At 33.8% G+C, this 57,671-nt stretch carries 54 protein-coding genes and 2 tRNA genes (1 of these 56 running past the window's edge); 24 read left to right on the top strand and 32 right to left on the bottom strand.

Annotated features, from left to right (window positions below; genetic code table 11):
• Positions 1 to 62 carry the 5' portion of an SDR family oxidoreductase gene (locus HM982_RS16940; protein ID WP_179354520.1) on the bottom strand. 664 nt of this gene lie to the left of the window's left edge, so only the first 62 of its 726 coding nucleotides appear in the window; its start codon is at positions 60 to 62; its stop codon lies beyond the left edge, outside the window.
• Positions 63 to 246: 184 nt separating this feature from the next.
• Between HM982_RS16940 and HM982_RS16935 the strand changes: the two genes are divergently transcribed.
• On the top strand, positions 247 to 735 hold the full coding sequence (locus HM982_RS16935) for a hypothetical protein (protein ID WP_179354519.1): 489 nt from the start codon (positions 247 to 249) through the stop codon (positions 733 to 735).
• A gap of 2 nt (positions 736 to 737) precedes the next feature.
• Positions 738 to 2,123, top strand: a complete 1,386-nt coding sequence (locus HM982_RS16930) for a T9SS type A sorting domain-containing protein (RefSeq protein WP_179354518.1) — start codon at positions 738 to 740, stop codon at positions 2,121 to 2,123.
• Between the two features lie 10 nt (positions 2,124 to 2,133).
• On the opposite strand, the gene HM982_RS16925 is transcribed toward HM982_RS16930, so the two are convergent.
• The 4 genes from HM982_RS16925 to HM982_RS16910 form a co-directional block, all read right to left on the bottom strand.
• Positions 2,134 to 2,652 carry a DUF4136 domain-containing protein gene (locus HM982_RS16925; RefSeq protein WP_179354517.1) on the bottom strand — a complete coding sequence of 173 codons (519 nt, stop codon included), beginning with the start codon at positions 2,650 to 2,652 and terminating at the stop codon, positions 2,134 to 2,136.
• Between the two features lie 82 nt (positions 2,653 to 2,734).
• Positions 2,735 to 3,448 carry an ion transporter gene (locus HM982_RS16920; RefSeq protein ID WP_179354516.1) on the bottom strand — a complete coding sequence of 238 codons (714 nt, stop codon included), beginning with the start codon at positions 3,446 to 3,448 and terminating at the stop codon, positions 2,735 to 2,737.
• Between the two features lie 14 nt (positions 3,449 to 3,462).
• Entirely contained in the window at positions 3,463 to 4,461 is a 999-nt protein-coding gene (gene obgE, locus HM982_RS16915; RefSeq protein WP_179354515.1) for a GTPase ObgE, read from the bottom strand.
• A gap of 136 nt (positions 4,462 to 4,597) precedes the next feature.
• Complete coding sequence (locus HM982_RS16910; protein ID WP_179354514.1) at positions 4,598 to 5,707, bottom strand: adenylate kinase; 1,110 nt, start codon at positions 5,705 to 5,707, stop codon at positions 4,598 to 4,600.
• Positions 5,708 to 5,862: 155 nt separating this feature from the next.
• Here HM982_RS16910 and HM982_RS16905 point away from each other — a divergent pair, with 155 nt between their 5' ends.
• The 10 genes from HM982_RS16905 (at position 5,863) to HM982_RS16860 (ending at position 14,014) form a co-directional block, all read left to right on the top strand.
• Positions 5,863 to 7,017: a 5-(carboxyamino)imidazole ribonucleotide synthase gene (locus HM982_RS16905; protein ID WP_179354513.1), complete on the top strand. Its 1,155-nt coding sequence runs from the start codon at positions 5,863 to 5,865 to the stop codon at positions 7,015 to 7,017.
• Positions 7,018 to 7,234: 217 nt separating this feature from the next.
• Positions 7,235 to 7,714 (top strand): 5-(carboxyamino)imidazole ribonucleotide mutase, encoded by a 480-nt coding sequence (gene purE, locus HM982_RS16900; protein ID WP_179354512.1) that lies wholly within the window; start codon positions 7,235 to 7,237, stop codon positions 7,712 to 7,714.
• Between the two features lie 171 nt (positions 7,715 to 7,885).
• Positions 7,886 to 9,916, top strand: coding sequence for a M3 family metallopeptidase (locus HM982_RS16895; protein ID WP_179354511.1), 2,031 nt, complete (start codon positions 7,886 to 7,888; stop codon positions 9,914 to 9,916).
• A gap of 12 nt (positions 9,917 to 9,928) precedes the next feature.
• On the top strand, positions 9,929 to 10,726 hold the full coding sequence (locus HM982_RS16890; protein ID WP_179354510.1) for a hypothetical protein: 798 nt from the start codon (positions 9,929 to 9,931) through the stop codon (positions 10,724 to 10,726).
• 46 nt (positions 10,727 to 10,772) lie between these two features.
• Entirely contained in the window at positions 10,773 to 11,276 is a 504-nt protein-coding gene (locus HM982_RS16885) for a GbsR/MarR family transcriptional regulator (RefSeq protein WP_179354509.1), read from the top strand.
• Between the two features lie 221 nt (positions 11,277 to 11,497).
• A complete protein-coding gene (locus HM982_RS16880) occupies positions 11,498 to 11,797 on the top strand; it encodes a hypothetical protein (protein WP_179354508.1) in 300 nt (99 codons plus the stop codon).
• Positions 11,798 to 11,800: 3 nt separating this feature from the next.
• Entirely contained in the window at positions 11,801 to 12,187 is a 387-nt protein-coding gene (locus HM982_RS16875) for a hypothetical protein (RefSeq protein WP_179354507.1), read from the top strand.
• A gap of 2 nt (positions 12,188 to 12,189) precedes the next feature.
• Positions 12,190 to 13,083, top strand: coding sequence for a TIGR01777 family oxidoreductase (locus tag HM982_RS16870; RefSeq protein WP_179354506.1), 894 nt, complete (start codon positions 12,190 to 12,192; stop codon positions 13,081 to 13,083).
• Positions 13,084 to 13,162: 79 nt separating this feature from the next.
• Complete coding sequence (locus HM982_RS16865) at positions 13,163 to 13,720, top strand: sigma-70 family RNA polymerase sigma factor (RefSeq protein ID WP_179354505.1); 558 nt, start codon at positions 13,163 to 13,165, stop codon at positions 13,718 to 13,720.
• Between the two features lie 30 nt (positions 13,721 to 13,750).
• Positions 13,751 to 14,014 carry a hypothetical protein gene (locus HM982_RS16860; protein ID WP_179354504.1) on the top strand — a complete coding sequence of 88 codons (264 nt, stop codon included), beginning with the start codon at positions 13,751 to 13,753 and terminating at the stop codon, positions 14,012 to 14,014.
• Here HM982_RS16860 and HM982_RS16855 read toward each other — a convergent pair.
• A complete protein-coding gene (locus HM982_RS16855) occupies positions 13,991 to 14,827 on the bottom strand; it encodes a UbiA prenyltransferase family protein (RefSeq protein WP_179354503.1) in 837 nt (278 codons plus the stop codon). The genes HM982_RS16860 and HM982_RS16855 overlap by 24 nt on opposite strands.
• A gap of 122 nt (positions 14,828 to 14,949) precedes the next feature.
• Here HM982_RS16855 and gcvP point away from each other — a divergent pair, with 122 nt between their 5' ends.
• Both gcvP and HM982_RS16845 read left to right on the top strand, forming a co-directional pair.
• Complete coding sequence (gcvP, locus tag HM982_RS16850; protein ID WP_179354502.1) at positions 14,950 to 17,799, top strand: aminomethyl-transferring glycine dehydrogenase; 2,850 nt, start codon at positions 14,950 to 14,952, stop codon at positions 17,797 to 17,799.
• Positions 17,800 to 17,969: 170 nt separating this feature from the next.
• Positions 17,970 to 19,028 carry a 3-oxoacyl-ACP synthase III family protein gene (locus tag HM982_RS16845; protein WP_179354501.1) on the top strand — a complete coding sequence of 353 codons (1,059 nt, stop codon included), beginning with the start codon at positions 17,970 to 17,972 and terminating at the stop codon, positions 19,026 to 19,028.
• On the opposite strand, the gene HM982_RS18705 is transcribed toward HM982_RS16845, so the two are convergent.
• Together HM982_RS18705 and HM982_RS16835 are read right to left on the bottom strand one after the other, a co-directional pair.
• Positions 19,012 to 19,227, bottom strand: coding sequence for a T9SS type B sorting domain-containing protein (locus HM982_RS18705; protein ID WP_179354630.1), 216 nt, complete (start codon positions 19,225 to 19,227; stop codon positions 19,012 to 19,014). The two genes, HM982_RS16845 and HM982_RS18705, sit on opposite strands and share 17 nt — an antisense overlap.
• Positions 19,228 to 19,602: 375 nt before the next feature.
• Positions 19,603 to 19,752 carry a hypothetical protein gene (locus HM982_RS16835; protein ID WP_179354500.1) on the bottom strand — a complete coding sequence of 50 codons (150 nt, stop codon included), beginning with the start codon at positions 19,750 to 19,752 and terminating at the stop codon, positions 19,603 to 19,605.
• Between the two features lie 87 nt (positions 19,753 to 19,839).
• Here HM982_RS16835 and HM982_RS16830 point away from each other — a divergent pair, with 87 nt between their 5' ends.
• Both HM982_RS16830 and HM982_RS16825 read left to right on the top strand, forming a co-directional pair.
• Complete coding sequence (locus HM982_RS16830) at positions 19,840 to 20,739, top strand: FkbM family methyltransferase (protein WP_179354499.1); 900 nt, start codon at positions 19,840 to 19,842, stop codon at positions 20,737 to 20,739.
• Between the two features lie 3 nt (positions 20,740 to 20,742).
• The gene (locus HM982_RS16825) at positions 20,743 to 21,594 is read left to right on the top strand and encodes a glycosyltransferase family 2 protein (protein WP_179354498.1); all 852 of its coding nucleotides are present in this window, start codon (positions 20,743 to 20,745) and stop codon (positions 21,592 to 21,594) included.
• 70 nt (positions 21,595 to 21,664) lie between these two features.
• On the opposite strand, the gene HM982_RS16820 is transcribed toward HM982_RS16825, so the two are convergent.
• Together HM982_RS16820 and pafA are read right to left on the bottom strand one after the other, a co-directional pair.
• Complete coding sequence (locus tag HM982_RS16820) at positions 21,665 to 22,471, bottom strand: DNA/RNA non-specific endonuclease (protein WP_179354497.1); 807 nt, start codon at positions 22,469 to 22,471, stop codon at positions 21,665 to 21,667.
• A 9-nt stretch (positions 22,472 to 22,480) separates the two neighbouring features.
• Complete coding sequence (gene pafA / locus HM982_RS16815) at positions 22,481 to 24,148, bottom strand: alkaline phosphatase PafA (protein WP_179354496.1); 1,668 nt, start codon at positions 24,146 to 24,148, stop codon at positions 22,481 to 22,483.
• A gap of 111 nt (positions 24,149 to 24,259) precedes the next feature.
• Here pafA and HM982_RS16810 point away from each other — a divergent pair, with 111 nt between their 5' ends.
• Positions 24,260 to 24,997, top strand: a complete 738-nt coding sequence (locus HM982_RS16810) for an MlaE family ABC transporter permease (protein WP_179354629.1) — start codon at positions 24,260 to 24,262, stop codon at positions 24,995 to 24,997.
• Between the two features lie 3 nt (positions 24,998 to 25,000).
• Positions 25,001 to 25,771, top strand: a complete 771-nt coding sequence (locus HM982_RS16805; RefSeq protein ID WP_179354495.1) for an ABC transporter ATP-binding protein — start codon at positions 25,001 to 25,003, stop codon at positions 25,769 to 25,771.
• A gap of 43 nt (positions 25,772 to 25,814) precedes the next feature.
• Here the strand turns inward: HM982_RS16805 and HM982_RS16800 are convergent, their stop codons facing one another.
• The 4 genes from HM982_RS16800 to HM982_RS16785 form a co-directional block, all read right to left on the bottom strand.
• Positions 25,815 to 27,308: a DUF389 domain-containing protein gene (locus HM982_RS16800; protein ID WP_179354494.1), complete on the bottom strand. Its 1,494-nt coding sequence runs from the start codon at positions 27,306 to 27,308 to the stop codon at positions 25,815 to 25,817.
• Positions 27,309 to 27,375: 67 nt separating this feature from the next.
• Positions 27,376 to 28,464: a mannose-1-phosphate guanylyltransferase gene (locus tag HM982_RS16795; RefSeq protein WP_394354366.1), complete on the bottom strand. Its 1,089-nt coding sequence runs from the start codon at positions 28,462 to 28,464 to the stop codon at positions 27,376 to 27,378.
• Between the two features lie 8 nt (positions 28,465 to 28,472).
• Positions 28,473 to 29,072, bottom strand: a complete 600-nt coding sequence (locus tag HM982_RS16790; RefSeq protein ID WP_179354493.1) for a SprT-like domain-containing protein — start codon at positions 29,070 to 29,072, stop codon at positions 28,473 to 28,475.
• A gap of 80 nt (positions 29,073 to 29,152) precedes the next feature.
• Positions 29,153 to 29,794 carry an HAD family hydrolase gene (locus tag HM982_RS16785; protein WP_179354492.1) on the bottom strand — a complete coding sequence of 214 codons (642 nt, stop codon included), beginning with the start codon at positions 29,792 to 29,794 and terminating at the stop codon, positions 29,153 to 29,155.
• A 118-nt stretch (positions 29,795 to 29,912) separates the two neighbouring features.
• Between HM982_RS16785 and HM982_RS16780 the strand changes: the two genes are divergently transcribed.
• Positions 29,913 to 30,803, top strand: a complete 891-nt coding sequence (locus HM982_RS16780) for a DnaJ C-terminal domain-containing protein (protein ID WP_179354491.1) — start codon at positions 29,913 to 29,915, stop codon at positions 30,801 to 30,803.
• A gap of 2 nt (positions 30,804 to 30,805) precedes the next feature.
• Positions 30,806 to 31,099, top strand: coding sequence for a chaperone modulator CbpM (locus HM982_RS16775; RefSeq protein WP_179354490.1), 294 nt, complete (start codon positions 30,806 to 30,808; stop codon positions 31,097 to 31,099).
• 8 nt (positions 31,100 to 31,107) lie between these two features.
• Here the strand turns inward: HM982_RS16775 and HM982_RS16770 are convergent, their stop codons facing one another.
• The 7 genes from HM982_RS16770 to porU all read right to left on the bottom strand — a co-directional run bounded on the left by HM982_RS16770 (position 31,108) and on the right by porU (position 41,405).
• On the bottom strand, positions 31,108 to 31,791 hold the full coding sequence (locus HM982_RS16770; protein ID WP_179354489.1) for an SDR family NAD(P)-dependent oxidoreductase: 684 nt from the start codon (positions 31,789 to 31,791) through the stop codon (positions 31,108 to 31,110).
• Entirely contained in the window at positions 31,784 to 32,767 is a 984-nt protein-coding gene (locus HM982_RS16765) for a M20/M25/M40 family metallo-hydrolase (protein WP_179354488.1), read from the bottom strand. Before HM982_RS16765 ends, HM982_RS16770 begins: the two co-directional genes overlap by 8 nt.
• Positions 32,768 to 32,877: 110 nt before the next feature.
• Positions 32,878 to 34,521: a pyruvate dehydrogenase complex dihydrolipoamide acetyltransferase gene (locus HM982_RS16760; RefSeq protein WP_179354487.1), complete on the bottom strand. Its 1,644-nt coding sequence runs from the start codon at positions 34,519 to 34,521 to the stop codon at positions 32,878 to 32,880.
• Positions 34,522 to 34,524: 3 nt separating this feature from the next.
• Positions 34,525 to 35,526, bottom strand: coding sequence for a pyruvate dehydrogenase (acetyl-transferring) E1 component subunit alpha (gene pdhA / locus HM982_RS16755; protein ID WP_179354486.1), 1,002 nt, complete (start codon positions 35,524 to 35,526; stop codon positions 34,525 to 34,527).
• A 120-nt stretch (positions 35,527 to 35,646) separates the two neighbouring features.
• Entirely contained in the window at positions 35,647 to 36,129 is a 483-nt protein-coding gene (locus HM982_RS16750; protein ID WP_179354485.1) for a cytidine deaminase, read from the bottom strand.
• Between the two features lie 82 nt (positions 36,130 to 36,211).
• Positions 36,212 to 37,474, bottom strand: a complete 1,263-nt coding sequence (porV, locus tag HM982_RS16745; protein WP_179354484.1) for a type IX secretion system outer membrane channel protein PorV — start codon at positions 37,472 to 37,474, stop codon at positions 36,212 to 36,214.
• Positions 37,475 to 37,538: 64 nt separating this feature from the next.
• Complete coding sequence (porU, locus tag HM982_RS16740) at positions 37,539 to 41,405, bottom strand: type IX secretion system sortase PorU (RefSeq protein ID WP_179354483.1); 3,867 nt, start codon at positions 41,403 to 41,405, stop codon at positions 37,539 to 37,541.
• 324 nt (positions 41,406 to 41,729) lie between these two features.
• Between porU and gldJ the strand changes: the two genes are divergently transcribed.
• The 3 genes from gldJ (at position 41,730) to HM982_RS16725 (ending at position 45,671) form a co-directional block, all read left to right on the top strand.
• On the top strand, positions 41,730 to 43,409 hold the full coding sequence (gene gldJ, locus HM982_RS16735) for a gliding motility lipoprotein GldJ (RefSeq protein WP_179354482.1): 1,680 nt from the start codon (positions 41,730 to 41,732) through the stop codon (positions 43,407 to 43,409).
• Between the two features lie 146 nt (positions 43,410 to 43,555).
• Positions 43,556 to 44,836 (top strand): UDP-N-acetylmuramoyl-tripeptide--D-alanyl-D-alanine ligase, encoded by a 1,281-nt coding sequence (locus tag HM982_RS16730; RefSeq protein ID WP_179354481.1) that lies wholly within the window; start codon positions 43,556 to 43,558, stop codon positions 44,834 to 44,836.
• Positions 44,837 to 44,942: 106 nt separating this feature from the next.
• A complete protein-coding gene (locus tag HM982_RS16725) occupies positions 44,943 to 45,671 on the top strand; it encodes a phosphatase PAP2 family protein (RefSeq protein ID WP_179354480.1) in 729 nt (242 codons plus the stop codon).
• A gap of 63 nt (positions 45,672 to 45,734) precedes the next feature.
• On the opposite strand, the gene HM982_RS16720 is transcribed toward HM982_RS16725, so the two are convergent.
• From HM982_RS16720 to HM982_RS16675, 10 genes are all read right to left on the bottom strand, one after another.
• Entirely contained in the window at positions 45,735 to 46,133 is a 399-nt protein-coding gene (locus HM982_RS16720; protein ID WP_179354479.1) for a VOC family protein, read from the bottom strand.
• 149 nt (positions 46,134 to 46,282) lie between these two features.
• Positions 46,283 to 46,357 (bottom strand) — tRNA-Val (locus tag HM982_RS16715).
• 88 nt (positions 46,358 to 46,445) lie between these two features.
• Positions 46,446 to 46,520 (bottom strand) — tRNA-Val (locus HM982_RS16710).
• An 86-nt stretch (positions 46,521 to 46,606) separates the two neighbouring features.
• Entirely contained in the window at positions 46,607 to 47,824 is a 1,218-nt protein-coding gene (locus HM982_RS16705; protein ID WP_179354478.1) for a bifunctional folylpolyglutamate synthase/dihydrofolate synthase, read from the bottom strand.
• Positions 47,825 to 47,827: 3 nt separating this feature from the next.
• Positions 47,828 to 48,724 carry an energy transducer TonB gene (locus tag HM982_RS16700; protein WP_179354477.1) on the bottom strand — a complete coding sequence of 299 codons (897 nt, stop codon included), beginning with the start codon at positions 48,722 to 48,724 and terminating at the stop codon, positions 47,828 to 47,830.
• A gap of 116 nt (positions 48,725 to 48,840) precedes the next feature.
• The gene (locus tag HM982_RS16695; RefSeq protein ID WP_179354476.1) at positions 48,841 to 49,233 is read right to left on the bottom strand and encodes an ExbD/TolR family protein; all 393 of its coding nucleotides are present in this window, start codon (positions 49,231 to 49,233) and stop codon (positions 48,841 to 48,843) included.
• Positions 49,234 to 49,236: 3 nt separating this feature from the next.
• The gene (locus HM982_RS16690; RefSeq protein WP_179354475.1) at positions 49,237 to 49,932 is read right to left on the bottom strand and encodes a MotA/TolQ/ExbB proton channel family protein; all 696 of its coding nucleotides are present in this window, start codon (positions 49,930 to 49,932) and stop codon (positions 49,237 to 49,239) included.
• 78 nt (positions 49,933 to 50,010) lie between these two features.
• Positions 50,011 to 51,438, bottom strand: coding sequence for a sodium:proton antiporter NhaD (gene nhaD, locus HM982_RS16685; protein ID WP_179354474.1), 1,428 nt, complete (start codon positions 51,436 to 51,438; stop codon positions 50,011 to 50,013).
• 6 nt (positions 51,439 to 51,444) lie between these two features.
• Positions 51,445 to 52,671, bottom strand: a complete 1,227-nt coding sequence (locus HM982_RS16680) for a Glu/Leu/Phe/Val dehydrogenase dimerization domain-containing protein (RefSeq protein ID WP_179354627.1) — start codon at positions 52,669 to 52,671, stop codon at positions 51,445 to 51,447.
• A gap of 61 nt (positions 52,672 to 52,732) precedes the next feature.
• Positions 52,733 to 53,806, bottom strand: coding sequence for an anhydro-N-acetylmuramic acid kinase (locus tag HM982_RS16675; protein WP_179354473.1), 1,074 nt, complete (start codon positions 53,804 to 53,806; stop codon positions 52,733 to 52,735).
• A gap of 93 nt (positions 53,807 to 53,899) precedes the next feature.
• Between HM982_RS16675 and HM982_RS16670 the strand changes: the two genes are divergently transcribed.
• Positions 53,900 to 55,042, top strand: a complete 1,143-nt coding sequence (locus tag HM982_RS16670) for an acyl-CoA dehydrogenase (protein WP_179354472.1) — start codon at positions 53,900 to 53,902, stop codon at positions 55,040 to 55,042.
• Positions 55,043 to 55,099: 57 nt separating this feature from the next.
• On the opposite strand, the gene HM982_RS16665 is transcribed toward HM982_RS16670, so the two are convergent.
• The gene (locus tag HM982_RS16665) at positions 55,100 to 57,541 is read right to left on the bottom strand and encodes a helix-turn-helix domain-containing protein (RefSeq protein ID WP_179354471.1); all 2,442 of its coding nucleotides are present in this window, start codon (positions 57,539 to 57,541) and stop codon (positions 55,100 to 55,102) included.
• Between the last annotated feature and the right edge of the window lie 130 nt (positions 57,542 to 57,671).

Genomic DNA, 57,671 nt, shown 5'->3' with positions numbered 1-57,671 from the left:
CCAAAACCAATACCTTTTGTACCACCTGTAATTAAGGCTACTTTTCCTTTTAAGTCTTGCATAATTTTTTCTTTTTTTTGGTTTCAATCAAATTTACAAAACAAGAATAGAATCCCGAATTTTAGAATGTTATGTTTTACTTAAATAAACTCTTTAAAAAAACCATATAAGACTTAAATCATGCGTTTTATTAATTTTTATATCAACTTAATATTACTTAAATTTATAGTCTCATAAATAATCAACATGTATTCGATAAAAATTGCAAGAGTTACTTTTGCACTACTCCTTTTTATAGGCTTACTTTCCTGCGCGAGCAAACAGCAAACACAAACAGCGGAATCGGCTATAGAAGCACAACCAAAACTCCTTTTTTTAAATTTTGAAATTGAAAAAATAAACGACAAAAAATCTGTTACACTTATCAATCAGATTACAACTGATGGCCAATTAAAAGGACGTATAAAAAAAGGGCAAAAGCCAAACTTGGAAGACTTAGAATGCTTAGTATTAGACAAAGACTATAACGTAATTGAAAAACACCCTGTAAATAATCCCTTAAAAAAAATTATTGAGTTTGTAAATGATTCCGGAAATCTTGAAAAAAAAATATTAGATGTTGATCGTGCTGAATTTTCTTTAAAATTACAGTTACATCCTCATGCCCAATACATTCAAATAAACGAGATAACCGCAACCGGAACCCTAAAACATTGCCTTACTGAAATTCAATAATCATGAAAAAACTTTTACTCTTTACACTTATTTTTTGCAATTTTCAAATCATTATTTCTCAAACTTTTGACGTACAGGCGATCAAAACTTCTGGTGACGACGATAAACGTATTAACCTGGTTATATTAGGTGATGGCTATCAAGAAAGTGAATTAGACATATTTGAAACAGACGCTACAAATTTTATGAATGCTATGTTTTCACAAGCCCCATTTTCAAACTATGAAAATTACTTTAATGTCTATATCATAAAAGTCCCTTCTAATGAAAGTGGAGCTACACATCCAGGAACAGCTATCGATGAACCAACGCCAACAGTTCCCACTATAACTGTTGACAATTACTTTGGAACAGCTTACGATAGTTTTGACATCCATAGGCTGTTATTTACTTCTAATACTGCTTTAATTAATACCGTATTGGCAAATAACTTTCCCTTATTCGACCAAGCTTTTATTCTAGTAAATTCTCCCTATTATGGAGGAAGTGGAGGCCAGTTTCCAATGGCTTCAACAGGTGAAGATGCTGGAGAAATTGCTATTCACGAATTGGGACACTCCTTTGTAGATTTAAAAGATGAATACTATCCCGGAGATGTTTTGGCCGCTGAAGCGATAAATATGACGCAAGAAACTGACCCTACATTAGTAAGATGGAAAAACTGGGTTGGCACTAACAATATTGGCATTTATCCTTACGCAGATTCTGGAACAGCTTCTACATGGAATCGACCTCATCAAAGTTGTAAAATGCGTTATCTGGGCTATGATTTCTGTTCGGTTTGTAAAGAAGGTATTATTGAAAAAATCCATGATTTAGTATCACCAATTGATGCTTACACACCTAGTGAAACTTCTGTTGACGCGACAAGTTCCCCTTTAAATTTTCAAATAAACACTATTGAAACATTACCATCAAACACCATAGAGAGTTCTTGGACACTCAACGGTGATGATTTTGCTAGCAATATTAATACAGTTGAAATTGAAGCCAACGATTTAATTGACGGCACTAATAACCTAACGGTTGTAGTACATGACGCCACCCCTTTAATTGACATCGATAATCATGAAACGATTCATGTCTCTACGGTAACGTGGACTATAGATAATGCATTAGGAATTGAAGATATTGAAGCCAATAACATTAGTTTAACTATGTTTCCTAATCCTGCACAATCAACCGTCAATATCAGTTTAGATAACAAGTTGAATAAAGCACTGAATGTTAACATTGTCAGTTTAGATGGAAAACTAGTAAAATCGGTTCAATTAACTAATAACCAAGAAACCTCAATAGACATTAGCACCTTAAGTCAAGGTGTGTACATGACAAACTTCTATTCAAACAATGTCTTAATTGCTAGTAAAAAATTAGTAAAAAATTAAACTTAAACGATTACTGTTTTTCTGGAGGGTAGGCTGAAAAGACTTTCTCTACAATGGTTACAAACTGTTCTTCACGTTTTTCTGGAGTTGCATTAGCACTGTATTTATTTTCACTTACGGCTTGCCAAAACATACCTGTTTTTGTCTCATCAACAAATTCTATAATAATTTCTCGTGTTAACTTATTTTGACCAACAGGAATTCCAACTGAAACACCACCAAAACCTCTTCCACCACCACCAACGCCAACACCTACATTACTATTGGTTCTACTTTGAATATCTCGACTTATAATATCGATATAAAAATCAGGATTTTCAGACTTTGTTAAACCCATTGTGCTAAGCTTAGCATCCATAGCTTTCATTAAGCGCTTGGTATCTAATTCGCTTAAGCCTGTTTTCATTCCATCAAAATAATTGTAGCTTTTATAATCGTTAAAGTTGGTTGCCGATTCATAGTCATAGTAAACGGCACTTCCACAAGATGTGAAGAGAAATAGTACAAAAAGGAATTTTAAATTCTTCATCTTTTTTATTTAAAAGTATGAAAAAACAAGCATTATTGTCGAAATGTTACACTAATTAAATGTTAATGTATTCGTCTAATACTTAGGCTTCATCATCAGGCTCCTCAACAGCTTTAGTCAAGGATGACGAAATAATACCTGTTGGAATCGCCACAACACCCAAGCCAATTAATAACATAAAGAAAGTAAATATTCTACCACCTACAGTGATTGGATACACGTCACCATACCCAACGGTTGTTAAGGTAACAATAGACCACCAAAGGCTTGAGAATATGGAAGAGAAGTGTTCTGGTTGTGCTTCATTTTCAAAATAATAAATACCAACAGCAGTAAAGTAAATGAGCATGATTGTAATAATCATAAAGAGTATGATTTGCTCTTTTGCTAGTTTCATAGCATTCCCAAAATGACGCATGGCCTTATTATAGCGTACTAACTTAAACAACCTAAACAAACGGAACATTCGTAATAATCGTAATGAACGTAAATCAATTCCAAAAGAGAGGTAAAACGGAAGAATAGCTAAGAAATCAACAATACCAAAAAAACTAAATATAAACTTTTGTTTACTACTTGCTACATAAATTCTAGCGATGTACTCGAATGTAAAAACTATTACACAAAAGGCTTCAATAGCTTTTAATACCACTCGTGTTTGTGGTTTTAAATCTGGTAAGGTTTCAATAGAGAATGTAATTACTGATAATATGATTAAAGCCTGAATAAAGTAGGCAAAACGTTTACTCTGTTTTGACCCGTTGAGTTCTACTAGATTCTTGAGGTATGCTTTCATATTAAAACAACGTTTTAATCATTCAACATCTTCCAAAGTTTATCCTTTAATTCTGTTAAGCCTTGTTGGGCTACAGAAGATATAAATAAGTAATTCGCGTTTAAATCTTTATCGAGAATTTTAGACATCTCAGATTTTAATTCATCATCTAGCATATCAGATTTAGAGATACAAACAAAACGTTCCTTATCCAACATCTCGGGATTGTAACGTCTTAATTCATCTTCTAAGATTTCGTATTGCTCAACGATATCTTTAGCATCTGCAGGAATTAAAAATAAGAGAATTGAGTTTCGTTCAATATGCCTTAAAAAGTAATAGCCTAAACCTTTGCCTTCTGCAGCACCTTCAATAATACCAGGAATATCTGCCATAACAAACGACTGGTAGTCACGATGCTCAACAATCCCTAAATTAGGTTTTAAAGTGGTAAACTCATAATCTGCAATTTTAGGTTTTGCAGACGTTAAAACAGACAGTAAAGTCGATTTACCCGCATTTGGGAATCCTACCAAACCAACATCAGCTAAGACTTTAAGTTCTAAAGTAATATCTAATTCTTCTAATGGGATACCTGGTTGTGCATAGCGTGGGGTTTGATTTACTGAACTTTTAAAATGCCAGTTTCCACGGCCACCCATACCACCTTCGGCAACAATTTTTTCTTCGCCGTCTTCAGTAATTTCAAATAGAATCTTATTGGTTTCAGAATCCCGAACTACAGTGCCTAAAGGTACTTCTACATACATATCTTCACCATCAGCTCCTGTACTTCTACCAGAACTTCCATGTGCACCATGGCCTGCTCTAATGTGGCGTTTAAACTTTAAATGAATTAAGGTCCAAAGATTAGAGTTCCCTCGTAAAATCACATGGCCACCACGACCTCCATCGCCACCATCTGGTCCGCCTTTAGCGATATATTTTTCGCGATGTAAATGCGTAGAACCTTTTCCTCCATTTCCTGAAGAAACGTGCATTTTTACATAATCAACGAAATTGCCTTCTGTCATATTTATTTCCCACAAAAGTGGAAATCTTATTAATTGAAATTCAAATTATTCCGAATTTCAAAATGTTTAACTTAAATTTTATTAAATTTCTGCTTTAAGACTCCGAAAAGTTATGGCCACATGTGGACGCAGAAATTTAGAGCTTATCAATTACTGCACTCAAACGCACCGTAATGTCTTCAATACTACCAACACCATCAACACCAAAGTATTTATCTTGTGTAGCGTAGTAATCTTTAAGAATCGCTGTTTTGCTATAATATTCTTTAATACGGTTTCTAATAATACTTTCATCAGCATCATCTGCTCTTCCGCTCGTTTTGCCACGTTCTAATAAACGTTTTACTAAAACCTCATCATCAACTTCTAGAGCAACCATGGCATCAATCTGAGAATCTTTACTATCCATTAATTCGTCTAATGCTTTTGCTTGTGCATTAGTTCTTGGAAAACCGTCAAAAATAAACCCTTTAGCATCTGCGTTTTTTTCAACTTCCTTATTCAACATATCAATAGTGACTTGATCAGGAACCAATTCGCCTTTGTCCATATAAGACTTGGCTAACATACCTAAAGCGGTTTCGTTTTTAATATTAAACCTAAAAACGTCACCTGTAGAGATGTGAATTAAATCGTATTTTTCCTTTAAGAAATTAGCTTGTGTTCCTTTTCCTGCACCTGGAGGGCCAAATAGCACTATGTTTGTCATGTGTTGAGTGGTTTTTAATTGATATACTTCTGGTAAATCTCTTCCTAATCCGTTATAATCTAAGCCGTAGCCTACAATAAATTTATTAGGAATTTCTATACCAACGTAATGGAGTTTAAAGTCTTTATTATAAGCTTCGGGCTTGTAAAACAAGGTTGCAATGAGCAACTGTTTTACATTTTCATTTTCAAAAATACGATGTACTTCTTCTAATGTATTCCCAGAATCGATAATATCTTCTAAAATAACAACCGTTCTACCGGTAAGATCTTGGGTTAATCCAATTAAACGTTGAATATCCTCCGTAGATTTCACGCCTTCATAAGAAGCCAATTTGATAAAGGTTACCTCACATGATTTTGGATATTTCTTCACAAAATCACTCACTATCATAAATGACCCATTCAAAATCCCAATAAAAACCGGTACTTCGTCACCTAAATCAGCAACAACACCATCGACCATTTTTTGTATGGCGGCATCTATTTCGCGTTCTGAAATAAAGGGTTTAAAGTATAAATCATGAAGCTTAATCATGTTCTTATTATTTTAGAGTGGCAAAGATACATATTTGTATGCTGTTTAAGGGATTTTTGAATTACGAATTTAGAAGTATGTCTCATTTTTAGCTTATTTTTGCTAGAAATTAAGTTGAATCTTTTAAAAGATTTCCACTTTTGTGGAACGTAAACATGAACTATTTTTCTTCCAGTTTTAAGCTCGGCATTCTTGGTGGAGGCCAACTTGGCAAAATGTTATTATATAACACTCGTAAATTTGATATTTACACTTGTGTTATAGATCCCAGTGCAGAAGCACCATCGCGATTAGCTTGTGATGAATTTACCGTGGGTGACTTGTTAGATTACCAAACCGTTGTTGACTTTGGAAAAAAAGTTGATGTGCTAACTTTTGAAATTGAAAACATTAATGTTGATGCTTTAGAAACTTTAGAAAAGGAAGGCGTAAAAGTATTCCCTTCTTCTAAAACACTACGAATCATTCAAAATAAAGCGACTCAGAAATTATTTTATCGTGACCAAAATATTCCCACTGCTGAATTTTCAAGATTTGCATACACCTCAGAAATTGATGAAGCTGTTGACAATGGAGGATTAAGCTACCCTTTTGTTTGGAAAAGCACACGATTTGGCTACGATGGCACAGGTGTTAAAGTGGTAAGAAAGGTATCTGATTTAGAAGACTTACCAAATGTAGAATGCATCACCGAAAAACTGATTCCGTTTAAAAATGAATTAGCTGTGATTGTCGCCCGAAACGAAAAAGGCGATTTAAAGACATATCCTGTGGTAGAGATGGAGTTTCATCCTGAAGCCAACCAAGTAGAATATGTAATTTGTCCTGCACGAATTCCGGATGAGATTGCTAAAAAAGCAGAAGCCGTTGCCTTAAAAACTGCTGCAGCTTTTGAACATGTTGGCTTATTAGCTGTTGAAATGTTTCAAACTGAAAACGATGAGATATTAGTTAACGAAGTGGCCCCAAGAACTCATAACTCTGGCCATTATAGTATTGAAGCAAGTTACACCTCTCAGTTTGAGCAGCAAATAAGATGTGTTTTAGGTTTACCACTTGGCAACACCGAAAGTAAAGTTGCTGGCGTAATGGTTAACCTTGTTGGTGCTGAAAATCACACAGGTAATGTGGTCTATAAAAACATTGAAAACATCCTAGCTATGGATGGCGTAACACCGCACATTTATGGTAAAAAACAAACCAGACCCTTCAGAAAAATGGGTCATGTAACCATAGTAAATAAAGACATTGCTGTGGCTCGGAAGATTGCAGAGAAAGTAAAAGAAACTATCGAAGTTATTAGTGAATGAGTTAATGCAAGTTCTCGTTCTATAGTAGAAAGGAACTGTAGTGACATTTATTAAAGTCTCTTGGGTTAGAAGCAAGGTTCATAATTTTTTACTTAATATTAGTTAACAGCTTAAAAAGCCAATTAAACGTGTTTTATTCAAGAATAGTAAAAATATTCTAAAGTCTAGGACATTTAAAAATTAAACATATTAAAAAACAAAAAGAATTCATATCAATATGAGTAAAGTAGCCATCATCATGGGAAGCAAAAGCGACATGCCAGTAATGCAAGACGCTATAGATATTTTAAACGGATTTGATATTGAAATTGAAGTCGATATTGTTTCTGCACACAGAACACCTGAGAAACTATTTGAGTTCAGCAAAAACGCCCACAAAAAGGACATTAAAGTTATTATTGCAGGTGCAGGAGGCGCAGCACATTTACCTGGAATGGTAGCATCAATGTCGCCTTTACCAGTTATTGGGGTTCCTGTTAAAAGTAGCAATTCTATAGATGGCTGGGACTCAGTATTGTCTATTTTACAAATGCCTGGCGGAGTTCCGGTAGCAACTGTAGCTTTAAATGGCGCAAAAAACGCAGGAATTTTAGCGGCTCAGATTTTAGGTAGCGCAGACCAATGTGTTTTAGACAAAATAATGGTTTACAAAGAAGGCCTAAAAACTAAGGTTATCGAATCTGCTAAAAATCTTTAAAAAAAAGCCTCAACTTACGTCAAGGCTTTCTAGCTATTAATCAACTTAAATTTACATGTTTTACCATGTAAAATTTTAAGGCTGCAAATATACAGCTAATCTCAGTTTAGACTATCACAAACAAAAGTTAAAATTAAGATAATCAAACGATTAATTTAAAAACTACAATTAATGACCATTTTAAATAAAACGTTCAACACAACTTATAACACAGCACCTTTTTCAAGCTTAAATAATGCCGATTATATGCCTGCTTTTAAAGCAGCAATTGAGAAAGCCAAAGCTGAAATTGACACTATAACAGCAAATAACGAATCTCCTACTTTTAAAAACACGATTGAAGCACTAGACTATTCTGGTGAAGAATTAGACCGTATTTCTAGTATCTTCTTTAATTTAAATTCTGCTGAAACTAATGATGAGATTCAGAAAATCGCTCAAGACGTTTCTCCTATGCTTTCAGAATTAAGTAATGATATTACATTAAACGAGGCATTATTTAAACGTGTAAAGGCCGTTTACGATTCTAAATCTGACTTAGAGTTAACCACTGAACAAGAAACGCTTCTAGAAAAAAAATATAAAGGATTCTCAAGAAATGGTGCCAATTTACCAAATGACAAAAAGGAAAAATTACGCGCTATTGATAAAGAATTAAGTCAATTAAAGTTAAAGTTTGGCGAGCATGTTTTAGCTGAAACTAATGCTTTTGAAATGCACCTCACCAATGAAGACGACCTTTCAGGGTTGCCAGAAGGCGCTAAAGAAGCTGCTAAACAATTAGCAGAAAGTAAAAACAAAGACGGCTGGCTGATTACTTTAGATTACCCAAGCTATATTCCGTTTATGACTTACGCGGATAATAGAGCCTTAAGAGAAGAACTCTCTAAAGCGTTTGGTAGAAAAGGATTTCAGAATAACGACTTAGACAACCAAGCAATTGTTTTAAAAATTGCTAAATTAAGATTTGATCGCGCGCAACTTTTAGGCTATAAAACGCATGCCCATTTTGTGTTAGAAGAACGCATGGCAGAAACGCCAGAAAAAGTGACGTCTTTCTTAAATGAATTATTAGAAAAAGCAAAACCGGCAGCTAAAGAAGAATTTGATAAACTTGAAGATTTTGCTAAAGATTTAGATGGCATTAAACAACTCCAAAAGTGGGATTCGGGGTATTATTCTGAAAAATTGAAGCAGAAATTATTCGATTTAGACGATGAGCAATTAAAACCTTATTTTAAGCTTGAAAACGTTATTAACGGCGCTTTTACAGTTGCCGAGAAATTATTCGGGTTGCAATTTGAAGAAATTGATACTATCGACAAATATCACGAGGAGGTTTTAACTTATAAAGTAACTGATGCCGAAGGTGAATTAGTATCTATATTCTATGCTGACTTTTTCCCTAGAGCAGGAAAACGAAATGGTGCATGGATGACCGTTTACAAACCACAAATGATAAAAGACGGCATCAATGAAAGGCCTCATATTTCTATCGTTTGTAATTTTACAAAACCCACAAAAAGCAAACCATCTTTATTAACGTTTAATGAAGTCACCACCTTATTTCATGAGTTTGGTCACGCTCTTCACGGCATGTTAGCCAACACCACCTACCCTAGTTTATCGGGAACAAGTGTGTATTGGGACTTTGTAGAATTACCAAGTCAGGTGTTAGAAAACTGGTGTTTCGAAAAAGAAGCTTTAGAGCTTTTTGCTACGCATTATGAAACTGGCGAAGTGATCCCTATGGAATTGATTGAAAAAATTAAAGCTTCTGCTACATTTCACGAAGGGATGCAAACACTACGTCAATTAAGTTTTGGCCTATTAGACATGTCCTGGCATGGTGTTGACCCTTCTAATATTAAAGATGTAAAAACTCATGAAGTTGAAGCTTTTGGAGACACAAGTTTATATCCCGATGTTGCTGAGAATTGTATGAGCACCTCTTTTTCTCACATTTTTCAAGGTGGCTATTCTTCAGGATATTATAGCTATAAATGGGCCGAAGTATTAGATGCCGATGCATTTGAATACTTTAAAGAAGAAGGAATTTTTAATAAAACCGTTGCAGACAAATTTAAAACCTTTGTGTTATCGCAAGGGGGTACTGAAAACCCAATGATTTTATATAAAAAGTTTAGAGGACAAGAACCACAACCTGAAGCGTTACTAAGACGCGCAGGTTTATTGAAGTAAAACTAGAAGCTTATGGGTTCAGTACTTTTAAAATTATTAAAACTTATTGGACACCTTTTAATAATTTCAGTTTTAACTGCAATCACTCAAGTTGGCGGATTAATCTGGTTGCTTGCTATTATTATTTCATATAAAATAAAAAAGGGAAAGCGCATTGTTTTCCCTTTACTTTATCTCCTCTTTAATTTAGTTATAATTCCGCCTATTGCAGCTTATTTAGGACGCGAAAGACTACCAACATTTAAAGAAAATTTAAAACCTCATAATTGGTTTTACCCATTAGCGTTTAGAAATTACGTACATCCAGAATTAAAAATCGAATTAGAAAACTCGGCGCATGCTTTAGCTCCATCAGGAATTATCATCACCTATTTAGATGCCAACTTTCCTTTTATAAATGGTTTTCCTTTGCTACCGCACTTAAGTCATAATGATGGAAAAAAGATAGATATATCGTTGATGTATTTAAATAAAGATGGCAATTCTACTCACAAAAAACCATCTGTATCTGGTTATGGCATATATGCTAATTCCAGTCATAATTACACATCCGAAACCTGTTTAAAAAAAGGGTATTGGCAATATGATTTTACTAAATATCTTACGCTTGGTACTATTAATAGTTTAAAACTCGATACTAAAAACACGAGATTATTAATCGAACAACTTTTATCCATCCCAACAACAGAAAAACTATTTATTGAACCTCATCTCATACAATCATTGGGATTACATGAACAATCTAAAATTAGATTTACCGGTTGCCAAGCTGTAAGACACGACGACCATATTCATTATCAAATAAAATAAACTTTCAATAGTTATTGAAAGTTTAAAAATTATTATATATTTGCATATGGAATATCAAGAAGCAAAAGAAAAATTTATTAGTACTTGGGGAAGTTTGGGCTCACTTTGGGGTATCAACAAAGCCATGGCACAAATACAAGCTTTGCTTTTTATTTCTACCAAACCCTTATCTATGGAGGAGATTATGGAGGAGCTTAAAATATCTCGTGGTAATACAAGTATGAATTTAAGACAGTTAATGGATTGGGCAATTGTCACTAAAGTTTTAGTGTCTGGCGAACGCAAAGAATTCTTTACTACGGAAAAAGATGTACAAGAATTAGCTCGTATTATAGCCAAAGAACGAAGCAGAAGAGAAATAAGACCTGTCATAAAAGTTTTAGAAGATGTCTCTTCTATCGAAGATGATGGCACAGAAAAAACAAAAGAGCTTATAAAGCAAACTAAAGCTTTAAATCTACTGACGCAAGATTTAGATACCTTGATGAACAAAATGGTAAATCAGAAACAAAATTGGTTAACAAAATCAGTTATGAAACTGATGAAATAGCCGGAACTAAAAATTTAATTAAAGATTATTAAACCGATGCTTCGTGAGACAATTGAAAATTAATACGCAAGAACACAAAAAATAAATTTATATTTTTTTAAACCAAACTTTCAATTTTTTCTGAAAGTTTAAAACTAACAAAAAGAACTAAATTTCAGAGATAAAAGATGACTTACAACACCATAACATATCTAATATATCTACCTATAATTAGTTTCATTATGCTAAAGGTCGGCTGGCTATTTTATAAAAATGGTGAGGTCTTTTTACTCAATTTATTTCAACAAAATCAACCCTTAGTCACCAGCATCAATAAACTCTTATTAATTGGTTATTACTTATTAAATATCGGCTACGCCATTTTAACAATTGCTTATTGGGAACATTTAGAAAGCGTAACAGATATTATTAACTCTTTAAGCCTAACCTTAGGAAGAATCATTTTAGCCCTAGCAATAATGCACTATAATAACATTTTAATTTTAAAATACATTCACAAACAAAAACTTCTAAATCAATAAATTATGGAAAATTCAAAAATCATTATCGGCTACATCATTTATTTACCAATCGTTATTCTGCTAACAATTTGCATTTCTAAAATGCTATTTAAAAACGGAAGATTATTTATGATTGATATTTTTAAAGGCAAAGAAGAAATAGCATTAGCGACTAATAAATTATTCGAAATTGGATTCTACCTTATAAATATTGGATTCGCATTGTATATCATGAAAATTTACTCTAGCGCATACACAACTATAAGCTACCAAACCCTAATGGAAATACTGAGTAAAAAAATTGGCGGATTCACCATCTATTTAGGAGTAATGTTGTTCTTAAATCTATACTTATTTTTTAGAGGAAGACGGAAATCGAAACAAGTATTTACAACCACTAAAGCATCTTAACCATGACAACGATAATCATAGCAGGTGGCACTGGCTTCTTAGGCCAAGTTTTAGAAAATTATTTCTCAAAAGAAGATTATGACATTAAAATCTTAACCCGTCATCCCACTAAACCAAATCATATTTATTGGAATGCAAAAGATCTAGACCAATGGAGCAAAATAATTGAAGATGCAGATGCACTCATTAATCTTACAGGCAAATCTGTAGATTGCAGATATACCGAAGCTAATAAAAAACGGATTCATGATTCTCGTATAGATTCAACTAACCTACTAGGCAAAGCGATTCAGAAAAGCAAGAGCCCGCCAAAAGTAGGGCTTAATATGTCTACTTCTACGATATATAAAGATTCCTACCATAAGCAAATGACAGAAGAAAGTGGAGAAATTGGCAACGACTTTTCAATGAATATTGCCAAATCATGGGAAGCTGCTTTTAATACTATACAAACACCAAACACTAGAAAAATAATCTTAAGAACTTCTATTGTATTAGGAAAAAATGGCGTTGCCTTAATTCCTTTAAAGCAATTAGCTAATTTAGGATTAGGAGGAAAACAGTGGCATGGTAAACAAAAGGTAAGCTGGATTCATGAAACGGATTTTGCAAGAGCTATTCATTTTTTAATTGAAAAAAAACTTAAAGGTGTTTATAACATTGTTTCACCCAAACCAACCACCAATGTGCAATTAATGGCAACACTTAGAAAAGCACTAAAAGTTCCTTTCGGCATACGACAAACTAAATGGCTCATCAAATTTGGTGCTAAACTTATAGGCAAAGAACCCGAGCTAGTTTTAAAAAGTAGAAACGTAATTCCTAAAAAATTGACTGATTACGGCTTCACATATGAACATCAAACTCTAAAGCACGCTATAAGTAATCTTGTATAACTAGCTATAAGTAATCTTGTATAACTAAATATATTCTCAACTTTTTAACTTATTTTTGACTTAGTAACCAAATCAATAAATGCCTAAGCATCAAATCAACCCTAATAATTGGGTAAAACAGTATTCAGATTACCTCTTCAATTACACCATAACACGTGTGAATGATCGTGTAGTGGCTCAAGATTTAATTTCTGAGACCTTTTTAGCAGGCTTAAAATCTATGGCAAATTTTAAGGGTGAAGCTAGTGAGCGTACGTGGCTTATTTCAATTTTAAAGCGTAAAATCATTGATCACTACCGGAAAATAAACTCCAATAAAGGTAAAGCTGAAGTAAAAATGGGTTACCTCAACAGCGAAGATGAGGAAGGTGATTGGTTAGAAGAGCGTGTCGCTGATACTTTTGATAAAACAGCTGAAGACACTTTAGTAAATACAGAGTTAGGGGATGCCATCTATGATTGTTTAGCAAAATTACCCGAAAAACAAGCCGATGTTTTTAAGATGAAAACCATTTTAGGTTATGATACTGAAACTATTTGTAAAGAATTAGATATTACTCCGTCTAACTTATGGGTTATTATACATAGAGCACGAACAGCATTAGCTGAATGCATGGAAAAAAATTGGTTTAATTAAAATGGAATCCCGTTTTACGGAACATTAGAAATGAAAAAAAGTTTTTTATTTATTAGTTGTGATGAAGCTAAACATATATGTGATAAAGCACAATATGGCGAAGCTTCAACTTGGGAGCGTGCAAAATTAGGTTTACGCCTTTTTTATTGTCGTATATCTAAAAATTATTCAACTAAAAACACAAAATTATCAGAGGTAATTCAAAAATCAGAAGTTAAGTGCTTAAAATCTCAAGAGCGCAACCAACTTCAAAAACAACTCGATGACGCGTTAGCCAAGCAACAACAGAAGTAAGAGCCAGGTTAGAGGTAAACTTTCCACCCAAAATGCACTATAATATTTCGATTGCGCTTTATTTGAAAACACTAATAACAACAACGTAATAAAAGCAATTATTATTGAAGATAATACTATTTCTGATTTTAAATCTCCTTTAAAATAATTCAATACCAGAAACACCAATAAAAGTAAACCACCAAAAATCTTGGTTTTTTTTATGCCTATTTTTTGCGGAATTGTAGCCAGTTTTAAACTGTCATAATTCAAATCTCTTATCTCGAACGGTAGCATTAAAACAAGCACAAAACAAAATCGCTGTAGTCCTAAAATTATAAGATCTAAACCAATAGGCTCCTTTTGATTTACTACGGGCAAAAAAACACTTACAAACATCCAAATCAAAGCAATCACATAAACTTTAATACCGCCTATTTGCCGTAAGTTTTTATAATCATCAAACAAATAACGCTTAGGAATCATCACCGGAATAGCATAAAAAAAAGTCACCACTCCAAGTATTCCAATTAAAATTAAGCTTTCAACTTCAAGATAAAAAACAAAATAACACATGGTTAAAAATGCCAATAACGAGAACACTTGTATCACTTTTAACCATCCCGCTAAACTCCGATGATGAAATTTAGCCACTCCAAAAAACTTTACAAAGTTGTAGCCTGTTACCGTGGCAAAAAACACAAAAAACATCAAAGACATATCCCTTTCTAAACCCCGTTCTATAAGTGTTATCCAAACCAATGAAACAGCAGCCAAAGCAACATGGATGCTACTGTTTAAGTAAAAATTAAAAAAGCGTTGTAATGCTTGCATTAGACAAAAGTAAGCAATGTGTTAATAACCTAAAGTTTCGGTTAAAAACTTTGCGGTAGGTTCCTTAAAAAAGACAAGGGTAAATCATTACTTTTGCAGAATTAATAAATTATCCCTTTTTAATGGACACAACTTCATTTGCACTCAGACATATTGGCCCAAACTCAGACGACCAAAAAACAATGCTAGACACTATTGGTGTTGAGAGTATGGCACAATTAATTACTGAAACTCTTCCTGATAATATACGCTTAGAAAACGACTTAAATCTCGATGCTGCTTTAAGCGAACAGGAATACCTTACGCATATCAATAAATTATCGCAACTCAATAAAGTATATAAAACCTATATTGGTTTAGGTTACTACCCAACAAATTTACCTGCAGTAATTCAGCGTAATGTATTAGAAAATCCAGGTTGGTACACCGCTTACACGCCTTACCAAGCAGAAATTGCACAAGGACGATTAGAAGCTTTATTGAATTTCCAAACCATGATTATTGACTTAACAGGTATGGAAATAGCAAACGCTTCACTTTTAGACGAAAGTACTGCTGCTGCTGAAGCTATGGCCTTATTATTTGCCGTTAGAGAACGCGCTCAGAAGAAAGCCAATGTCAATAAGTTTTTTGTTTCAGATATGGTTTTACCACAAACTATTGATTTATTAGAAACAAGAGCAACACCAATTGGTATTGAGTTGGTCATAGGAAATGAAGCAGAATACAATCTTTCTGATGAGTATTTTGGTGCTTTATTACAATATCCTGGTAAAAACGGACAGATTACAGATATAAAATCATTTATAGAACAAGCAAACGCTAAAAATATTAAAGTTGCTGTTGCAGCGGATATTTTAAGTTTAGTTAAACTTGAAGCTCCTGGTAAATTTGGTGCAGATGTCGTTATTGGTACCACGCAACGTTTCGGAATTCCGATGGGTTACGGTGGTCCTCATGCCGCTTACTTTGCAACAAAAGAAGCCTATAAGCGTGATGTTCCTGGAAGAATCATTGGGATTACAAAAGATGCCAATGGCAACAGAGCCTTACGTATGGCTTTACAAACACGAGAACAACACATTAAGCGTGCTAAAGCAACGTCTAATATCTGTACAGCACAAGTACTTTTAGCGGTTATGGCAGGAATGTATGCTGTTTATCATGGGCCAAAAGGTTTAACTTTTATTGCTGATAAAGTAAAAAACTCAACCTCTACTCTAGCTAATGCTTTAGAGAAATTAGGTTTAGAGCAAGTGAATTCGCATTATTTTGATACGCTTCAAATAAAAGCAGATGCTTATAAAGTAAAACTTGAAGCTGAAAAGAACGAGATTAACTTTCATTATCCAGATACCAATACGGTTACAATTTCTATAAATGAAACGACCACAATTGGTGATTTAAATGAAATTATTTCAATTTTTGAAACTGTTGTTGGACAAACCACTGAAAAAATTGAATCAATAGCACATGTAAAAACAATTCCAGACCATCTAAAACGCCAGTCTGATTTTTTAAGCTACGAGGTCTTTAATTCATACCATTCTGAAACCGAATTAATGCGCTACATTAAGCGTTTAGAACGAAAAGATTTAGCCCTTAACCATTCTATGATTTCGCTTGGTTCTTGTACCATGAAATTAAATGCAGCTTCTGAAATGTTACCATTAAGTTGGCCAAGTTGGGGAAGCATGCACCCATTTGTTCCTACAGATCAAGCGCAAGGTTATAAATCTATGCTGAATGCTTTAGAAAATCAACTATCAGAAATCACCGGATTTGCCGCAACATCGCTTCAACCAAATTCTGGTGCACAAGGTGAGTTTGCGGGTTTAATGGTTATAAAAGCTTATCACGAATCTCGTGGTGATCACCATAGAAATATTTGTTTAATTCCATCTTCTGCACATGGCACCAATCCTGCTAGTGCTGTTATGGCTGGTATGAAAGTTGTAGTCACCAAAGCATCAGACAACGGAAATATCGATGTTGAAGATTTAAAAGCAAAAGCAGAATTACATAAAGACAATCTTTCTGCATTGATGGTAACTTACCCATCTACGCACGGTGTTTACGAATCTGCTATTAAAGAGATCACACAACTTATACACGATAATGGCGGCCAAGTTTATATGGATGGTGCCAATATGAATGCCCAAGTAGGATTAACTAATCCTGGAAATATTGGTGCTGATGTTTGTCACTTAAACCTTCATAAAACATTTGCTATTCCACATGGTGGTGGTGGTCCTGGTGTAGGTCCTATTTGTGTTGCAAAACAACTGGTTCCATTTTTACCAGGAAACCCAATTATAAAAACAGGTGGTCATCAAGCCATTTCTGCAATCTCTGGCGCTCCATTTGGATCCTCATTAGTTTGTCTTATTTCTTATGGTTACATCAAAATGCTAGGTTATAAAGGCTTGAAAAAAGCCACTGAAGTAGCCATTTTGAACGCTAATTACATTAAAGAGCGTTTAAAAGGATCGTATCCAACCTTATACTCCGGTGAAATGGGAAGAGCAGCTCACGAAATGATTATTGATTGTCGTGATTTTAAAGCTAATGGTATTGAAGTTACAGACATCGCTAAACGATTAATGGATTATGGGTTTCATTCGCCAACGGTTTCTTTCCCTGTTGCTGGAACGATGATGATTGAACCAACAGAAAGTGAAAGTAAAGCAGAGATGGATCGTTTTTGTGATGCTATGATTTCTATTAGAAAAGAAATTGATTCGGTATCAAAAGACGACCAAAATAACGTCTTAAAAAATGCGCCTCACACCTTAGATATGCTAACCTCAGATGAATGGTCATTACCATACACCAGAGCAACAGCTGCATTTCCATTAGAATTTGTTAGAGGTAATAAATTCTGGCCAACTGTTAGACGTGTCGACGATGCTTTTGGCGATCGAAATTTAATGTGCAGTTGTGCACCAATCGAAGATTATTTAGAAGCATAAATCTTAAAAAAACTAATAAAAAAAAGCATTCATTATGAATGCTTTTTTTAGTACTTTTATAGTATAAATTCTTACTACTGAAATTTTTTAAAACGTTTATTTTTTATACTTAAAAACGTTCAAAAATTCTTTAATATGAATTAGCTTCGCAACAATGAAAACAAAGAACTATGGCGATTAGAATAACAGGAACAGGAAGTTATATACCAAGTAATATTGAAAAAAATGAAGCCTTTTACAACCATCGATTCTTAAATGCAGATGGGTCTTCAATTAACAGTCCTAATGAAGTTATTGTAGAGAAATTCAAAGCAATTACAGGCATAAAAGAACGACGGTATGTTACCGAAGATTTATTAAACTCTGATATCGCTTCTTTTGCAGCTGAAAAAGCAATTGATAATGCTAAAATAGATAGAGAAACTATAGATTATATTATTGTTGCTCATAATTATGGTGACATCATGCATAATTCTGAACAAAGTGATACCGTACCAAGCATGGCTTCTAGAGTAAAACATTTACTCAAAATTAAAAACCCAAAATGCGTTGGTTACGATTTGCTTTTCGGTTGCCCAGGATGGATAGAAGGCGTTATACAAGCCAAAGCATTTATAACTTCTGGTCTTGCAAAAAGGTGTTTAGTTATTGGTAGTGAAACCCTATCTCGTGTGATAGACCCACATGACAGAGATTCGATGATTTATGGTGATGGTGCTGGTGCTGCTATTATAGAAGCGAGTGATAGTGAAGGTGGTATTTTAGCACATGAATCGGCAACCTTTTCTTATGATGAAGCGCATTATATCTTCTTTGGAAAAACTAATGACAAAGAAAATGAAGCGCCACGTAAATACATAAAGATGTTTGGTCGAAAAATTTACGAATTTGCACTCACTAATGTTCCACAAGCTTTAAAAACTTGTTTAGAAAAAAGTGGGAAATCTATAAATGATGTCAAAAAAATATTGATTCATCAGGCCAATGAAAAAATGGATGAAGCCATTGTAAAACGCTTCTATAAACTTCATAAATTGCCTATGCCAGATGGTATCATGCCTATGACTATTAATATGCTTGGTAATTCTAGTGTAGCAACTGTACCTACGTTATTTGACATTATTTTAAATGGCCAATTAGAGCATCAAAAAATTAATAAAGGTGATGTTATTATGTTTGCAAGTGTCGGAGCTGGTATGAATATTAATGCTATTATTTATCAACATTAGATTTTAATGCTTGAGAGAAAATGAGATTAAATGTTAAATCTCTATCTCTATTATTATAATAGACAACATACCAATAGTCATTACTCGGCATTGTTACTCCATTGTAGCTACCATCCCAATGACTATTGGTATTTGTTAATACTGTTATAAGTTTTCCATACCTATCAAATAAGTAAAGTTTATAGCTACAAAATAGGATTCTGACTTAAAGGCTCTAAAAACCAAAAATCATTAACGCCATCACCATTAAGTGTAAAAAAGGGTTTAACAGTAAAACATTTCTGATTATTACTTTCACAATCTAAAGTGACTAATTGAAATTCTAAAATACAACCACTTGAAACTTCCTCTATGGATATATCAGTATAACTTCCGGTAGTTAGATTTTCAATTCGTATTTTACTTAAATTATTAGACGTTTGTGGTATTGAACTCGCAACCGCATCTCTATTGTAATTAATTATATAATCAACATTAATCTTGAGTCCAGATATAATAATCTCACCACTGAAGCATTACAAATTGTTGGATTTATGGAACTAATCTCAATCTTGATTTCTCCCAAATTGATAATCTAAACAGCACCTTTACGGTTTCCATTTTCACTATCTAGATTTAAAAAACTAACCGAACCACCAAACAAATCGCCATTTTCTAATTCTCCAGAAAAACAATATTCTCCATAGGAATAAAAATAAACAAGAAGAATAACCCAAAAACACATTTCATATTATCATAAAAAATTAAGTAAAATAGAATGCAATAGATAAATCTAAATATATTTACGTTATTAAAACAAAAATAGCGTTTAATGTTAGAATTATTCTACAAGACAATATATCAGAAAAATATAAATTATTACTTAAGAAACATCAATTTTGGTTTAAAACAACTATTTTTCAATAAGATTAAACTTCCACCATCTGGTCTCTTAAAGCTAAAAACGGATTCAGGCACATTAAAAATTAAAACAAACCAAACCAGCTATTTAACCCAATTATTATTCTGGAATGGCTATAAGAATTTTGAATACTCTGAAATTTTTGAAAAACTATCAAAAAGCACAGACACATTTTTAGACATCGGTTCTAACATTGGTTACTATTCATTATTGGGAGTTCAGTCTAATCCAAAAATGCGAGTATATGCGTTTGAACCCGCTTATGGTCCTAAATACTTTTTAAATAAAAATATAGAACTTAATAATTATTCAAAAAATATCAGTGCCATCAATTTAGCCCTTTCTAACACTACAGGTGAAATTGACTTTTACGAAGTGAAAAGTCTAAAATATAAATACATTAATTACAACCTTGCCGGAGAAGGTAATGCTGGTACGAAAAAAACGTCTCGAAATTTTATAAAAAACACAGTTAAAGCAACCACATTAGCTAATTTTATTAATACTAATACTATTAGTCATATTGACTTAATAAAAATTGATACCGAAGGTACAGAAGTAGAAATTTTAAACTCAGGACGAAAATATATAAAACAATTTGAACCTATTATAATATGTGAAACCCTGTATGACACCATTGAAGACGATTTAGAAAATTTCTTTTCTCAATTAGATTATCAGTTTTACAATCATGTAGAAAAAGGGCTTAAAAAAGTGTCCTCTATAAAACGTAACGAAGATGATGGCGTACGCAATTGTTTCTTTGTGCCTAAATCTAAACACCATCTTATTAATGAGTTTGTTATTTAAGATATGAACTTCTACATCATTATACCAGCACATAACGAAGAAGATTATATTGGTAAAACTTTAGAGTCTTTAGTTGAGCAAACATTGTTGCCTAAGAAAGTTGTTGTTATCAATGATCATTCTTCAGATAACACTCAGAATATTGTTGAAGATTACGCTTCAAAACATCCTTGGATTTCTTTAGTAAATTCAAAATCTTCAGATAAACACTTACCTGGCTCTAAAATCATTAATGCTTTTAATAAAGGTTTAGCATCACTTGATAGTCATTATGACATTATCTGTAAATTTGATGCTGATCTTATTTTTCCTGAAAACTATTTAGAAAAGTTAGCTCAGCATTTTCAAGCGAAGCCAAAATTAGGAATGGCTTCTGGCTTCTGCTATATTGAGAACAACAACGAATGGGTTTTAGAAAACCTCACCAACAAGGATCATATAAGAGGCGCACTTAAAGCTTACACAAAAGATTGTTTTAAACAGATAGGCCAACTTAAAGCTTCTATGGGTTGGGATACCGTAGATGAATTATTAGCAAAATATCACGGCTGGGAAATTCTCACCGATGAAACACTTCATGTAAAACATTTAAAACCTACAGGTCAGTCTTATAACAAGGCTTCAAAATACTTGCAAGGTGAAGCCATGTACAAAATGCGCTACGGGTTTTGGATTACTTTAATTTCCGCAATGAAACTAGCCTATAAAAAAGGAAGTTTTCAAATGTTTAAAGATTATATGGCGGGTTATTATAAAGCAAAATCTGATAAAATTGACTTTTTAGTTTCTAAAGAAGAAGGAAGATTTATTCAAAATTTGCGCTGGAAAGGGATTAAAGGTAAATTTCAAAAATAAAATAACAATGACTTACTAAAGCTATTGCTTTTCGATTTTGAAAGGTTAAGAAACTGTATTTACAGAAATTTTAGAAACTCCAGCTTTTATAATTACTAGATGCTTCTAGTTTATTTTCAATACTATCCTCTAATTTTGGAAAGAAATCAATTCCGGTTAAAGCTTCAAGAGAATCAACAGAAACTACAAATTTATATAATGGTAAATCAGAGTTTTGATGGTCCATTAAAAAGGCTAGCAACTTAATTTTTCCGTTTGTGTTGTCTAAAATCACTTTATAAAATTGATTAGGTACTGAAACCTGCTCATCTCCTATAGAGTTTAAATTATCGTTTAAAACTCCACCTGTTACCACAAAGATACCATCATGCTTTTTGGCCCAATACCGCACTTTTTTTTCCAATCGATTCCAAACACCAGCATTAAACTCATGGTCTTGTGGGCTGATATTACTGGTTAAAAAAGTCTCGTCATAAGCGGCCTTTGTAAAACGTCTATCGCCTGCAGGACAAAGGTGTCCTCTATCATAACCCGAGTTTTTATAATTACGCCAATGCGCTGCTCCCGTTTTTACAGCATTATCAATTTCAAAATAAGGTCTTTTTCGATTGGATGCACTTAAATGAGACGCTTTTAACTCATAGGCGACCCATTCCGCTTGTTCGTGAGCTTCGTTATAAGATAATGAATAATTTTCATGATGCACAACTTGGTTGGTTGTACTTGCGGGTAAAAAGAAATCATTAGTGGCTTCCTTTACAACTTTTCCTTGAGTTACAATTTCAGCTTTGTCTTCATAATCGAGATAAAACTCATAACTATAAACACCAATCACTATAATTATTGCGATTATACTGTAAATGGACTTGCGCTTCAAATTCTAGTATTAATCAATCACAAAGCCTAAAGGTTGTCCTGTAGCGCCATTAGGAAAACTAATCCCTAAAAGTGCAGACATTGTAGGTGCAATATCTGGAATTACTGTTTTATCAAAAGTTTCTCCATGCTTAATTCCATTTCCGAAGAATAATAACGGCACATGTGTATCGTAATTTAAACCACTTCCGTGTGTAGATCCCGTTTTACTATAAGAAATAAACGCTGTGTCATTTACCAAAATTACATCACCTGAACGTCTTTGGTTAAATCCATTTTGCAATAAGCTTTCAATTCCAGTGGTAAAACTTGTAGTACTCATTGTTGTTGCTGTATAAACTTTAGAAACATTTAGATATCCCAATTGTTCCATAGCAATAGCATCTTGAACATCACTAAGTTTTAACCCTAATTCTTGTACTTTCTCTCTATCTAAAAATATTTGATCATTACTAATATTCTCTATAATAGCTTCCGTACCATAGGTTTTATTTAAAAAGGCATTAAATTGTTCTTTTCTAGCTTTACCATCCACATAACCAGCTGGTACTTTTACAGAAGCTAAATACGATGGTACATCAACTGCGCCATGATCAGCGGTAAGAAAAACGGTATACGCCCCTTTTCCTACTGTACTATCTAAATGATTAAATAAACGCTCTAAATCTTTATCTAAACGTATGTAGGTATCTTGAACTTCTTTAGAGTTAACACCAAAAACATGCCCTACATAGTCCGTAGAAGAATAACTAACAGCAAGCACATCGGTATATTCATCTTGACCTAAAGCTTCAGCATCGATAGCTGCAATTGCAAAATCTGTGGTGATGCTATTCCCATAAGGTGTAGCTTTTATAATATCATACCCATTATTTTCTTTACTTAATGTTTTTAAATCATACGGAAATGTTGCTTTAGCTTTCCCTTTAAAAACACCTTCAAAAGTGTTTTCATCTGAACCACTTTCAGTATAGGTTGAAATATCATATAATGTATTCCACTCTTTTAAATATGATTCTGCATGCTCTGCAACATTAAAATCTTTAACCCATTGTGGTAAATCGTTCATGTAAAATGAACTGGTAATCCAAGCGCCTTCATCACCACCATGAAACCAATAAGCCGCATTTGCGGTATGCCCAGCAGGAAGAATTGCTCCTCTATCTTTAAGAGCAACACCAATAGTTTTTCCTTGCATCTGGGTAAATAATCTGTTTTCATCGGCAAAACTCGTGGTTTGCATTCTGTGAGGAGACATTTTACCTGCCTTATCTTCAGTACCTACAGAAGTTACGTTTTCATCACCTGCACAATACACCCTTTCTTTAGTTTCTTTGTCATACCAGTTATTACCAATAATACCATGAATTTTTGGTGTAGTACCTGTATATACAGACGTATGTCCTGGTCCTGTATAAGTAGGGACATAATTAAAATGATTGTTTTTACAATTAAAACCTTCGTTTATCATACGATTAAAACCACCATCTCCAAATCTAGCCCCAAAACGCGTTAAATAATCATAACGCATTTGGTCCACTACGATACCAACTACTAATTTTGGCCTCGTACTAGTTTCTGAAACCATAATTTGACTTTTAGAATCTGTATTTGTACTTTGAGCTCCACAAGAGATAAATAAAAGTAGTGCTGCCGTTAAAGCAAAGAAATTTTTCATCTGAATAAGACATTATTTTAAGACTCAAAAATACAATTTTTAAACTATCTTAGATTAAATTAACATTAATAACTAATCATTTTTTATACTTTAGCGTTAATGAAAACACCAATGACTTACCTACATAATATAGGTGCCTATTTTATAATGATTAAGGACATTTTTCGCAGACCAACTAAATGGTCTGTAATGAAACCACTCATTTTTAAAGACATCGACGACCTCATTATTGGTTCTCTCGGTATTGTAGCATTTATTTCCTTTTTTGTTGGCGGCGTTGTCGCTATACAAACATCGCTGAATATGACAAGTCCCATTATGCCAAAAAACTTAGTGGGTTTTGCAACACGTCAATCTATCATTTTAGAATTCGCACCGACGTTTATCTCTATCATTATGGCTGGTAAAGTGGGATCTTTTATTACCTCTAGCATCGGAACGATGCGCGTTACAGAACAAATAGACGCCCTTGAGGTAATGGGAATCAATGCTATTAACTATTTAGTTTTTCCAAAGTTTATTGCCTTAACGCTTTACCCTTTTGTGATTTCTATTGCTATGTTTTTGGGTGTTGTAGGTGGCCTTATGGCTTCTATCTACGGTGGCTATGGAACTATGGAAGATTATTTAGAAGGTGTTAGATTAGATTTTATTCCATTTCACTTGATATATGCTTTTATAAAAACTTTTGTATTTGCTTTCTTATTAGCAACAATTCCCTCCTTTTACGGCTATTTTATGAAAGGCGGCGCTTTAGAAGTTGGAAAAGCCAGTACCACAGCATTTGTTTGGACAAGTGTTGTTATTATATTAGTCAACTTTTTATTAACCAGCATATTACTCGGATAAGCAATGATAGAAGTTAAAGATTTAGAAAAATCATTTGGAGATGCACATATTCTGAAAGGAATAACCACCACTTTTGAAAAAGGACAAAGTAACTTAATTATTGGGCAAAGTGGCTCTGGTAAAACGGTATTCTTAAAATGTCTTTTAGGCTTATTTGACTATGAGAAAGGTTCAATTGCCTATGAAGGAAAAAATTTCAGTAAGTTATCTCGTAACGAAAAGATAGATTTACGTTCTGAAATGGGAATGGTTTTTCAAGGCAGTGCGCTTTTTGATTCAATGACCATTGCTGAGAATGTGATGTTTCCTTTACGTATGTTTACCAAGCAAAGTAAAAGCGAAATGGAAGATCGCGCCAATGAAGTTTTAAAACGTGTTAATTTAGATGGCGCGCACCAAAAGATGCCAAGCGAAGCTTCTGGTGGAATGCAAAAACGTGTGGCTATTGCAAGAGCAATTGTTAACCGACCTAAGTATCTATTTTGTGATGAGCCTAACTCTGGGCTTGATCCAAAAACGGCAATTGTAATTGATAATTTAATTCAAGAAATTACTGAAGAATTCAATATTACCACCGTTGTAAATACCCACGATATGAACTCGGTTATGGAAATTGGTAAAAAAATTATTTTCCTAAAAGATGGTATTTTAGAATGGGAAGGCTCTAACGAAACCATATTTAAAACAGAAAACGAAGCTGTGACCAACTTCGTTTATTCTTCTGAATTATTTAGAAAAGTTCGTAAAATGTATATTGAAGAAGACAATCAATAAACCTGTATTCTTTCCTTGTAATCTATTTAGAGGATGATTGCCCTTAATTACGTCTAATTAATACCGTATCGACCTTTAATTCATTTTTAAGCCATTTTTGCAAATTGCGTTCTCTTACAAAAACTAAGCTGTCTGCTAACTGAACTTTCCACCTTACATTAGCAACGCTTACGGTATCTATATTTATAAAGTCTTTTGACTCTAGCATTTTTGCATAACCAAAGTATTCTAAATCCGTGAACTTTATTTTTGCATCTCGCGATAGCGAACTAAACGAAACGGCATTCTTATTGGTATCTTTAGATTCTATAACTTTATTTAAATTTGAAATATTAGTTTCTAATTCTTCAATTTGTTTTTGAAGTCCGTCTATAATATTATCTTTTCTATCAATATCGGCATAAGCACGATCTAAAGACTGCGCCAAACGATCAACGCTTCGTGTTTTATTTGCATTAATAACTAGTTCAAACTCTTGAAGGTCTAAATATTCATTCTTAGCATTCTGAAGTGCTGTAACCATCTCGTCACTAATATCACCATTAAAATATAAGTTGATGGTCTTTGCGTCGATATCTAAAACCTCATCATATAACCAAAGACTGCGATTATCTTCAATTTCACTAGTAACAAACGCTTTATAATCTCTATCAATTTTGCTTTCTCTCAATACCGTTAAAAATGTCCAAACGGCAGGAATCATAACCACAATAGCTGTAAGCATAGCAATCCTAGAAATACGTTTACGTTTGGCTGAATTCGCATATTTAAGCATTGGAAAACGCAATAACTTTAACACTAAAAATGTTGCCAAAGCAATAAATATAGTATTGATAGTAAATAAATACATGGCACCACCAAAGTAAGACCAGTTACCTTCTGCCAGACCATAACCCGCCGTACATAAAGGCGGCATTAAGGCTGTAGCAATAGCAACACCAAAAATAACAGAAGCAATAGTACCGCGTTTTGTTCGGGCAATAATTAATGCTAAACCACCGAAGAACGCAATTAAAACATCTCGAATATCTGGTCGGGTTCTACCTAGAAGTTCCGATGTTTCTGCACTTAACGGAAATAAATAAAAGAATAAAAATGCCGTTAATAAACTCAGCACAATCATCGTCGCTAAATTAATTAACGACTTTTTTAAAGTATCAATATCATTAATGGCAATAGACATTCCGACCCCTAAAATTGGTCCCATTAATGGCGAAATTAACATGGCTCCAATTACAACAGCTGTAGAGTTGGCGTTTAATCCCACTGATGCCACAAAAATAGAACAAACCAAAATCCAAGCGGTTGCACCTTTAAATGGAATATCGTGCTTTATGGCTGTTATGGTAGCATCTCTATCGGTATCATCCCTAAAATCGAGTAACTCGGTTAAAAACAATTTTACACTAGCAAACAGGCCTTGAGCATCCTTTTTTACAGCATCTTTTTTATCTTCAACAGCACGCTCCTTATTCATCTCATTCGTCATGCGCTGCTTTTCTTCTTCAGAAAAGTTAAATTTATTTTCTTCACTCATAGTTTAAAAGAATTCCAATAAGGATTTTGCAATATCATTTATTTTAAGAATCTCATATTTGGAGTGTTTACCCGTAAGATTCTCCAAATTTAGCCTTCACATTTTGAAGCACTTTTTTGATATCTTGCTCTTTAGCTTTTGGAAAGATAAGTAAAACTTCCTCTTTATCGACAACGATATAATCTTTTAAGCCATCAATAACCACAATTTTATCTTTTTTAGAACGAATCATATTTCCGTTGGCATCCTCTAATAAAGTCTTAGCATTAACAACAGCATTACTGTTCTCATCTTTGTCTAACTTATCATAAAGACTTCCCCAAGTCCCTAGATCATTCCAATCAAAAGTGGCAGGAATTACATAAACATTTTTACTCTTTTCCATCAAGGCATAATCTACAGATATATTTTCAGCTTTAGTATAATGTGTTTTTATAAACTCATCCTCTAGCTCAGTATTATACGCGCTATAACCGCTTCTAAACAACTCAAATAATTGAGGTTGATTATTTTTAAAAGCTGCAACAACCGATTTTACACTCCACATAAAAATCCCTGCATTCCAAAGGAAATTTCCTTGATTAATAAACGATTTTGCCGTTTCGTAATCTGGCTTTTCTCTAAATTGACTCACTGGTTTTATTTCTGAGGTTGATGCTTTATCATACTCAATATAACCATAACCGGTATTTGGGAATGTTGGTGTAATACCTAAAGTCATTAAGGCATCATTGGATTCACAATAATCAAAAGCAGCTTTTACATTGCCAGAGAAGGCTTGCTCGTCTTCAATCCAATGATCACTTGGTGCAACAATCATTACGGCATCTTCATTTTCTTTCTGAATTTTTAAAGACGCATACAAGATACAAGGTGCCGTATTTCGCATCGCTGGTTCTAAAACTACTTGTCTTTTAGTGACATTTGGAAGCTGCTCAAAAACCAAATCATTATAGCGCTCATTGGTTAGTATAAAAATATTTTCTTCAGGAATTAACTGTGCTAAACGGTTAAAAGTTTTCTGAATTAAAGTATCTCCAGTCCCTAACATATCATGAAACTGTTTTGGAAAGTCTTGCGTGCTTACAGGCCAAAATCTTGAACCTACACCACCAGCCATAAGAATGGCATAATAATTTGAGTTTTTGCTATTCATCATATCTATTATTTATCTAAAACTTCTACTTCTGCATTTGGGTTGAACAAATATAATTGACCTGAACTAACCTCAACACATTCGTAGCGTTTTCTTCTTTTATTTCCTTTTTTAAAAATGCGACCGTTATATAATTTAAACTCACGGTTTAAAGGCACTTCAAACACATAAGTCTTATCATTAGCTTCATCGTATTGCTTAAGTGCTAAAGCCAATTTTGTATCGGTATCACTTGATGCTTTAGGGTTTTTAAAATGCTTCGCTAAGAGTGGTAACAATTCGTCTGGAAAAATATCTGGACGTAAAAAGGGCAACATTAAATGCTGAAAAGTGTACTTCCATTCTTTACCGTGTGGTTTTATTAATCGCCCAAATTTTTTATAAGCTTCAAAATGTGCCACTTCGTGAATTAATGTGATTAAAAAACGGTAACAATTCAAATTGGAATTTACCGTAATTTGATGCTTTCCATTTGGAAACTCTCTATAATCACCATGCCGAGTTTTACGTTCACTCTTTACATTTACTACCAAATTATCAACTGCCAAGAGCTCAATGACCATTGGTTTTGCTGAAATAGGAATAAAATCTAAAAGCTGTCTTTGCATTCGGGCAAAAATAAGTCTTATATTTTTATTTTTTTCATCTTAAAAATGAGAATTCATAAATGAATATTAACTTACCGTTATTAATTGCTATCAATTAAACTTAATAACTCAGACATATCATTAAATGTCTGTGTCGCTTTACCTTTAAGGGAATTACTAGAATCATCTGCAGTATAACCAAACACATCAAATCCGCCATTAATAGCTGCAGTAACCCCAATGAGACTATCCTCTATAACCACACATTCTGAAGGATGAAACCCCATAGTCTCCGCCGCCCATAAAAATACTGCGGGATCAGGTTTCCATTTCTCAACGGCATAGCAACTAAACATACGCGATTCAAAATAAGCTAGCAAGCCTGTTAACTCAAGGTTCAATTTTATTTTATTTTCGGGACCACTTGAAGCGACACAAAAAGGAAGCTCTAAGTTTTTAATCACATTTGTAACGCCATCTACAGGCTTAATTTCATTTTTAAACGTTTCAAAAGAGCGTCTTCTGTATTCAGATTCAAAATTAGAAGGCATCGCATCAGGTATTAATTCTGAAATCTGATGCACACAATTATTAAAGGCATTTCCCTTAAAATTTTTATACGCATAATCAATATCTATAGCAGCTCCAAGCTCGTTTGCCATATTAACCATGACTTGGTTTGCAATAGGCTCACTATCTACGAGAACACCATCACAATCAAAAATCACACATTTATATTTCATACCTTAAAAGTTCATTTTATTATACAATTCTTAACAGGCAAATCTTGATTTTAGTCTTAAAAACCACTAACTTAGCTAACGTCTTTCTGAACTCAATTTATCCTTAAATTCTAAAATTATGGCATTTATTGATTATTACAAAATACTTGGTATAAATAAAAATGCTTCCAAAACTGATATAAAAAAAGCCTACCGGAAGTTAGCGAGAAAACACCATCCCGATTTAAATCCTAATGATAAAGATGCTGAGTTAAAATTTAAGCAAGTTAACGAAGCCAATGAAGTATTGAGTAACGATGAAAATCGTAAAAAGTATGATAAGTATGGTGAAAATTGGCAACATGGTGAAGCTTATGAGCAAGCTGAACAACAACAGAAAACACGTCAGCAACATTATCAACGATCTTCAGGCTCACAAGGTTTTGAAGGCGCTGACTATTCTGATTTCTTTGAATCGATGTTTGGTGGCGGATTTAATCAAGGTAGAGCTCAGGCAAGATTTAGAGGCCAAGATTATAATGCCCAACTTCAACTACAATTAAAAGATGTTTACACAACCGAAAAACGAGTTTTAACTGTTAACGGAAAAAATATTAGATTAACCATTCCGGCAGGTGTTACAGACGGACAAGTTATTAAAATTAAGGGCAAAGGTGGTGAAGGCGTAAACGGTGGTCCACATGGTGATTTATTAATTGAATTTAACATTAATAATGATACCGAATTTAAACGTGATGGTGCCAACCTTTATAAAACCGTTAAGCTGAATTTATATAAAGCCGTTCTTGGTGGTGAAGTTACCATCGATACCTTTGATGGAAAAGTAAAACTAACTTTAAAACCGCTGACTCAAAACGGCACCCAAGTTAAATTAAAAGGAAAAGGCTTTCCAAAATATAAAAAAGAGGGCCAATTTGGCGATTTATATATTAGTTACACCGTAGAATTGCCTAAAAATCTCACTGATAAAGAAAAAGAATTATTTGAAGAATTGGCAAAATTACAATAGTTATGAAAGACACACATCTTATACCTGTACCTCGTTTATGTACGCACTACCAAATAGAAATGTCTTTTTTTGATGGATTAAATGACTATGGTCTCATTGAATATATTACGATTGAAAAAACATACTGTATTCATCAAGATAAAATAGCAGATGTTGAAAAAATGATCCGATTGCATCAAGACCTGCATTTAAATTTTGAAGGCATTGATACCGTTTTTAATCTATTAGATAAAATTGAAACGTTACAATCGGAACTACATGCTACACAAAACAGATTAAAACTATTTGAAGAGTAAATGTTTTATTAAGGTGTTGAATTTGACACTTGCAACACTTTACCGTTATAATATTGGTTTCCTGTTAAAGCAAAATTTTGAATATAGCTTGCCATTTCTTTGGCTGTTGTGGGTGCTTTATAGCCAGGAAATGCCTCTTCAAGCATTTCGGTTTGCACCGCACCTAATGCCAAAACATTAAATTGCGGCCCCGTTTCTTTATACTCTTCTGCCAATAATTCTACTAATGTAATAACTGCGCCTTTACTAGAACTGTACGCCGATAAGCCTGGAAATTTCATACTTCCCTGAATACCGCCCATGGAACTAATAGTAACCACATGCCCCTCTGGTTTTATAAATGGCAAAACCGTTCTGGTTAATTCTGAAACACCAAAAACATTAGTTTGATATACTTTAGTGAAATCTTGAAATGTTGTTTCTGCAAAAGGTTTATTAATAATAGCTCCCGCATTATTAATCAAAATATCAACATGTTCCCATTCCATATTAATAAACGCTACAACTTTTTTGTAATCTGCTTCATTACACAAATCGAAAGAAAATGATGAAATATTATCAAAGCCCAGATTACTTACCGGTTTTTCATTTCGAGATAAGGCCAAAACGTTGTGACCTTCTTTAGCAAATAACTGCACGAGTTCTAAACCAATCCCGCGACTTGTTCCTGTAATAATTATATTTTTACTCATCTTCTATTACTGCCTCTTCTTTTAATAATACGTCTTTAGTTGGTGCATTCATCATACCTTCTAATGCTGGAATCATCTTTTTAATAAAATGAGCCATGTGAGCGTAATCCATTTTGTCAGCTTCGTCTTCTACATGATGATAGTAATCAAAATTTGTAAAATCGAAAGTTGAAATCGCATGCGCAGGAATATCAAGCGCTTTATAAAACGGGAAATTATCTGATCTAAAAAACAAATTCATGGCCTTGGCTTTTGGAAAAAAACCAATGATTTCCTCATCGGCATAGGAATTTAAAGTCTCTGCAAAATTAGAACGTTCGTAGCCACTCATATAAGCCATGGCTTCACTTTCAGCTCTTGCAACACCAATCATTTCAAAATTAATCATTGTATAAGCATCAAAATTTTCACCCTTTAAGCGTTCTGCTAAATTTGCAGCACCTTTTAAGCCTAATTCTTCAGCATCATACAAGGTAATTAATAAGCTACGTTTATTAGTTTTTGACTTTGCAAAATAGCGTCCTAATTCCATAGCAGCAACAGTACCAGAAGCATCGTCATTAGCGCCATTAGCAATGGAATCACCTTCTACTGTTTTTTGTATCCCGATATGATCGTAGTGACCGCCAAGAATTACAAACTCATTTTTGAGTTTTGGATCGTTTCCTTCAACCATACCAACAATATTATAACCGTCTAAATCATTTACTTTAAACGAATCGCGATAGGTTTCAAAATATGGTTTAATGTCGTTAGACTTTAAATAATTTTCAATAAAAACAGCTGCTTTTTCAAGACCTTCGCTTCCTGTAGCACGTCCTTCTAATTCATCTGAAGCCAAATATTCCATACTTGTTTTTATGGCTTCTTCAGTGATTTCTGGTTTTTCGATTACCGCCTTAGTTTCTGATGTCTTTCTGTTGGATAAACAAGAGCAAACTAATACCATTAGGAACACTGCAAAAATATTCTTCATATTATTTTTTTTAGATAAGGTTTAAAGATAAAAAAATCCTGATTTGATAATTATCAAATCAGGATTATATTATAAATACTCTAAAATTATTCTAGAGTTAATTTCAAATATTACAAAAACATTGTAATAGGATTTTCAATAAATCCTTTTAATGTTTGAAGGAATTGAGCGCCTGTTGCACCATCAACGGTTCTGTGATCCGCAGCTAAGCAAAGCTTCATTGTATTACCTACTACAATTGCTCCGTCTTTAACCACTGGTTTTTGAACAATAGCTCCTACAGAAAGTATCGCTGAATTAGGTTGGTTGATAATAGACGTAAAGCTTTCTATTCCAAACATTCCTAAATTAGAAATTGTGAATGTACTACCTTCCATCTCTTCTAATGACAATTTCTTCGTTTTTGCTTTAATAGCATATTCTTTAACCGCAGCACCTATTTGAGTTAATTTACGTTGATCTGCAAATTTTACAACTGGTACAAGAAGACCATCTTCTACAGCAACAGCAACACCAATATGTACATGGTTATTCAATTTCATTTTATCATCAAACCACTGAGAGTTAACTTGTGGATGTTGTTTTAATGCCATTGCACATGCTTTAACCACAATATCATTGAATGATACTTTTGTATCTGGAACCGCATTTACTTCCTTGCGGAAAGCAATAGCATTATCCATATTAAACTCTACATTTAAATAATAGTGAGGCGCTGTAAATTTAGATTTAGATAAATTTTTAGCAATAGCCTTACGCATGTTAGAGTTAGGAATTTCATCAAAACTTTCTTCAGAAGCAGCTGCAAAACTAGTTCCTGTGGCAGCTGCAGCAGGTGCTTCAGCTTTTGGTGTAAAGTTTTCAATATCTTTCTTAACAATTCTTCCGTTTTCACCAGAACCATCAACTTGAGATAAATCTATTCCTTTTTCATCTGCCATCTTTTTGGCTAAAGGCGAAGCAAATATTCTTGAAGAATCAGAACTAGAAGTTGAAGCTTTAGGAGCCTCTTTCTTAGATTCTGTTTTCTTAGGTTCTGACTTTTTTGGTTCTGCTTTTGGTGCTTCCTTTTTAGCTTTAGGTGCTTCCTTTTTAGGCGCATCGCCATTAGCTGAAAAGTTTTTAGCCACCCCAGAAACATCGGTTCCTTTAGGGCCAATAATCGCTAATAAAGCATCTACTTTTGCTGTTTCACCTTCTTCTAAACCAATTTCTAATAAAGTCCCTGATTGAAAAGATTCAAACTCCATTGTTGCTTTATCCGTTTCGATTTCAGCTAAAATATCACCTTCTTCTACTTCTTCCCCAACTTTCTTTAACCAAGTCGCTACAGTACCTTCTTCCATGGTATCACTTAAACGTGGCATCGTTACGACAATCACGCCTTCTGGTAATTCTTGATCACTAGAACCAGAATCGTCAGTTGATTCGGTTTCTTCAGATGCTGAATCTTCTTCTTTATCATCAGCTACATCTTCTGAAGCTGACCCGTCTAAATAACTAGAAATATCTTCACCCTCGTCTCCAATAATAGCTAAAAGTGTATCTACCTTAGCAGTTTCACCTTCTTGTATTCCAATGTGAAGTAAAGTCCCTTCATTAAAGGACTCGAATTCCATGGTCGCTTTATCAGTTTCAATTTCGGCTAAAATATCGCCTTCTTCAACTTTGTCACCAACTTTTTTTAACCAAGTGGCAACTGTTCCTTCTTCCATTGTGTCGCTTAAACGCGGCATATTAATTACTTCTGCCATAGCTTATTTTATTTTATGGTCTATAAATGGGTAATCTTCCTGTTCATACACAACATCATACATCACATTCTTTTCTGGATATGGCGATTCATCTGCAAATTTCTCACATTCTGAAACACGTTTCTTCACATCCTTGTCAATAGCTTTCAAATCATCTGCTGAAGCATATTTCTTTTCAAGAATAATATCTTTGATTTGTGTAATTGGATCAATTTTCTTGTACTCTGCAACTTCATCCTTCGTTCTGTAATGCTGCGCATCAGACATTGAGTGTCCTCTATAACGGTAGGTTTTCACTTCTAAGAATGAAGGTCCTCCCCCGTTTCTAGCACGTTGAATAGCTTCATCAAAAGCTTCAGCTACTTTAATTGGATTCATTCCGTCAACAGGTCCTGAAGGCATATCATAACCTAAACCTAGTTTCCAGATATCAGTATGATTTGCTGTACGTGCAACTGAAGTTCCCATAGCATAGCCATTATTCTCACAAACAAAAACTACAGGTAAATTCCAAAGCATTGCTAAATTAAAAGTCTCATGTAAAGATCCTTGTCTTGCAGCACCATCACCAAAACAACATAAGGTTACAGCATCCTTGTCGTGGTATTTATCTCCAAAAGCAATCCCTGCTCCTAACGGAATTTGACCACCAACAATACCGTGACCACCATAAAAACGGAATTCTTTAGAGAAAATATGCATCGACCCACCAAGACCATGAGATGTCCCTGTGGCTTTACCGTATAACTCAGCCATTACGCGTTTTGGATCCACTCCCATACCGATAGGTTGAACGTGATTACGGTAAGCCGTTATCATTTTGTCCTTGGTTAAATCCATAGCATGTAAAGCACCTGCTAAAACGGCTTCCTGACCATTGTATAAATGTAGGAATCCTCTAACTTTCTGTTGAATGTAAACAGCGGCAAGCTTGTCTTCAAACTTTCGCCAAAACATCATGTCCTCGTACCACTTTAGGTAAACTTCTTTGGTTATTTTCTGCATTTTCTAATGAGATCTTTTAAATAAAAAATATAATAACAAAAATAACAATTTAGAAGACAATGAAGAAGCAGTATCTCATAAAAAAAACCAACAATTTATAAAATTAACGCAACGAAAACCCTATAATACTGAACTATCAAAAACAAGCGGTAATAAATTAGCTAAAGAGCTTGATTTTACAACCTTGCCACTTACGCCCATAAAATAGATTTCTATAGGCTGATCTTGCTTAATTTCGTATTCTGCGATAGCTTGTCTACAGGCACCACAAGGTGGAATTGGCTTATCTGTGACCTGATTTTGAGAAGATGCCGTTATGGCCATTTTTAGAATTTTAGCTTTTGGATATTTGGCCCCTGCATAATAGATTGCAGTACGTTCTGCACATAAACCCGAAGGGAAACTTGCATTCTCTTGGTTACTGCCAATAACCTCTATACTATTATCGAGTAAAAGCGCTGCACCTACATTAAATTTTGAATAAGGTGCATAAGCATTCTCTCTAGCTTCTATAGCTGTTTGCATTAAATTCTGAATCCCTTTAGGAAGATCTTTAATGTCCTCATAAACTTGGAGTGTGGTTTCAATCTTGACTTCCTTCATGGCTACTTACTGTTTATTTTAGACAAAAAAACTATTGCTTTATGAAACAATAGTTTTTTTAATCTAAAGGAGTTAATAAATTTTAATATTCATTGTATTCACCGTCACCAAAATTAAAGGTCAGTGAAAAACGTAAGGTATTTTCTAATGGACTCGGAATTTTAGAGGCTGAAAACAAGTATGATAAATCAATATTTATAGTGGTGTATTTGAATCCTGCACCTAATGCAAAAAACTTACGCGCTCCTTTATCGTCCGATTCATTAAAATATCCGGCTCTAAACGCAAAACTTTCTTGATAAGTATACTCTGCACCTAATGCCCAAGTTAACTCTCTTAACTCCTCACTAAAACCTCCCGGCGCATCACCGAAAGATTGAAAAACACCGCTTAAAAAACTAACATCTGTGCTTTGTCCTTCTAGAATGACATTTTGTTCTGAAGCGGCTATCTGATCATCCGTTTGGAAATCACCGTTATCTGGTTCAAATTGACCATCACCATCCACATCTGTGAACACAGTTCTATCTCCCATAATTGGTGGTGTTGGCACTAAGTATTTAGATATCTCAGCGGTTACGCCTAATTTACTGTATTGATCAAATATAAAATCGAAACCAGCGCCTAATCTTAAATTTGTAGGTTGAAACACATCATCGCCACCATCATCGTATTTAAATCTTGGCCCCAGATTCTGAATAGCAAAACCAAGTCTCCAACGCCCATTAAAATCGTTATACGCTTCTTCTTCACTTTGGTAATACCCTGTTATATCTGCACCAAAAGTACTACCTGGTTGCGCCGAATCGTCTACAACACCAATACGTAGTGACGATCGCATATAACGTAAAGCCACAGCCATTGCAAACTGATCACTTAAACGTAACGAATAGGCGGCATCTATAGCATATTCATTTGGTTTTACAGCAGTACCAACATCATTAGCATTTTGAGTTAATAAAATCTCACCTAAAGAAAAGTATTTAAGACTGGCAGAAAATGCACTATACTGGTTAATTCTATTGAAATAAGTCAAATAACTCAACGAAATATCATTAACTAATTTTGATAAATAAGGCGTGTAAGTTAAACCTGCCCCTTGTTTAGCTTCGGAAAAGGCATATTTTGCAGGATTATACTGTTGCGAAAACCCATCAACTGAAGTGGCAACTCCCATATCTCCCATAGCAGCAGATCTTGCATCTGGCGCAATAAGCATAAATGGTAAACCTGTTGTAATGACACGACTATCGAAAGGATCTGGATCAATTTGCACTGCTTCTACCTGACCAAAAGCAAAATTAAGTGAGGCTAAAGTGCAAAAGGTAATTATGTGTTTTTTCATGTTTAATTATTGAATAATAACACTAGTTATATAGTATTAAATCGTTAGCAAATATAAATTATTATTATAGTATTACAAGTTTTTGAATCTTTTCAACCTGTTTATTTAAACGGTTAGATTTTACTTTTAGTTTATAGACATACACGCCTTTTCCAATTTTATCACCGAAATCATCTCTTCCATCCCAAACAATATTTCTAGACAATGATGATGAACCATTATAACAACATTCATCAGCACCGGTTTGTCCATTTAAAGTTCTGACCAATTTTCCCGAAACTGTAAATATCTGTACCGAAATATCTAAAGGCTCTGAGCTATTATGGTTAAACCAAAACTCCGTATAACTCACAAATGGATTTGGATAATTTAAAACGTTATCAATCACTAACTCTTGATCTTCATCGAAGACCATAAATTGAATTTCGGCTGTTGAGGAATTGTTATAAACATCCCAAGCCTTCAAAGTTAGTGTATGTAAACCTGGCTCTAAATCTCTAAAGGGATAACTTACGGTTCCATTGGTATAATCATCTACATTAGCCTGGTAATAACTGTTTAATACAATAGGGTTGGTTTCATCACCATCTAGTATTGCTGTGATATCATGACCGATACCACTTGCAGTATTGATTCCGTTATCATCTTGTAAGTTGACTAAAAAAGTAGGGGATTCATTCGTAATTCCACCAGACACAAAATTTTCGTCATTCATATATAGATTAATAACTGGGCCAATATCATCTTCAGGAGCATTTTCATTAATGCCTCCTATTTTAATATCAAAACTAAATCCAGCTTCATCAGAGATTGGTGAATCTGTTTGCGCATAAAAACTCACTTTACCATTACCTACAGGAATTCCTATATCTCTAGGCACAATAAAATCGAATTCAAACAAACCATTGGTGACACTTGCTTGCCCTTTAAAAACCACCTCACCTAAGGTTGTAAAGTCCATTATTATTATCCCATCACCATCTGTTGTGCCGTCATTACCCAAGGTTTGACGTTCAATTGATTTATCAAAAACAGTTGCGGTAAGTGTGCCGTTATAATTAGACAATAAGTTTCCGTTAGTATCCACCACTTCGCCTGCCAACTTAGCATAACTCAAAGCCTTTAAAGTATCTATAGGTTGCGTAATAGCGACATCATTTACTTTAGTTAATCTAATATCTGGTTGAGGGATTGACAATTTTAAAGCAGGATCTCCAATAAAAAACACGAGGCGCTTCTGTGATTGCCCTGCGATACTATTATCCGTTTTTGTTAACCGTAATGCTTCCCCAACAGAAGGGTAATCGTTAGACCCAAAAGCGAACAAGTAATCATCTAGTACATCGTTGAAGTCTTCACCTACATTAACAATTATTTGTCGTGTGGTTGTTATTAAACCAATTGACCCTCCGTTAGTATTCCAAAACATAAACTCTCCGGCCGTATCTCTATGCGGATCATCAAATTTGGTATATTCACATGTAACCGTAATAAATAAATTATACTTACAAATATTGTTAATTTCTTGTGATTCAAACTTATCAAAAATTCGTTCATGAGCAAGTCCATCTTCTCCACCATGACCAAAATAATTAACCACTAATGCACCAACTTCTATCGCATCTTTAATCGCTTTATTAACTTTAGGGTAGCGATCACCTGCTGCTGAAGATTCTTGCTCATAAGCATCTGAGTGAATCTTAACAACATTAAAAAATGGTTTTTCCGCAACCAAAGTTTCTCCCAAACTATCTGTTGCGACTTGTAATCTTGACTCCCAAGACTTATCTACATCATCTGAAATAAGTACAATATTATTTCTCCAGCTACCATAAGATTCTGGTTGATAATAAGCCTGAACTTTATCTACCATTTCTTTAGCACGTTGCGCGTCTTCTACTAAAATTCTTCCTACAGCTATATCCATGCGGTCACCTCCTGTCATACCATCACCTTCATGGTCATCTAACATGGCATAAAAATCATCTGAAACATAAGAATTAGTCAACCTAAAACTAGTACTTGAATACCAAGACGGAACAATATTAGTATTATTACTTATTCTATTTTTGTAATCGTAAGAGCCGTCTCCAAATAAACACAAGTATTTTAACCTTTCCGTTGGTGAACTTGCATTATCATATACATATTTAATAAAGTTTCTTAAAGCTGCAATATCTTGACTTCCGGTGCTAAACTCATTATAAACGGTTTGCAAATCGACCACTTTTACATTTAAACCATGTTGGTCTCTATTAATTTGCGCTAAACGTTCTGCTTGAGATAGTAATTGAGAAGGCGCTAAAATAATATAATCAACATCTTCAAACTGTCCTTGACTATTTGTGAATATAGTACCTTTTAAATCTTGATTAGTTACCGTTGATATCGCATCTTTTGAAGGTTGCAAAAGGCTAGAATTTGAAAATGCTAAATATGTCCTTTGTTCTCCAGATTGAGCTTTAAATGCTATCGTATTCTCATTAGTTACATTCGCATAATTACTTATATTAAAGCGATCCGTAATATCCCAAACTTCACTTAAACCAGAAGTACTTGACAAATTATATTGCGCTACACCTGGTGTAGTAATAACAGCTCTATTTTGAAACTGCATTTGACTACCATCATAAATTAAGTTCCGCGTCGCCTCTATATTAATATAATCTAAATAGGCATTTGCAGAAGGGTTACCATTGTTATTATAATCAAATCTCACCGTAATGTCATCAGAAACAATATCAAGACTATTACTATAAGACGCTGCCGAAGCTAAAACCGAACCTGGTGTAATAGTTCCTAAAATTAGGTTGGTAATTTGACTACCATTAATCGTTACTTGCATTGTTGTAGGAACTTCAGAAACAGAACCTACAGCGATATCAAAATTCACAGGAACATCCGTTACTAAATTAGGGAACTGAAATTCATAAGACCGTTGGTTTTCAATGTCAAAATCATCGCCAAACCAACGCCTCCCCAATTTCGCTAAGTTATAATCATCTACTTCGTAAAATTGATAGTCTTGAAATGTATTAATTTCTATATCGGCAGTAGCAGCAATAGTTGGCATCGGTGAAATTCGTTTACCGTAACCTGAACTAACATTAATGTAGTAATAGGTTTTATCCGTAAATAAATTCAAGTTAGTTTCACTCTCACCGTATATATTACTAGGCCCTTCACCATAAAAAAGGATATAATCGTTGTTATCGAAACTTCCATCAGCTTCACCTACAAATTTCACAGCATTCTCTACAACATCAAAGGGGTAATTTTCGGCATTACTTAATGGAAGCATTCTTCCGCCATTACCATAAATTTTAATCGTTCTTGGATCTACTGAATTTGTGTTAATACCTAAACTCCCTAAAAAACTCTTTGACAATCTAAACACACCAGATTCTTCAATATAAAAACGATACCATTGACCAGATGCTAAAGCTGAGTTTGTAATTTCGTTAACCCCCATCGATGATTTACCTAACGGAGTTGAACTTGTCTTATACCCTATTGTAAAATTGGTTATCTTTTTATAAACACTCCCTTCCTTAATAATAGGACTTAATTCAAAATACTGGGCTTGCTGATCTCTAGCACTAGTATTATACAGTTTATATTTAGGTGAATTTGGAATTAGTGCGACATCTAAATCTTTTAATTCTGATGCAGAAATGGTTTCATAAGCCACATTGGTTAATACTACAGAATTTTCATCAATAAACCCCGTATTACTTTTCCATTGTGCAAAAAAGATCAAGCCATTGGTGTCATCGTAACTAAAATGACTAGCTTCAAAAGCAGGCACCTCAACTTTGGTGTAAGAAGTTTCTAAAGTTTTATAACCATCCCAATTAATATTGAATTGTTTTTGTTGCCCAAAACAAAGAAGATTTAATAAAAGGAATATAATTAAAGTGCATTTTTTCATTTACTCATTTTCGTTTTTTGCTTCCTAATAATGTTCATCACGAACCAAATACTATAAGGACATGCCAATTTCACAGTAGAATAACGGCTATTAAAGCCCAATATTATAGACACATTATTTTAATTTCAAAAATACAACAATAATTCATTTCTACATCCGTTATTAAGGAGCAAAATACATCGACAAATAGATAAAAGTCCGTTATTATGTTCAAAAAAAAGGATGAAATGCATACATTTTTGCATTTAGACGCAAAAAAAAGTTGTCAGTTTACCTTTAATTGTTATATTGCGACTCTAAAATTAAACGAGCTTACTTAAACGTATGGATATGAAAAATGTCTCAAACCTAAAAATTTTATTAGTATTAACGCTTTGCGCCACAATTGTGAGCTGTAATCGTTCATCTAATTCTGGCAATGTAGATAGTGCCACTGGCTGGAAAATCAACGATAGACAAGGTGGTTTTCAGTACAACACGCAATTCAAAGAACAAGAAACTCCTCCAGGTACTGCTTTTGTTGAAGGTGGAACTTTTACCATGGGTAAAGTACAGGATGACCCAATGCACGATTGGAATAACACGCCTAATCAACAGCACATACAGTCATTCTATATGGATGAAACTGAAGTTACCAACGTCAATTATTTATTCTATTTAGATTATTTAAAAAGCGTTTACCCTCCAGACGATCCTAATTATGCTTTAATTTATAAAGGCGCACTTCCTGATACATTAGTATGGAGAAATCGTTTAGGTTATAATGAAATGATGACCGAAAACTATTTACGTCACCCAGGTTATGCTAATTACCCTGTTGTAGGTGTTAGTTGGATTCAGGCTGTAGAATATGCTAATTGGAGAACTGACCGTGTTGCTGAATTATCATTACAAGAAGCTGGCTACATTAAAAGAGATGCTCAATACACTGATGTAAGCGCTGAAAGCACGTTTAGTACAGACACTTATATTAATGCACCATCACAAACATATGGAGGTAATTCAGACGTACTAGAAGGTGGTCAACGTAGACCTCAAGAAGACGCAGATGGAAATCCTATCAATGTTTATGCTGATAGAGAATCTGGATTAATACCTGTAAAATACAGACTTCCTACAGAAGCTGAATGGGAATATGCAGCTTTAGGTATGAGTGAATTACGTCAATATAATGTTTACAGAGGACGTAAAAAATATCCATGGGATGGTCAGTATACTAGATCAGGAAAACGTGTAAATCGTGGTGATCAATTAGCTAACTTTAAACAAGGTAAAGGTGATTACGGTGGAATTGCAGGCTGGTCTGATGACGGTGCTGATATTACTGCTGAAGTAAAAACATACCAACCTAATGATTACGGTTTATATGATATGGCTGGTAACGTTGCTGAATGGGTAGCTGATGTTTACAGACCTATTGTAGATGACGAGTTCAACGACTTTAACTACTTTAGAGGTAATGTTTATACTAAAAACGCTATTAATGAAGATGGTTCAGTGAAGATAGTAACAGTTGATGAGATTGTTTACGATACACTTGCAAACGGAAAAATTATAGCTAGAGACTTACCTGGTGAAATTGCTAGAATACCTGTTGACGAAGAAGAAACTTACTTAAGAACTAACTTTAGTCAAAGTGACAACAGAAACTTTAGAGATGGTGACAAACGTTCTTCACGTTATTACAGAGAAAGTTTTGATGAATCTGAAGGTGCAGACAATACAACTAGTAAAATGTACAACTCACCTAAGCATAGTGTTGAAGTAGATTCTTCTGAAGGAAAATTAATTAGACAATATGACCAATCAGACAGTAGAACATCTTTAATAAATGATGATGCAAGAGTTTACAAAGGTGGTTCTTGGAGAGACAGAGCATACTGGATTGACCCAGCGCAACGTCGTTACTTCCCACAAGATATGGCTACTGATTATATCGGCTTTAGATGTGCAGTATCAAGAGTAGGTTCTAAAAGCCAACAAGGCGGAAAAAGACGTAACTAAAAAGCGTTAAATAATATATTGAAAAGTCCTGATAATTATATCAGGACTTTTTTTATTTTTAAACTTACAAAACACACCTACCAAAAACATCATTAGTAACACTCGTTTTTAAATTAGTTCAAAAATTAAAGTATCAGTTACAACATATGAAAATAGAAAACATCCATCTAAAATTTAAAGCCTGTTCCGCTGCTGCTACAGACACAAGGAAACTACCAAAAGATTGTATGTTTTTTGCACTTAAAGGCGAAAATTTTGATGGTAACAAATTTGTTCAAAAAGCATTTAATGATGGCGCAAAATACTGTGTGGTAGATAATGCTGATGCCGTAATAAACGACAACTGTATCCTTGTTAAAGATGTATTGAGTACATTGCAAGAATTAGCTAAATTTCATAGAATCGCTATAAATGTACCAATCATTTCCCTAACTGGAAGTAATGGCAAAACCACAACAAAAGAACTCATTAAAGCTGTTTTAGAAACCACCTACAATGTCAAAGCTACAATTGGAAACCTAAACAATCATATAGGTGTCCCATTAACCCTATTAAGTTTTACTGAGGCTTTAGATTTTGGAATTGTGGAAATGGGTGCAAACCACCAAAAAGAAATTGAATTTTTATGCCACATCGCACAACCCGATTATGGCTTAATAACCAATTTTGGAAAAGCACATTTAGAAGGTTTTGGAAGTATTGAAGGCGTTATTAAAGCTAAATCTGAACTCTATAATTATCTAATTCATCATAACAAAAAAGCCCTCATAAATACTGATGATAGCAAACAGGTTAAACAAATAAATCACTATACCAACACCATCACTTTTGGTTCTCATAGAGATAACGATTACACGATTACCTTTAAAAATGCAAACCCATATGTAACACTATCGTATGGTAATTTAGAAATTGAAAGTCAACTTATAGGCAATTACAACTATGGAAACCTAGCAGCTTCAGTAGCTATAGGTGCATTTTTTAAGGTTAGTGCTTTAAATATAAAAGAAGGAATTGAAGCATATCAACCTAATAATAACCGTTCAGAAATCATAAAAAAAGGGACTTCCGAAATTATATTAGATGCCTACAATGCCAATCCCACAAGTATGCTTGCTGCGCTTAACAACATTATACAATTAAATACCACGCACAAACACCTATTTTTAGGTGACATGTTTGAATTAGGATTAGAAGCCAAAGAAGAACATCAAAATATTGTAGATTATATAACGACTAATTTTACTGGGAGTGTTTATTTAATTGGCGAAAATTTTCACCAAACTACAGACCACTGTAGCTGTCTTAAGTTTCAAAAATTTGAAGATTTAATACCAACTTTAAAAACCTTAGAGTTAAATAATGCCACTGTGCTTATTAAAGGATCACGTGGTATGGCATTAGAACGTATTTTAGAATACCTATAACTGATATACCTTATAGTATTAATATATTTGACCAGAATATTCTATTCTGTAATAAATACACTTTACTTTTAATACCTTTAATCGATTAAACCCTTTTTGCTGACTTATGCAAAATGAAATTAAATATCTAATACAAAAGTGCAAACAATTATTATCTGCATTATTTAAAAAGCAGAACAATAAACTAGCTTATATAATTGTCACCACAATTGCTATACTAAGCGTAATAGGCGCTGTTAATTTATTTGTAGAATTAACCGAAAACCTAAAAACAGAAAAGCTTAAACAATTAGATAGTGATATAACCGTATTTGTACACCAATACAGAACACCAAAACTTACCGAATACTTCGTGTTTATTACTGACGTCGGAGACATATATGGCTATTTAACCATTTTTGTTTTATGTATTATAGCTTTTCAAATTATTTTTAAAAGTTGGAACTATGTTATTCAACTAACTATAGTCATGGCATTAGCTTTAAGCTCTAATGTAATTTTAAAGAAAATAATTAATCGACCACGACCAGAGTTAGAACATTTGGTAACCGTCGAAACTTTAAGTTACCCTAGTGGTCATGCTATGACAGCAATGGCTTTTTACGGTTTTTTAATTTACCTGTTTTATCGATTTAAGATTAATTTGCTATTAAAAACACTTATAATAGTCTTACTCACTTCATTAATTATTAGCATAGGCATTAGCAGAGTCTACTTGGGTGTTCATTTCCCTTCTGACATTATTGGAGGTTTTATAGCTGGATTTATTTGGGTAGTATTATGCGCCCTTATATTCAACCTTATCAAAGCTTTTAGAACAGATCAAGAAGTATAACATAAGAAGACCTTCTAAAAACATTAGAAGGTCTTTAAAGTAATTAATAAGAGGGGATAAATATTAACCACTGTAGTTAACCATCCAACCAATACCGTATTGATCCGTACAACGGCCGTAATAGCCCCATTCTCTTTCTCTAAAATCATGATGTAACTTACCACCTGCGGATAAGCTTTCAAATAGTATTTTTCCTTCCTTTTCACTCGTAGCATCAATACTCATGTGAATTTGACTACCACTATTGAGTGGTGTATCTGGTGAAACATCATAAGCCATAAAGTGAACGTGTTTTCCTTTTAATTCAGCATGCTGTAATTTACCTCTATAAGAAGAAGGAACATCTATGGCTCTGTCCTCATAAGTATGCCTGTTTATAATTTTTGCATCAAATAATTCACTGTAAAAATTTAAGGCTTCTTGACAATTTCCTTGAAATGATAAATATGCTTGTACTTTCATTGTTTCTTGATTTTTTAAATTATGAAATTAAATTTATCATAATCATCTCGAAGCCCTTAGTTGATTTCGAACAATTATTTGCTCGTTTGCGCAACAACATAGCTACAAACAAAAAAAAGCCTACATAAATGTAGACTTTATAATTAATGTGGGGCATACTGGATTCGAACCAGTGACTTCCACGTTGTCGACGTGACACTCTGAACCAACTGAGTTAATGCCCCTTAAAAACTAAGCTTTATCAATATAAAACCTTTAAGCTATTTGAAGCAAAAATCCCGATTTACAAAAGTAAATCGGGATTCTTTTCTGTGGGCGACAAGGGATTCGAACCCCTGACCCCTTGGGTGTAAACCAAGTGCTCTGAACCAACTGAGCTAGTCGCCCTAACTATTTTTTGATAACCATCATTCGTTATCGGGATGCAAATATACTCTAGTTTTTAATATCTCAAAACATTTTTTGAAAAAAAATTAAATTATTTCTGCTACAACGAAAGTGCTTCCGCCTACATAAATTAAATCGTCTTTTTTAGCCTTTGATTTTGCGCATGTTAGCGCTTCTAAAACACTTTTATAAGAATTTCCAAAAAGTTTATTTTTTTTGAAATAATCTTGTAATAATCCCGCTTCTAACCCACGTTGCACATTTGGTTTGCAAAAATAGTAAGTAGCATCTTGGGGAAGTAAAGGTATTATAGCACTCAAATCCTTATCATTTACAACGCCAAAGACCATATGTAAGGTATTGAAAGTTTGACTTTGTAACTGTTGCATCACATAATATAAACCTTCTTTATTATGCGCTGTATCGCAAACAATTTTTGGTTCGTTTCCTAAAACTTGCCATCTTCCTAATAAACCTGTATTAGGCACAACATTTAAAAAACCTGTGCTTATAGCTTTATCAGAAATCTTAAATCCTTGTTCTTTTAATATCGCTATGGATTGTAAAACTGTTTTTTTGTTATGAACTTGATACGCGCCTTTTAAATCACTTTCTAAATCCTCAGCTATAATTTGATCAGCAAAATAAATTTTTGACTGAGTCGCTTCCGCTTTATCCTTAAACACCTGTTCTGTTTCAGGATGTGTTTCTCCTATAACCACAGGAATATTAGGTTTTATAATTCCTGCTTTCTCTGTTGCAATTTTTTGGAGCGTATCGCCTAGAAATTGGGTATGATCTATACCAATATTAGTAATTACAGCTAACTCTGGCGTAATAATATTGGTGGAATCTAAACGCCCTCCTAATCCAACTTCAACAACAGCAATATCAACCTTTTTTTTTGCGAAATAGTCAAATGCCATTCCAACGGTCATTTCAAAAAAAGACAACTGATTGGTTTCAAAAAACGTTTTATTACGGTTAATAAAGTCGATGACAAACGACTCACTAATGACTTCACCATTGTAACGAATACGCTCTCTAAAATCTTTTAAGTGTGGAGACGTATACAAACCAACATTGTAACCCGCTTCTTGTAAAACAGAAGCTAACATGTGGCTTGTAGAACCTTTACCATTTGTTCCTGCAACGTGAATAGTTTTAAACTCTCCCTCAGGATGATTTAAATGTTTGGCTAGAGTTAAGGTATTGGCTAAATCTTTTTTAAAGGCAGAGTTGCCTTTATTCTGATACATTGGAAGCTGTTGAAACATCCAATTTACCGTATCTTGATAATTCATAGTTTACTGACCTACATCAAAGTTTATACTTACAAAACCAACTTGAGTTGCTGGTGCTTCAGGGTCTGCTGGCCACTTGTGTGATAGCGCTATTTTTTTAGCAGGGTCTAATAAACAAGGGTGTGTATTATTTGACCCTTTAACTCCTGGCTCTGCACTAATTACCTTTCCTTGTCTGTTAACCTCGATTTTTACAACTACTAAACCATATTCATTACAGTTTTGTTGAAAAATTTCACGATTTGGTTTACCACGACCACCAAGACCATAACCGACACCGCCTTTTCCAGGTCCAGAGCCACCAAAATAACTTGGTGCATATGGGTCGCCATCTAACTGGCCTTTATTTCCGGCTTGGTTATCTGAGCCTTCACCACCATCGGTAGTTCCTGAGGCGTTTTTAACACCACCTATAAGATTATCGAGGTTCTTTCTTTTTTCTGCTTCTTCACGACGCTTTTTTTCTTCGGCTTCACGTTTTTCGCGCTCTACTTTTTCAGCTTTAGCTTTCGCCTCTGCCTTGGCTTTAGCTTCAGCAGCTTTAGCTTTTTCCTCAGCTTCCTTTTGCTTTTTCATAGCAATAGTTTCAGCATTATCTTGCGTCATGATTTCTTCTGCAGTCGCAGCAGCTTCAGTTGGTGTTACTTCAGCTTCTTCTGGCTGTACTTCATCAACAACCTGCTCTTCAACAACAGTTTCTTCTATTGCTTTTTTAGGTTCACTTAAGGGTTGGTTACCACTACCAACATCGGTTGTTCCGAAGTTGACAGCTACACCATATTCTTCAGGAGGGTCCATATATTGAGGCCCCACTACAAATAAGAGCAATAACAGTATCAAAGAAATAAGTACTGTTATTTTTGCTGAATTGCGTTCGTGTGTGGTCTCTAAATATTTCACTTTATTATTATATATTAAACCTGTTAAGTTTTATTTGCAATTAACTAAACCTGCTCAGATTTTAGAAAGCTTCAAGGTCAGGTTAAGTCATTGTAATTACTCAAAAATAATACCATTTAATTAGGTTGCACCGCTAATATGACTTTAAATTTATTTCTATTAGCGATATCCATGACTTTTACCACATTTTCTACAGGAACAGATTTTTCTGCTCGTAAAACAATTGTTGGTGATTCTTGACCCGAGAGAATCGATAATAATTGTGTTTCTAAAACACTTTCACCTACACGATTCTGATCGATATAATAAGTTAAATCTTTTTTAATGCTCACTGCAGTAGACTTCTTATTCTCTGTCTTACCACTTGCTTTTGGCAAAATAATATCAATAGCATTTGTACTAACCAAAGTAGATGCTATCATAAAAAAGATTAATAACAAGAATACAATATCGGTCATAGACGCGAAATTGAATTCTGGTGTTACTTTATTTCTTCCTCTGATGTTCATAAATTAAATTGGTTCGTTTAAGTGATCTAAAAATTCAATAGAATTGGCCTCCATTTGGTAAACAACTTTATTTGTTTTACCAACAACATGGTTATACGCAACGTAAGCAATAATACCTACTATAAGTCCACCAACAGTGGTTGTCATAGCCGTATATAATCCACTAGCTAAAACATCCATTTGAATAGTACCTCCTGCATTGGCAAGTTCAAAAATTGAAATAATCATTCCAACTACAGTTCCTAAAAACCCAATCATTGGTGCCACACCAGATATGGTTGCTAACACACTAAAGTTTTTTTCAAGGTTATAAACTTCTAATCGCCCAGCATTTTCAATAGCCGTATTAATATCCTCTAAAGGCTTTCCTATTCTAGTTAGTCCCTTAGCAATTAATCTTGAAACCGGTGAATTTTGTTGCGCACATAACATTTGTGCTGAATCGATTTTACCATTACTCACATGATCTTTAATCTGATTCATAAAATTTGAATCGACTTTAGAAGCTGCTTTAATAGCAAAAATGCGTTCAAAATAAATATATATAGCTGCAACTAGCAGTAAAAATAAGACTAGGATAATGACCTGGCCTGAAGTGCCTCCACTTGAAATTAATTCAATAATTGAGAGCGTTTTTTCAACTGGTTCTCCCTCAGTTAAAACTTCTACTTCATCTTGAATAGTACTTAATGATATCATGCTAAAATATTTATTTTTTAAGTTCTTCTTGTTATAACGTTAAGTTTTTGGCTTAAGTATAATTATTATGTTTCAATATTAAAAAAGCGATCTAGTGACCATAAATGCGGCTGCACCAGCAATAAAACCTACAAATGCTAGCCATGATATCTTCTTTAGATACCAAAAGAAATCTATTTTTTCCATTCCCATGGCAACCACACCTGCTGCTGATCCTATGATTAACATACTACCACCTGTTCCTGCAGAATATGCAATAAAATGCCATAACTCATTATCTAATGGCTCAGAAAACATGCCTAAACTCGCCGCTACTAATGGAACGTTATCTATAACTGCCGATCCTGCTCCTAAAAGCAACACGACTAAATCTGATACGCCCTCATGTTGAAACTCTGTTCCTAACATTGGCATAGCATCCTGTAACGAGCCTGCGAATCCATATAATATCCCTAAAGATTCTAAAGCGCCAACCGCCATTAATATACCTAGGAAAAACAATATACTCGGCAACTCAATCTTAGATAACGAATAATGAACAGGACTATGACTTGCGTGCGCTGCATGTTCATCTGTTAATACTTCGGTTATTGCAAATTTAGAATTACTATACACTTCAGCAAAAATGGCGACCACACCTAATGAAAGCATCATACCAACGTAAGGCGGTAAATGAGTCATTATTTTAAATACTGGCACAAAAACAATAGCGCCAAGTCCTAGAAATAACATAGTAGAACTGTATTTGTTTTTAGGCTTATCATCTGATGCTTTTAGCTCTAAGTCTCCTTTAAAAGGAGGTAATAAAGAAGCTATAAATGTTGGAACGGTCATACATAGTAATGAAGGAATAAACAAATATAAAAACAGTTTACCTGAGGTTACTTTGTCGCCAATCCATAACATAGTTGTTGTAACATCACCTATGGGAGACCAAGCACCACCTGCATTTGCTGCAATAATAATTAAACCAGCATACCAAATCCTTATGTCTCTATCTTTGACAATTTTTTGAAGAATTGATATTAAAACAATGGTAGCTGTTAAGTTATCTATAATTGCTGATAGTACAAATGCTAAAATTGAAAATAGCCAAAGCAGCTTTTTTCTGCTATTAAATTTCACCGCATTTTTTATAGTAGAAAAGCCATCAAAATAATCAATGATTTCAACTATTGTCATTGCCCCTAATAAGAACACTAAAATTTCAGCTGTTTTACCTAAATGATGAAGTAGCGTTTCTTCCATTAAATGCATTCTTCCATGCACTATAACTTCGCCTGCTTCATTTAATTTATCTTCAATACCTAAGGAAGCATATCCTTCAATTAAACCGTGATTGGCAGAATCGAACCATTGGGTAAAGCTTCCTAGCCCTAGAGAAATTAAAGCCCAACATAATGCCATCATGACTAATGCAGGAATTAATTTATCTATTTTAATATTGTGTTCTAATGTGATGGCTAAATAGCCAAATACAAAAACAAGGATTATTATAGTTTCCATTGTAGGTTATATCAGTTGTCTTAAGGCTATTTCAAAAGCCGTTTCGCTAACTCCTGTTTTTGTTGGATTATTTTTATGTACTTCTTCTAACGCTGATTTTATAACATTAGAGGTATCGTTAAAAATAGCCTCATCAGTCATCTGCACCTTGCGTTCCATGAAATAGGCAAAAACTCTTGCCATACCACAGTTAGATATAAAATCTGGAATTAAACTCACCTTTTGATCGGTTTGCTCCATGATCGAACCAAAAAATATTTCTTTATCTGCAAAAGGAACATTGGCACCACAAGAAATCACTTCTAAACCTGTTGAAATTAACTGATCAATTTGATCTTGTTTCACCAATCGCGATGCTGCACATGGCGCAAATATTTCGGTTTCAAGCGACCATATTTTTTTATTAATCTCATCAAAAGGAATAAGATTATCGGCGACTAATGTGTTTCCATTTTTATTAAGATATAAGTCTGTTATTTCTTCAAAAGAAAAACCTTCTGCTTTTATTAACCCGCCTACTCTATCTATAATTCCGACGACCTTAGCGCCCATTTGAGCAAAGTAAAAAGCTGCTGCTGCACCGACGTTCCCGAAACCTTGAACAACAACACGTTTCCCTGTAATGGTATCATCTTTTAAATCATAAAAATGCTTTGCAGCTATAGCAACACCATAACCTGTTATCATGTCTGCAACCATAAATTTTCGACCTACATTAGGCGAATATTTTGGATTCTCTATGACCTTAATAACGCCGTGTCTTAACTGGCCAATTCTATTTATTTTGTCTGCAGGCGTTGGTTTAAAGTGACCTTCAAAAACGCCTTCTTGGGGATGCCAAACACCACTTTGTTCTGTGAAAGGAATCACTTCATGAAATTCATCAACATTTAAATCGCCTCCGGTACCATAATAACTTTTCAATAATGGTGACACGGCTTTAAACCAACGTTCTAAAACGCCTTCTTTTCTTGGATCTTGCGGGTCGAAATTGATACCGGATTTAGCACCTCCTATGGCTGGTCCTGAAACTGTAAATTTAACCTCCATGGTTTTGGCAAGTGACAAAACTTCGTTTTTGTCTAATCCAACTCTCATACGCGTTCCTCCACCTGCGGCGCCTCCTCGTAGTGAGTTTATTACGGTCCAACCTTCTGCATCCGTTTCGGAATCGTTCCAATGAAATACAATTTCTGGAGTCTTGTTTTCGTACTTCTGAAGTAAATCTTTTATCAATTTCTATAGGTTTAAATTTGCGTAACAAATATAAAAAACTATCGAAGCGAAATGTTAATTAATTTCTTTTTTTAGGATTTAATATTTTACCTGAAGAATGATTTTTATTTGCACCTGTAACACTTCGTAAACAATTTACCTCGTTTCTGTCTTTAAGTACACCAAGTAATCCAAAAATTAAGGCCTCTTTATATTCTACAATTTCATCATCTGGTATTGTTATTTCTGAGGTAGAAAAATAAGCAATCCGTCGCATTAAAAAATCGTTGTAAACACCTCCACCCGTAACTAAAACTTGCGTATCTTTTCTTGTTACAATCTTTGAAATTTGAATAGCAACATGCTCTACGTAGGTTCTTAAAAGGTCTTCTGTTTGAAGTTGATAAGATTCAAGCAAAGGATAAATATGTAATTCTACCCATTCTAAACCTAAAGATTTTGGCGGTTGCTCTTTATAAAAAGGGAGGGCATTAAGTTGGTCTAATAAATCTTTATTAATAGTACCTGTTGACGCAATCTGTCCTTTATTATCATAATCTAGATTTAATTTAGAAACATAATGATTCAATACAATATTAATAGGACAAATATCGAAGGCAATTCGTTCTTCATTTAATTCGTATGAAATATTTGCAAAGCCTCCTAAATTAAGACAATAGTAAAAGGGGTTAAATAGTAGTCGATCCCCAATAGGTACTAAAGGCGCACCTTGCCCACCAAGTTTCACATCCTGAACTCTAAAATCGCAAATAATTTTACGATTTAATTTATCTGCTAAAATTTGATGATTCCCTATCTGATAGGTTAATCCACGTTCTGGCTGATGCAATGCTGTATGACCATGTGAAGCAATAAAATCGATGTCTTTAATAGTGTATTTATTTATAAAATCAGAAATTGAAGTGGCTAGATGCTCTGAATATTTTAAATCAATGGCCTGTAACTCCTCCATTGGGAATGTTACCAATTGACGCAATTTAGATTTCCACTCAGCAGAATAGGGTATCGTTTCTGCATTGTGAATTTTAAATTTCCATCCTTTATGAAAAGTAAAACTGACATAAATTATATCAATACCATCTAAGGATGTTCCAGACATTAATGCAAGAATCTTGTAGCTAGATTTTATCATATTAGTAAAAATAATATTACTTTTCGAAAATAACACAATAATAATTTATCTTTGCTTCAAATTTTTAAGAAATCAATAATAATTATATAATTTATGGACTTTAATTTAACAGAAGAGCATTTAATGATTCGTGATGCTGCAAGAGATTTTGCTCAAACCGAATTGCTTCCTGGTGTTATAGAACGTGATAATGCCCAAAGTTTTCCAGAAAGCTTAGTTCGCAAAATGGGTGAGCTTGGATTTTTAGGGATTATGGTAGACCCAAAGTATGGCGGAAGTGGTATGGATGCCATTTCTTATGTGCTTATTATGGAAGAGCTTTCTAAAGTTGATGCTTCAGCTTCTGTCATGGTTTCTGTAAATAACTCATTAGTTTGCTATGGTTTAGAGGCTTATGGAAATGAAGCTCAAAAAGAAAAATACTTAACTAAATTAGCGACAGGTGAATGTATCGGTGCTTTTTGCTTAAGTGAGCCAGAAGCTGGTAGTGATGCTACTTCTCAAAAAACAACTGCTATAGATAAAGGCGACCATTATATTTTAAATGGTACTAAAAATTGGATTACTAATGGAGGACGTGCAGAGGTTTATTTAGTTATTGCACAAACGGATAAACATAAAGGCTCTCACGGAATTAATGCCTTTATTGTTGAAAAAGGAATGCCTGGTTTTGATATCGGCCCTAAAGAAGACAAATTAGGCATTAGAGGGAGTGATACACATACCCTTCAGTTTAATGACGTAAAAGTCCCTAAAGAAAATAGAATTGGTGATGATGGATTTGGGTTTCGTTTTGCAATGAAAACACTCTCTGGTGGGCGAATTGGTATTGCTGCACAAGCTTTAGGTATCGCAGCTGGTGCTTATGAATTAGCCTTAAAATATTCTAAAGAACGTAAAGCTTTTGGAACTGAAATATGCAATCACCAAGCTATTGCTTTTAAATTAGCAGATATGCACACTGAGATTGAAGCGGCTAGAATGTTAGTAATGCGCGCTGCTTGGGATAAAGACCAAGGTAACAATTACGATATGAGTAGCGCCATGGCAAAACTGTATGCGAGTAAGGTTGCTATGGAACATACTGTTGAAGCTGTACAGATACACGGAGGAAATGGTTTTGTTAAAGAATACCATGTAGAGCGTTTAATGCGTGATGCTAAAATTACCCAGATTTATGAAGGCACTTCAGAAATTCAGAAAATTGTGATTTCTAGAGGAATTACTAGAGAATAAACATAATATTTAATTAAGTAAAAAGGCTTCAAGATTAATTTTAATTTTGAAGCTTTTTTAATTTGATGATAATTCTTGTAGAACCAATTTAATTTCACTGTAGGGGTATTTATCATCTAACTGATGTTTTAAATCGGATAGATTTTCAAAAGTTTTAGTTGGAATAATTTTCTTTAACTCCGAATAATTGCTCATAGACATTAAATCCGTAATTTTTACTTCGCCAGATGAAATAAAATTAGCCAGATGTCCAAATATAGTATTAGAGTTTAATTCGCGTTCTAAGGCAATTTGATCTATCGATTTTCCGGCTTGAAATAAGTCTAAAGATATTTTTTTTGTATCAACTTTTCTTTTTTTCGGTTTTGGATTTTCAAATACCGAAACTTCATTTGAAAATTCAATATCATTCTCATCGCAATACGTTTTAATAACTTGTAAAATCTCATTGCCATATTTTTTCACTCTTGTTTTACCCATACCATGAATTTCTAATAATTCATTAATCGTACTTGGTAAAGTTTCACACATCGCATAGAGTGACTTTTGATTGAAAATTTGATAATGTATTAAATCTTCTCTATTGGCGATATCGTTTCTAAGTTCTCGTAATAACTCAAATAATTCTACATTAGTTGTTCCGTCCACAACAGACTGACGTGTTTTTTTAGGTTTATCTTTTGCTAAGAACACCGACTTTGCTCTTAAAGTTAAGAATAGACGCGTATTGAATCCTTCTTTTAAACCTTCAAAATAAGATAGTTTAGTTTCTAACAATTCTTCTAAAGTATCTAATTGCTTCTCTATATCCTTTTGAACAGCTTTATTATCTGTTGTAAAATTAAACTGCTTGAGTCCAATTTCTATCGTTAGTTTGCTTTGCTCACTAAAATAGTCTAAAGCCTTTTTAAAACGCTTTTGAACAACAGCATCAGCTTCAGGTATTTCATCTGGGGCTATTAAGTTTTCTAGTTGTAATTTAAACCCATTACTAACTTTAAGTAAATTGGTAATAGTATCTTTAATTGATAGTAATGGCGTTTCAACGTTTCCTTCAATACTTCCTCTATTTTTATAAAAAACATCTAAGACTCTATTTGTAGGATACAAAAATTTATAAAAATTAAAAATTTCTGAAATTAAATCTAATTGAAAATCATGTTTTGCTTCATTTAAAATAGAAGCAGTAGGTTGATTCGCTTCGGCATTTTGATTGAATGTTATAACATTTTGGTCACTTATAATTTGATTCGCTTGAATTTTACTCTTCAAAACTAAACCTTCTAAAGACTTACAACGACTTAAAGCGACATAAGTTTGTCCATGGGCAAAAGCACCTTGTGCATCTATGATTGCTTTTTCAAAAGTTAAACCCTGACTTTTATGTATTGTAATAGACCAAGCTAATCGTAATGGAATTTGAGCATAACTACCAATCTTATCTTCAGAAATAGCTTTAGTATCAGCATCAACTGTATATTTTATATTTTCCCAGGTCTCTAATTTTGTATTTATATTGAAATCATCATCAGGACAGTGTACAACTACTTCATCATTTTCTAGTAAAATAACTTTTCCTATTTTTCCATTAAAGTAACGCTTCTCGGGTGAACTATCATTCTTAATGAACATCACCTGAGCACCAACCTTTAATTTAAGTTCGTCTTTGTTTGGGTAAGAATGTTCGGGAAATTTGCCTTGTATTTTAGCTTTATATGTACGTTCTGTGCCTTTTAATTTTTCAAGCTTTTCTTGATTTGTTAGACGAGCTTTATTATTGTGAGTAGTTAATGAAATATAGCCTTCGTCCTCTTTAGGTTCAAACTCGGGTATATAACGTTTATTTAATTCTTTAGCAGAAGTGACACTTAAATCATTATTTCTAATTTCATTTAAAATATTTATAAATAAAGGATTCTCTTGTCTATAAATATGTTTGAGTTCAATAGTAATTGGTTTGCAATTTTGATAGGCTATACTACTAAAAAAGAAGGCATTTTTATAGAATGGTTGTAACAATCGCCATTCTTGATCTTTGATTACGGGTGATAATTGTTGCAAATCGCCAATCATAAGTAATTGAACACCTCCAAAGATTTCATTTCTATTTTTGTATCGTCTTAATGTTTTATCAATACCATCGAGCAAATCTGCTCTAACCATACTTATTTCATCAATAACAAGTAAATCTAAGGACTTAATAATATTAATCTTGGTCTTACTGAATTTTCTGTTAAATCCTGAAGAATTGTTTAGTTCATCATTAGGTAAAATAGGGCCGAATGGCAATTGAAAAAACGAGTGAATGGTAACACCTTTAGCATTGATAGCGGCTACACCAGTAGGGGCAACAATGACCATTCTTTTTTGTCCAAGTTTTTTTAATTTATGTAAAAATGTAGTTTTACCCGTACCTGCTTTTCCCGTTAAGAAAATATTTCTATTGGTATTAATTACAAAGTTCCAAGCTAAATCTAATTCTAAATTTTCAGTTGTCATACCTATAAATGGCTAGGAATTGAAGATAATAAAAAAAAGTTATGTATACCGATTAAGCAAATTAATAAACACAAAAAACCCTTACTAGTAATCTAGTAAGGGTTTTTAAAAAAAGGCGGTGACCTACTCT

Source organism: Winogradskyella vidalii (assembly GCF_013403955.1).
Classification (GTDB): domain Bacteria; phylum Bacteroidota; class Bacteroidia; order Flavobacteriales; family Flavobacteriaceae; genus Winogradskyella; species Winogradskyella vidalii.
This window is presented reverse-complemented; position numbering and strand designations above follow the sequence as displayed.

Coding starts and splice junctions, on each gene's coding strand:
- HM982_RS16935 (WP_179354519.1), top strand. CDS start 247: ATGTATTCGATAAAAATTGCAAGAGTTACTTTTGCACTACTCCTTTTT.
- HM982_RS16930 (WP_179354518.1), top strand. CDS start 738: ATGAAAAAACTTTTACTCTTTACACTTATTTTTTGCAATTTTCAAATC.
- HM982_RS16925 (WP_179354517.1), bottom strand. CDS start 2,652: ATGAAGAATTTAAAATTCCTTTTTGTACTATTTCTCTTCACATCTTGT.
- HM982_RS16920 (WP_179354516.1), bottom strand. CDS start 3,448: ATGAAAGCATACCTCAAGAATCTAGTAGAACTCAACGGGTCAAAACAG.
- obgE (WP_179354515.1), bottom strand. CDS start 4,461: ATGACAGAAGGCAATTTCGTTGATTATGTAAAAATGCACGTTTCTTCA.
- HM982_RS16910 (WP_179354514.1), bottom strand. CDS start 5,707: ATGATTAAGCTTCATGATTTATACTTTAAACCCTTTATTTCAGAACGC.
- HM982_RS16905 (WP_179354513.1), top strand. CDS start 5,863: ATGAACTATTTTTCTTCCAGTTTTAAGCTCGGCATTCTTGGTGGAGGC.
- purE (WP_179354512.1), top strand. CDS start 7,235: ATGAGTAAAGTAGCCATCATCATGGGAAGCAAAAGCGACATGCCAGTA.
- HM982_RS16895 (WP_179354511.1), top strand. CDS start 7,886: ATGACCATTTTAAATAAAACGTTCAACACAACTTATAACACAGCACCT.
- HM982_RS16890 (WP_179354510.1), top strand. CDS start 9,929: ATGGGTTCAGTACTTTTAAAATTATTAAAACTTATTGGACACCTTTTA.
- HM982_RS16885 (WP_179354509.1), top strand. CDS start 10,773: ATGGAATATCAAGAAGCAAAAGAAAAATTTATTAGTACTTGGGGAAGT.
- HM982_RS16880 (WP_179354508.1), top strand. CDS start 11,498: ATGCTAAAGGTCGGCTGGCTATTTTATAAAAATGGTGAGGTCTTTTTA.
- HM982_RS16875 (WP_179354507.1), top strand. CDS start 11,801: ATGGAAAATTCAAAAATCATTATCGGCTACATCATTTATTTACCAATC.
- HM982_RS16870 (WP_179354506.1), top strand. CDS start 12,190: ATGACAACGATAATCATAGCAGGTGGCACTGGCTTCTTAGGCCAAGTT.
- HM982_RS16865 (WP_179354505.1), top strand. CDS start 13,163: ATGCCTAAGCATCAAATCAACCCTAATAATTGGGTAAAACAGTATTCA.
- HM982_RS16860 (WP_179354504.1), top strand. CDS start 13,751: ATGAAAAAAAGTTTTTTATTTATTAGTTGTGATGAAGCTAAACATATA.
- HM982_RS16855 (WP_179354503.1), bottom strand. CDS start 14,827: ATGCAAGCATTACAACGCTTTTTTAATTTTTACTTAAACAGTAGCATC.
- gcvP (WP_179354502.1), top strand. CDS start 14,950: ATGGACACAACTTCATTTGCACTCAGACATATTGGCCCAAACTCAGAC.
- HM982_RS16845 (WP_179354501.1), top strand. CDS start 17,970: ATGGCGATTAGAATAACAGGAACAGGAAGTTATATACCAAGTAATATT.
- HM982_RS16835 (WP_179354500.1), bottom strand. CDS start 19,752: ATGTGTTTTTGGGTTATTCTTCTTGTTTATTTTTATTCCTATGGAGAA.
- HM982_RS16830 (WP_179354499.1), top strand. CDS start 19,840: ATGTTAGAATTATTCTACAAGACAATATATCAGAAAAATATAAATTAT.
- HM982_RS16825 (WP_179354498.1), top strand. CDS start 20,743: ATGAACTTCTACATCATTATACCAGCACATAACGAAGAAGATTATATT.
- pafA (WP_179354496.1), bottom strand. CDS start 24,148: ATGAAAAATTTCTTTGCTTTAACGGCAGCACTACTTTTATTTATCTCT.
- HM982_RS16810 (WP_179354629.1), top strand. CDS start 24,260: ATGACTTACCTACATAATATAGGTGCCTATTTTATAATGATTAAGGAC.
- HM982_RS16805 (WP_179354495.1), top strand. CDS start 25,001: ATGATAGAAGTTAAAGATTTAGAAAAATCATTTGGAGATGCACATATT.
- HM982_RS16800 (WP_179354494.1), bottom strand. CDS start 27,308: ATGAGTGAAGAAAATAAATTTAACTTTTCTGAAGAAGAAAAGCAGCGC.
- HM982_RS16795 (WP_394354366.1), bottom strand. CDS start 28,464: ATGAATAGCAAAAACTCAAATTATTATGCCATTCTTATGGCTGGTGGT.
- HM982_RS16790 (WP_179354493.1), bottom strand. CDS start 29,072: ATGCAAAGACAGCTTTTAGATTTTATTCCTATTTCAGCAAAACCAATG.
- HM982_RS16785 (WP_179354492.1), bottom strand. CDS start 29,794: ATGAAATATAAATGTGTGATTTTTGATTGTGATGGTGTTCTCGTAGAT.
- HM982_RS16780 (WP_179354491.1), top strand. CDS start 29,913: ATGGCATTTATTGATTATTACAAAATACTTGGTATAAATAAAAATGCT.
- HM982_RS16775 (WP_179354490.1), top strand. CDS start 30,806: ATGAAAGACACACATCTTATACCTGTACCTCGTTTATGTACGCACTAC.
- HM982_RS16770 (WP_179354489.1), bottom strand. CDS start 31,791: ATGAGTAAAAATATAATTATTACAGGAACAAGTCGCGGGATTGGTTTA.
- HM982_RS16765 (WP_179354488.1), bottom strand. CDS start 32,767: ATGAAGAATATTTTTGCAGTGTTCCTAATGGTATTAGTTTGCTCTTGT.
- HM982_RS16760 (WP_179354487.1), bottom strand. CDS start 34,521: ATGGCAGAAGTAATTAATATGCCGCGTTTAAGCGACACAATGGAAGAA.
- pdhA (WP_179354486.1), bottom strand. CDS start 35,526: ATGCAGAAAATAACCAAAGAAGTTTACCTAAAGTGGTACGAGGACATG.
- HM982_RS16750 (WP_179354485.1), bottom strand. CDS start 36,129: ATGAAGGAAGTCAAGATTGAAACCACACTCCAAGTTTATGAGGACATT.
- porV (WP_179354484.1), bottom strand. CDS start 37,474: ATGAAAAAACACATAATTACCTTTTGCACTTTAGCCTCACTTAATTTT.
- porU (WP_179354483.1), bottom strand. CDS start 41,405: ATGAAAAAATGCACTTTAATTATATTCCTTTTATTAAATCTTCTTTGT.
- gldJ (WP_179354482.1), top strand. CDS start 41,730: ATGGATATGAAAAATGTCTCAAACCTAAAAATTTTATTAGTATTAACG.
- HM982_RS16730 (WP_179354481.1), top strand. CDS start 43,556: ATGAAAATAGAAAACATCCATCTAAAATTTAAAGCCTGTTCCGCTGCT.
- HM982_RS16725 (WP_179354480.1), top strand. CDS start 44,943: ATGCAAAATGAAATTAAATATCTAATACAAAAGTGCAAACAATTATTA.
- HM982_RS16720 (WP_179354479.1), bottom strand. CDS start 46,133: ATGAAAGTACAAGCATATTTATCATTTCAAGGAAATTGTCAAGAAGCC.
- HM982_RS16705 (WP_179354478.1), bottom strand. CDS start 47,824: ATGAATTATCAAGATACGGTAAATTGGATGTTTCAACAGCTTCCAATG.
- HM982_RS16695 (WP_179354476.1), bottom strand. CDS start 49,233: ATGAACATCAGAGGAAGAAATAAAGTAACACCAGAATTCAATTTCGCG.
- HM982_RS16690 (WP_179354475.1), bottom strand. CDS start 49,932: ATGATATCATTAAGTACTATTCAAGATGAAGTAGAAGTTTTAACTGAG.
- nhaD (WP_179354474.1), bottom strand. CDS start 51,438: ATGGAAACTATAATAATCCTTGTTTTTGTATTTGGCTATTTAGCCATC.
- HM982_RS16675 (WP_179354473.1), bottom strand. CDS start 53,806: ATGATAAAATCTAGCTACAAGATTCTTGCATTAATGTCTGGAACATCC.
- HM982_RS16670 (WP_179354472.1), top strand. CDS start 53,900: ATGGACTTTAATTTAACAGAAGAGCATTTAATGATTCGTGATGCTGCA.
- HM982_RS16665 (WP_179354471.1), bottom strand. CDS start 57,541: ATGACAACTGAAAATTTAGAATTAGATTTAGCTTGGAACTTTGTAATT.